Source organism: Endozoicomonas sp. PH6C (assembly GCF_059322965.1).
This window is the reverse complement of sequence record NZ_CP185342.1, coordinates 980,415-1,038,085: the sequence shown is the minus strand read 5'-3', so window position 1 is coordinate 1,038,085 and position 57,671 is coordinate 980,415. Positions and strand designations below refer to the sequence as shown.

Annotated in this window: 31 protein-coding genes (2 of these 31 cut by a window edge); 29 read left to right on the top strand and 2 right to left on the bottom strand. The window is 48.5% G+C overall.

The annotated features are described in order from the left end of the window. The 15 genes from ACOMG9_RS04150 to ACOMG9_RS04080 form a co-directional block, all read left to right on the top strand. Positions 1-2,005, top strand: partial view of a hypothetical protein gene (locus ACOMG9_RS04150; RefSeq protein ID WP_494529823.1) — the 3' portion only. It extends 170 nt beyond the left edge of the window; only the last 2,005 of its 2,175 coding nucleotides appear in the window; its start codon lies beyond the left edge, outside the window; it ends in the stop codon at positions 2,003-2,005. A gap of 167 nt (positions 2,006-2,172) precedes the next feature. Beyond that, positions 2,173-4,791 (top strand): C2H2-type zinc finger protein, encoded by a 2,619-nt coding sequence (locus tag ACOMG9_RS04145; RefSeq protein ID WP_448215896.1) that lies wholly within the window; start codon positions 2,173-2,175, stop codon positions 4,789-4,791. 110 nt (positions 4,792-4,901) lie between these two features. Then, positions 4,902-6,644 carry a hypothetical protein gene (locus ACOMG9_RS04140; protein WP_448215895.1) on the top strand — a complete coding sequence of 581 codons (1,743 nt, stop codon included), beginning with the start codon at positions 4,902-4,904 and terminating at the stop codon, positions 6,642-6,644. A gap of 67 nt (positions 6,645-6,711) precedes the next feature. Further along, a complete protein-coding gene (locus ACOMG9_RS04135) occupies positions 6,712-8,805 on the top strand; it encodes a hypothetical protein (RefSeq protein ID WP_448215894.1) in 2,094 nt (697 codons plus the stop codon). A 150-nt stretch (positions 8,806-8,955) separates the two neighbouring features. After that, complete coding sequence (locus ACOMG9_RS04130) at positions 8,956-10,632, top strand: hypothetical protein (RefSeq protein ID WP_448215893.1); 1,677 nt, start codon at positions 8,956-8,958, stop codon at positions 10,630-10,632. Between the two features lie 150 nt (positions 10,633-10,782). Further along, positions 10,783-12,732 (top strand): hypothetical protein, encoded by a 1,950-nt coding sequence (locus tag ACOMG9_RS04125; RefSeq protein ID WP_494529822.1) that lies wholly within the window; start codon positions 10,783-10,785, stop codon positions 12,730-12,732. A gap of 27 nt (positions 12,733-12,759) precedes the next feature. Further along, a complete protein-coding gene (locus tag ACOMG9_RS04120; protein WP_448215891.1) occupies positions 12,760-13,008 on the top strand; it encodes a hypothetical protein in 249 nt (82 codons plus the stop codon). A gap of 198 nt (positions 13,009-13,206) precedes the next feature. Beyond that, positions 13,207-15,561 carry a hypothetical protein gene (locus tag ACOMG9_RS04115; RefSeq protein WP_448215890.1) on the top strand — a complete coding sequence of 785 codons (2,355 nt, stop codon included), beginning with the start codon at positions 13,207-13,209 and terminating at the stop codon, positions 15,559-15,561. A gap of 213 nt (positions 15,562-15,774) precedes the next feature. Further along, entirely contained in the window at positions 15,775-17,571 is a 1,797-nt protein-coding gene (locus tag ACOMG9_RS04110; protein ID WP_494529821.1) for a hypothetical protein, read from the top strand. A gap of 141 nt (positions 17,572-17,712) precedes the next feature. Continuing rightward, positions 17,713-19,509, top strand: a complete 1,797-nt coding sequence (locus ACOMG9_RS04105) for a hypothetical protein (RefSeq protein ID WP_494529820.1) — start codon at positions 17,713-17,715, stop codon at positions 19,507-19,509. A gap of 143 nt (positions 19,510-19,652) precedes the next feature. Next, a complete protein-coding gene (locus ACOMG9_RS04100) occupies positions 19,653-21,395 on the top strand; it encodes a hypothetical protein (RefSeq protein ID WP_448215887.1) in 1,743 nt (580 codons plus the stop codon). 78 nt (positions 21,396-21,473) lie between these two features. Next, the gene (locus ACOMG9_RS04095) at positions 21,474-23,438 is read left to right on the top strand and encodes a hypothetical protein (protein ID WP_448215886.1); all 1,965 of its coding nucleotides are present in this window, start codon (positions 21,474-21,476) and stop codon (positions 23,436-23,438) included. A 387-nt stretch (positions 23,439-23,825) separates the two neighbouring features. After that, on the top strand, positions 23,826-25,934 hold the full coding sequence (locus tag ACOMG9_RS04090) for a hypothetical protein (protein WP_494529819.1): 2,109 nt from the start codon (positions 23,826-23,828) through the stop codon (positions 25,932-25,934). A 178-nt stretch (positions 25,935-26,112) separates the two neighbouring features. Then, on the top strand, positions 26,113-29,226 hold the full coding sequence (locus ACOMG9_RS04085) for a hypothetical protein (RefSeq protein WP_494529818.1): 3,114 nt from the start codon (positions 26,113-26,115) through the stop codon (positions 29,224-29,226). A 178-nt stretch (positions 29,227-29,404) separates the two neighbouring features. Next, positions 29,405-29,587: a hypothetical protein gene (locus ACOMG9_RS04080; protein ID WP_448215883.1), complete on the top strand. Its 183-nt coding sequence runs from the start codon at positions 29,405-29,407 to the stop codon at positions 29,585-29,587. Positions 29,588-29,668: 81 nt separating this feature from the next. Here ACOMG9_RS04080 and ACOMG9_RS04075 read toward each other — a convergent pair whose 3' ends face one another. After that, positions 29,669-30,418, bottom strand: coding sequence for an HIRAN domain-containing protein (locus ACOMG9_RS04075; RefSeq protein ID WP_494529817.1), 750 nt, complete (start codon positions 30,416-30,418; stop codon positions 29,669-29,671). Next, a complete protein-coding gene (locus tag ACOMG9_RS04070; RefSeq protein WP_494529816.1) occupies positions 30,403-31,329 on the bottom strand; it encodes a HipA domain-containing protein in 927 nt (308 codons plus the stop codon). The genes ACOMG9_RS04075 and ACOMG9_RS04070 overlap by 16 nt, the downstream gene beginning before the upstream one ends. Here ACOMG9_RS04070 and ACOMG9_RS04065 point away from each other — a divergent pair. From ACOMG9_RS04065 to ACOMG9_RS04000, 14 genes are all read left to right on the top strand, one after another. Continuing rightward, positions 31,328-31,699, top strand: a complete 372-nt coding sequence (locus ACOMG9_RS04065; RefSeq protein WP_448215881.1) for a hypothetical protein — start codon at positions 31,328-31,330, stop codon at positions 31,697-31,699. The genes ACOMG9_RS04070 and ACOMG9_RS04065 overlap by 2 nt on opposite strands. A gap of 173 nt (positions 31,700-31,872) precedes the next feature. After that, on the top strand, positions 31,873-32,247 hold the full coding sequence (locus ACOMG9_RS04060; protein ID WP_494529815.1) for a hypothetical protein: 375 nt from the start codon (positions 31,873-31,875) through the stop codon (positions 32,245-32,247). A gap of 19 nt (positions 32,248-32,266) precedes the next feature. Next, positions 32,267-33,517, top strand: a complete 1,251-nt coding sequence (locus tag ACOMG9_RS04055; RefSeq protein ID WP_494529814.1) for a hypothetical protein — start codon at positions 32,267-32,269, stop codon at positions 33,515-33,517. A gap of 170 nt (positions 33,518-33,687) precedes the next feature. After that, a complete protein-coding gene (locus ACOMG9_RS04050) occupies positions 33,688-35,790 on the top strand; it encodes a hypothetical protein (protein WP_448215879.1) in 2,103 nt (700 codons plus the stop codon). 210 nt (positions 35,791-36,000) lie between these two features. Next, the gene (locus ACOMG9_RS04045; protein ID WP_448215878.1) at positions 36,001-38,028 is read left to right on the top strand and encodes a hypothetical protein; all 2,028 of its coding nucleotides are present in this window, start codon (positions 36,001-36,003) and stop codon (positions 38,026-38,028) included. Between the two features lie 136 nt (positions 38,029-38,164). Next, on the top strand, positions 38,165-39,964 hold the full coding sequence (locus ACOMG9_RS04040; protein WP_448215877.1) for a hypothetical protein: 1,800 nt from the start codon (positions 38,165-38,167) through the stop codon (positions 39,962-39,964). A 175-nt stretch (positions 39,965-40,139) separates the two neighbouring features. Beyond that, the gene (locus ACOMG9_RS04035) at positions 40,140-42,251 is read left to right on the top strand and encodes a hypothetical protein (RefSeq protein WP_448215876.1); all 2,112 of its coding nucleotides are present in this window, start codon (positions 40,140-40,142) and stop codon (positions 42,249-42,251) included. Between the two features lie 160 nt (positions 42,252-42,411). Beyond that, the gene (locus ACOMG9_RS04030; RefSeq protein ID WP_448215875.1) at positions 42,412-44,040 is read left to right on the top strand and encodes a hypothetical protein; all 1,629 of its coding nucleotides are present in this window, start codon (positions 42,412-42,414) and stop codon (positions 44,038-44,040) included. Between the two features lie 179 nt (positions 44,041-44,219). Then, positions 44,220-46,073 (top strand): hypothetical protein, encoded by a 1,854-nt coding sequence (locus ACOMG9_RS04025; protein ID WP_448215874.1) that lies wholly within the window; start codon positions 44,220-44,222, stop codon positions 46,071-46,073. Positions 46,074-46,251: 178 nt separating this feature from the next. After that, on the top strand, positions 46,252-48,684 hold the full coding sequence (locus ACOMG9_RS04020) for a hypothetical protein (protein WP_448215873.1): 2,433 nt from the start codon (positions 46,252-46,254) through the stop codon (positions 48,682-48,684). A 178-nt stretch (positions 48,685-48,862) separates the two neighbouring features. Further along, a complete protein-coding gene (locus ACOMG9_RS04015; RefSeq protein WP_494529813.1) occupies positions 48,863-50,911 on the top strand; it encodes a hypothetical protein in 2,049 nt (682 codons plus the stop codon). A gap of 178 nt (positions 50,912-51,089) precedes the next feature. Further along, positions 51,090-52,847: a hypothetical protein gene (locus tag ACOMG9_RS04010; protein WP_494529812.1), complete on the top strand. Its 1,758-nt coding sequence runs from the start codon at positions 51,090-51,092 to the stop codon at positions 52,845-52,847. A 179-nt stretch (positions 52,848-53,026) separates the two neighbouring features. Next, entirely contained in the window at positions 53,027-55,009 is a 1,983-nt protein-coding gene (locus ACOMG9_RS04005) for a hypothetical protein (RefSeq protein ID WP_494529811.1), read from the top strand. Between the two features lie 178 nt (positions 55,010-55,187). Then, positions 55,188-57,671: the 5' portion of a hypothetical protein gene (locus tag ACOMG9_RS04000; RefSeq protein WP_494529810.1), read on the top strand. 66 nt of this gene lie beyond the right edge of the window; only the first 2,484 of its 2,550 coding nucleotides appear in the window; the start codon lies at positions 55,188-55,190; its stop codon lies off the right edge, out of view.

Genomic DNA, 57,671 nt, shown 5'->3' with positions numbered 1-57,671 from the left:
ATCAGATAAAAAACGACAGAAAACTTGCAGTTGCGGGCTGAAAACGCCCCTTATTGAATCGATTTCGTGGCAATGGCTTTATGCCGCAAATCTGTTGGTTGTTTTTGAACTGATCCTGACCACCAAAGACGCCCCGACGGGGTTCAACCTTTATTCATCATTACCCCTGGAAGCGGTCGTAGCTGTCGGATGGCTTTTAAACAACTATCGGAACCCTGTGTCATCCTTATTCAACCCTTATGAACAACAGGAGGCGAGTATAAATGACCCGCTTTCGATCATCACTATGACGCCTGGTTCTGAACGCAACCCATCACAATATCAACCTTCACAAGCATCTGGCCAACAGGCTCCGAGAACCACCCCCTATCCCGAAGGGTCTTTTACCAGCCCCAGGCATTCTGGCTTCGATGACGATAACGAGGACCCTCAATCACATCGACATACTTTGGGTTTAAATTGTTTCGTCTATCCCTGTAATGGTGTTTGTCGATTCCGACCATCATTCGATAATGCACATTCATTGAGTGCAGTGGCCGCCTGTACTGTAAAAACCCGACCACTGACGATGTTTTGGCATTTACCCGTCACCACCGATGATTTGCTCATAATCAATGGGTTACTCAATCTGGGTAGTCATGGTCTTGCCGAAAAAAACCCGTTTTCCATTTCGCTAATCCATTGCACTCCCCCGGCAGAAACTTTGGAAGCACAACAAACAACAGCATCAACCCAATGGAATCAAAACCTGATTCATCCTTCCCGAACAGCCCAGGCAGCAGCTGATAAGATTATATTCACGACATCAGACGATAAAGACTCTCAGACGGACGACATTGAATCGGCAGAGACTTCATCTTCGGGTTGTCTCCCTTACACAGGCGCTAACCATTGCCAACAAGGCCTTTTGGATCAAAAAAAAAGATACCACTCCGGGCAACATATCTGTGTCGACAAACTGCTTGGGGAAGGTGGTCAGCAACGACTATGTGGAAGAGTCTGCAGCAGTATCAAAGCCCTGTCAGATCACAAAAGAAGACACCACTCGGGGCCTCGAACCTGTTGCGAGACGGTGCTCGGCGAGGATGGCCAACCGCAATTCTGTGGAAAAGTCTGTAAAAGCATCAAAGCCCTGTCAGATCACAAAAGAAGACATCACACCGGACAACAAACCTGTGCCCAGACAGTGCTCGGGAAGGATGGCCAACCGCAACTCTGTGGAAAGGTCTGCAACAATATTAAAGCTCTCTCGGATCACAAAAGAAGACACCACTCCGAGCAAAAAATCTGTGGCGAGACAGTGCTCGGGGAGGATGGTCAACCTTGTCAATGCGGAAAGGTCTGCAAAAGTAGTCAAATCCTGGCGGAACACAAAAGAATAAGTCACAGCGGGCAAAAAATCTGTGACGCAACCCTAATCGGGAAAGATGGCCAACTGCAGCCGTGCAGGCGGGTCTTCAAGAATGCTCATGCCCTTTCGGCTCATAGAAGCTTTATCCACAGCGGGCAAAGAACCTGTTCCGTAACCGTGGTCACAAAAAGTGGCCAGAAACGACCATGCCGGATGCTCTGCAAGAATGCTCAGAGCCTGGCGGATCACAAAAGAAGAAACCACACAAGGCAACAAACCTGTGACATGCTCGTGGTCGGGGAAGATGGCATGCAGCAGCCATGCGGGAAGCCCTGCAAGAGTGCCAAAGTCATGTCGGACCACAAAAGAAGAAAACACGGTGGGCAACAAACCTGTAACTTGACCCTGGTTGGGGAGGATGGAATGCAGAGGCCATGCAAGACAATCTGCAAGAATCCCGCTGCTCTGTCGACTCACAAAAGCAGTGTCCACAGCGGACAAAAAACCTGTGACTTGAACATGGTCGGGAAGGATGGTCGACAGCGATTGTGCAGGAAGATCTGCAAGAATGCTCAAGCTCTGCGGGATCACAAAAGAACACATCGAAAACGCAACCCTGTTAATGACAGCCGGGACGATGACTTCAGTCCTTGAACAGAGACCTGCCCTTTCATGAGAAAGACAAAAGAACACGCCTGTTTACTTGATCTATTCTTCCTCTCTGTATACCAGAAGGCAGGCACAGAATTATTAAACACTCAATCTTTGCAGCGCTGCTATTGCTGTTACTGTCATTGTCTGTCATCTGTCAGGCCAGATCGTTGACAAGACATTTTATTATCGAGCTTGAACAGAACACAGATTTTCCAAACCAGAACTTCTCTATAAAGCCTGTCCGGCAAACATCGTCGGGCAACCCGTCAGACATTGCCGACACATACGGCTATGCAGACCCTGTTTTGCCATCAGATGACAAACGACACAGACCTGACAGTTACGGGATGAGAATGCCACTCATTGAGTCGACTTCGTGGCAATGGCTCTACGCCACGAAGTTGCTGGCTGCTTACGAAATGATTCTGACTAGCAAAGACGCTCCTCAGTACTCCACTCCTTATTCATGGCTACCTGCAGGAGCAGTTGTCGCTGCTGCCTGGCTTTTCAAAAGCTATTGGAACTCTGATTCACTGCTGTTTAAGCCAATTAAACAAAAACAGGCGAGTCAAAATCACAGACTTGCGATCATCTCTATGATGTCCGGTTCTGAACACAACCCATCACAATATCAGCGCTCACAATCATCCGGCCAACAAACCACAGAAGCCACCAGCCAGCTCACAGGAGCTTATAATTATCCCCTGCATTCTGACTCTGGCGACGGTAACGAAGACTCTCAACCACATCGACATACTTTGGGGTTAAATTGTTTCGTCAATTCCTGTCATGGCACTTGTCGACTCCGACACTCATCCGATAGCAGAGAGTCCGCTGAATGGCCGCCAAAGCCCGAAGAAAGCCTACCTATAGACGAGGTAGCTTATATAAATGACTTTGCCGGGTCATTCAGAAATGATTTGACATACCCGGGGAGCATGCCCTGGAACACCAGTGATTTTGGCGACATTAATGCACTGTTCGACCCACAATATCTTCTCGAAGAAGAAGGGATTTTCGTTAAACTTAATCATTCAGAAGCACAACCAACAACCATTGAATCATACCGACTTGATCTTAACCAACATACTCTTTGCGAGACTCCTTTTATCGAGACAGCCACAGCACAAGTCACAACCAACAGCGAGCAAAAAGTCTGTGAAACAATAGTAATCAGAGAAGATGGTCAGCCGCAGCCCTGCGGGGCAGTCTGCAAGAATAGTTATGTCCTGTCGAACCACCGTAGAAGAATCCACAGCGGTCAAAAAGTCTGTCACGTCACTGTGATCGGCGAAGATGGTCAGCAACAGCCATGCGGGACAGTCTGCAAGAATGCCCAAGCCCTGACGGACCACAAAAGAAAAAGTCACACCGGGCAACAAAGCTGCCAGATAACTGTGGTCGGGGAAAATGGTCGGCAACAGCCATGCGGGAAGGTCTGCAGCAGTACCAGAGCGCTATCGGATCACAAAAGAAATGCCCATACCGAAAAAAAAACCTGCGACCAGCCAGTCTATATGGAGGATGGTCAGCCTCAGCTATGCGGAAAGGTCTGCAAGAGTGCCGTTATGCTGTCGGACCACAAAAGAAGAAAGCACACTGGGCAACAAACCTGTACCGTGACCGTAGTCGGAGAAAATGGTCAACAGCGGCCGTGCGGGAGGATCTTCAAGAATCTTGCGGTTCTGAGCAATCACAAAAGGGGCCTCCACTCCGGTCCAAAAACCTGTGAAGAGACCATTATCGGAGAGGATGGTCAGTCGCAGCCTTGCGGGAAAGGCTGCAAGAATCTTCAAGCCCTGACATCTCACAGAAGCAGATACCACAGCGGCCAACAAACCTGTACCGCAACTCTGGTCAGCGAAGATAATCAACTGCGACCATGCGGATTGGTCTTTAGCAGTGTCAGAACCCTGTCGGACCACAAAAAAAAAGTTCACAGCGGGCAAAAAACCTGTAGCCTGACCCTGGTCGGGGAGGATGGTATGCTGCGGTCGTGCGGAACAGTCTACAATAGCTATCAAGCCCTGTCATATCACAAAAGCAGTTACCACAATGGGCAACACACCTGTAGTGTGATCGCGTTCGATGGAGATGATCAGCTGCGGCAATGCGGTAAGACCTTCAATAGTTCTCGAAATCTGGCGCAACACAGAAGAAAAGTCCACAGCGAACAAAAAACCTGTGGCATGGCCATAATCAGAGACAATGGCCAGCACCGGACATGCGGCAAGACCTTCAATAATGCTCAAGCCCTGACGAATCACAAAAGAAAAATCCACAGCGGACAAAAAACCTGTCGCGTGACCGTAATCGGAGAGGATGGCCAGCAACGACCATGCGGGAAAACCTGCAGGAGTGTCCAAGACCTTTCGGATCACAAAAGAAGAGACCACACAGGGCAAAAAACCTGTGACCTGACCGTTGTCGGGGAAGATGGTCGGCAATGGCGATGCGGAAAGGTCTGCAAGAATGCGGTAGCCCTGATCGGTCACAGAAGAATAAACCACAGCGGAAAACAAACCTGTAACCTAACTGTTATCGGGGTGGATGGTCAGCAGCGGCGATGCGGGACAATCTGCAACAATGCTGCAATTCTTTCCTATCACAAAAGCAATCTCCACAGCGGGCCAAAAACCTGTGACGTAACCGTGATCAGGGAAGATGGTCAGCAGCGACAATGCGGAAAAATCTTCAAGAATGCCAGAGTCCTATACAATCACAGAAGAACACATCGAAAACGCAAGGCCGTCGATGTTGAACCGGACGATGGTATCACTCCTTGAACGGACAACCGCCCTTCAATGAGCAAAACATAAAAACACACTTATTTTCTTGATCTATCCTTCCTCTCTTCAAACCAAAAGGCAGAGATAGAATTATTAAACATTCTCTCTTGGCAACACTGCTGTTGCTGTCGTTGTCTGTCATTTCCCAGGCCAAAACGTTGACAAGACACCTTATTGTCGAGCTTGAACAAAATGCAGATTTTCCAAACCTGAACTTTTCTATAAGCCCAGACTGGCCTGCATCGTCGAGCAAACCATCAGACATTGCCGACACAAACAGCTACCCTGAACACGATTTGCCATTGGATGACAAACGACATAGACCAGACAGTTACGAGGTAAAAACGACCCTAATTGAGTCAATTTCGTGGCAATGGCTTTATACGACAAATCTACTGGTTACTCACGAAGTGATCCTCACCACCAGAGACATACCACAAAGTTCAAGCCATTATTCATGGCTGCCATTTGAAGTGGTTATCGCTGTTGGTTGGCTTTTAAAAAACTATTGGAATCCGGATTCACTGCTGTTCAACCCGACAGAACAACAAGATGTGAGTCAAAATCATCCCTTTGCGATCACCACCATGATGACTGCCTCTGAACATAACCCACCACAATATCAGCCAACAGAATCACCCGTCCGGCAAGCTCCAGGAGCCAACAGCGAACTTTCAGGCTCTTTCATCAACCCCGTGCATTCTGACTCTGGAGACGGTAAAGAAGATCCTCAACCACATCGACATACTTTGGATTTAAATTGTTTCGTCTATCCGTGTCACGGCATTTGTCGATTCCGATCATCATCCGATAATGCACATTCAATAAGTGCAGAGGCCAACTGTACTGAGTCTGCCCGGAAACTGAATGATGATCTGACAATGCCCGGGCATTCGCCTGTCAAGTCTGACGATTGGGTCATAATTAATTGGCTGATCAATCTGGGTAATCATGGCCTTGTCGAAGCACCCGGTAAGGTTGTATTAACGAGATCAAATCCTGAAACCTCTAAAACGGACGAAGTTAAATGGTCAGGGGCTTCACCTTCGGGCTACCTTCCTTTTGGTGGGGCTTGCCATTATGAAAAAGCCAGCTCGAATCAAGAAAGAGAAGACTGCACCGGGCAAATAACCTGTGACGAGACAGTGATCCTGGAAGATGGCCAGCAACGATTATGTTGGAAGCTCTGCAAGAATGCTCGGACTCTGGCGGATCACAAAAGCAGAAACCATACTGGTCAAAAAACCTGTGACGTGTCTGTGGTCGACAAGGATAACAAGCAGCGGAAATGCGGATTGATCTGCAAGAGTGTTCAAGGCCTCACATATCACAAAAGGAGAGACCACACCGGACAAAAAACTTGTGATATGACCGTGATCGCGGAGGATGGACAGTTGCGGCCATGCGGGATGGTTTTGAAGAATGCTCCACTTCTGTCAGCTCACAAAAACGGATATCACACGAGACAAAAAGTCTGTGCTGAAACAGTGGTCTCGCAGGATGGCGAGCAGCGGCCATGCGGGAAGCTCTGCAAGAATACTAAAGCCCTGGCGGAACACAAAAGAAGAGAACACAGTGGAAAAAAAACCTGTTATATAACTGTGGTCGGGAAGGATGGTCAACAACGTCAATGCGGGAAAATCTGCAAAAATGCTGCCGCTATGTCGACTCACAAAAGCACTATCCACAGCGGGCAAAAAACCTGTTACGAGACTCTGATCGGGAAAGATGGCCAGCAGCGGCAATGTGGGAAAGTCTTTAGTAATGCCGGAGGCCTTTATGAACACAAAAGAGTACATCGAAAACGCAAGCCTGTTAATCTGGACCAGAACGATGATCTCAGCCCTTGAACTGAAATAATACCCGCTCTCAGATGTGGTGATCTATCCTTCCTCTGCGTAAACCAGAAAGCAAGTATTGATTATTAAACATTACCTGTTTGTAGCATTGCTGTTACTGTCATTGTCTGTCATCTGTCATGCAAAAACGTTGACACGACTTTTTATTGTCGAGTTTGAGCAGAATACAGACTTTCCAAACCAGAACTTTTTTGTAAAACCTGACCAGCTTACATTGTCGGGAAACCCATCAGACATTGCCGACAAAAACGGCTATGCGAAACCTCATTTCCCATCGGATAAAAAACGACACAGACCTTTCAGTTACGGGTTTAAAACATCCCTCATTGGGTCGATTTCGTGGCAATGGCTTTACGCCAAAAATCTGCTGGTTGCTTTCGAACTGATTCTGACTACCAGAGAGCCCCCTCTATCCTGTTTATGGGTACCTGTAGAAGCTGTTATCGCTGCCGGTTGGCTTTTAAAAAGCTATTGGAACCCCGAATCACCCATGTTTGAGCCGATTGAACGACAGGAGACGAGTCAAAGTGACCCGTTTATGATCACCACTATGATGCCTGGCCCTGGACAACATACAACACACTATCAGTCATCAGAATTATCTGGCCAGCAGGCGGCAAATGCTATCACCCAACGAACAGGCTCTTTCACCAGCCCGCTGCATTCTGGCTCTGCTGACGGTAACGAAGACCCTAAGCCAAACCGACATACTTTGGGTTTAAATTGTTTCGTCTATCCCTGTCATGGCATTTGTCGACTCCGACCATCGTCTGAAAATGCCTATCCACCGAGTGCAGAGGCCAGTTATACTGATCCTGCCCAGCCACTCAATCATTATGTGTCAATGCATGGGCATTTAACCGAAGACAGTGATGATTTGGTCATAATCAATGGGTTACTCAATCTGGGTAGTCATAGCCTTGTGGAAAAAACCGGGATTGCCTCTGCCCTTTCCCACTTCACAGCATCAAACCATAACACCTTTCAAGCGGGCACAACTCAATGGACAGGGGCTTCACCTTCGGGCTGCCTTCCTTTCGGGGGGGCGACCCATTACCGACAAGTCAGGTCGACTAAGGAAAAAAGAAACCATACCGTGAAACGAACCTGTCTCGTGAGAGTACTCGGGGTGGATGGTCAGCAACGGCCATGCGGGATGGTCTGCAAAAATTCTCAGGCTCTGGCGAGTCACAAAAGAAGAAACCACACTGGAGAACAAATCTGTGATTTGATCGTGGACGGGAAGGATGGCCAGTCACTGCCATGCGGGACTGTCTGCAAGAATGCTCAAACTCTGTTGGGTCACAAAAGGAGAAACCACACCGGGCAACAAATCTGTGACGTAATCGAGATCGGAGAAGGTGGCCTCAAGCGGCCATGCGGGATACCCTGCAAGAGTACCAAAGCACTGTCGGATCACAAAAAAAGAGACCACACCGGGCAACAAACCTGTGTCGTGACCGTGGTCGGGGAGGATGGTCGTCAGCGGCCATGCGGAAAGATCTGCAAAAATGCTCAATCTTTATGCACCCACAAAAGTCAATACCACAGCGGGCAGCAGATCTGTGACTTCATCCTGGTCGGGGAAGATGGCCAGCAACGACTATGCGGGAAGGTCTGCAGGCACTCTCGAAACCTGACTGACCATAAAAAAAGGAACCACAGTCGGCAACAAACCTGTGAATTTAAAGTGCTTGGAAAAGATCGCCAGCTGCGGCCATGCGGGGTAATCTGCAAGAACGCTGCAGTTCTCTCGACTCATAAAAGCAGTATTCACAGCGGGCAAAGAATCTGTGGCCTGACCGTGTTCGGGGAAGATGGTCAGGAGCGGCTATGCGGGACAACCTGCAGGAATTCTGCGTCTCTCTGGAATCACAAAAGCACTATCCACGGCGGACAAAAAATCTGTAACCTGACCATGGTCGCAGAGGATGGTCAGCAGCGTCGATGCGGGAGAACCTACAAGAATGTCGGCGCTCTTTCGAGTCACAAAAGCACTGCCCACAGTGGGAAAAAAACCTGTAGCATGACCGTGGTCGGGCTTGATGGTCATCAGCAACAATGCGCAAAAATCTTCAAAAATGCTAAAGCCCTGTCTAAGCACAAAAGATTGCATCGAAAACACAAGCCTCTTGAAGCCGACCAGGATTAACAGAAGCTCTTTGATAGAAAGGCACACTTATTTTCTTGATCTATCCTTCCTCACTGTATATCAGAATCCAAGGATAGAATTATTAAACACTTATTCTTTGCAACAACGCTGTTGATGCTTTCGTTTTCTGTCTTCTGTCAGACTGAACCGTTGAAAAGTGGATTTATTGTCGAGCTTGAACAGAATGAAAGTTTTCCAAAAAAGCGCTTTTCTATAATTCAGTCGATCTCGTGGCAGTGGATTTACACCACTAATCTGATGACTGCGTACGAACTGATCCTCACCACCAAAGAAGTGTCTCCAGACAGCAGCCCTCATTCATGGCCACCTGTCGAAGTGGTTTTCACTGTCGGTTGGCTTCTAAAAAGCTATTGGAAACCGGTCTCAGCGTTGTTTAACCCAATTGAACTACAAGCGCCATCTATCTTGCCACAGGAGGATCAGCCGTTTGCGATTATCATTACCCTGTTCGGCTCTGGACATGACCAACAACAGGTCCAGCCTTCAGAATCATCCGTTCAGCAAGCCCCAAAAGCTACCATCCAGAATACAGGCTATTTCACTCATCGCCCCTACTCTGACTCTGACGACGGTGACGGAAACCCACCACAGTATTCACACACTATGGGTTTAAATTGTTTCGTCCATCCCTGTCACGGTGTTTGTCGATTCCAACCATCATCCGAAAGCAGAGAAGCTGCTGAATGGCTGCTGAATTTAAAAGAAAGTTCGAAAGGCTGCACAAAAATGACATTCGGGCAAAGCCCGCGCCCTCCTTATGGCATTAATGACAAACCGACAAATAACTGTAACCCGAAACAATCAGGGCATGCAGAAGCAGCACATGCGGACCCTGCCGACTCAGTCAATCATGATGTGCCAATGCACAGGCATTTACCTCTCACAGCTGAAGATTGGGTGATAGTCTATGGATTACTCAATCTTGGTTGTCACAGTTTTCGCGTAAAAACAGGAATTTCCTTTATGCGTGACCATTTCAACCCCCCAATGGAGACTTCAGAAACACAACAAACAACAGAGGGATCAACCCATTTCAGTCATAACCCACTTCATTTTTCCCAGAAAGACACAGTGCAAGCCAAAAACAACATAACGCAAAAAATCTGTAAAGCAACGGTGGTCGGGAAGAATGGCCAGCAGCGATTGTGCGGAAAGGTCTGCTGGAGTGCCGCAGCTTTATCGGTTCACAAAAGCACTTACCACAGTGGGGAAAAAATCTGCCTTAAGACCGTGATCGGAGAGGATGGTCAGCTACGACAATGCGGCAAGGTCTGCAAGCATAATAATGCCTTGTCAGATCACAGGAGAAGAGACCACACCGGTCAAAAAACCTGTGAAGTCACCGTGATTGGGGAAGATGGCCAGCAGCAGCCATGTGGAAAAGTCTGCAAAAATGCTCAAGCCCTGACGGATCACAAAAGCGGATACCACTCCGGACAAAGAACCTGCAACGCTACCATGGTTGGGGAGGATGGCCAGCCTAAGCTATGCGGGAAGATCCTCAAGAATACTATTGCCCTGATGCATCATAAAGAACACTTTCACAGCAGAAAAAAAACCTGTGACGTAACCGTGATCGGTGAGGATGGCCTGCTTCGACCATGCGGAATGGTCCTCACTAATGCTCGATACCTGAAGAATCACAAAAAAAGGGTCCACACCGGACGACAAACCTGCGACGAACCCCTGATCGGAGAGGATGGTCAGCAGCGACCATGCGGAAAAGCCTGCAAGAATGTTGAAGCCTTGCGACTGCACAAAAGAAAACATCGAAAACGCAAGCCTGTTGATACGAATCTGGATTAACAAGAGCTCTTTAGCAGAAAAACAAACTTATTTTCTTGATCTATCCTTCCTCTTTGTAAACCAGAATCCAAGGATAGAATTATTAAATACTCACTCTTCTCGACACCGTTGTTTCTACTATCTATTTCCGTCGCCTGTCAGGCCGAGCCGTTGACAAGCCGTTTTATTGTCGAGTTTGAACAGAATGGAGGTTTTCCAGACCAGAGCTTTTCTATAACGCCTTACACCCCTTCAGATATTCCTGACACAAGCAGCTACACAGGATCAGCTTCGCTGCCTGATGGAAAACGACACAGATCAGGCTTTTACGGGGTAAAGCCAAACCCCATTGAGTCTATTTCGTGGCAATGGGTTTACACCACTAACCTGCTGATTGCTTACGAATTGATCCTCACCACTAGAGGCACTCCTCTGAGAGCTAACCCCTATTCATGGCTACCTGTAGAAGCCGCTTTCGCTGTCGGTTTGCTTTTAAAAAACTACTGGAACCCCAACTCACCGTTATTTAACCCGATTGAACAACAGACGGCATCTATGTTGAGACAGTGGGATCAGCCGTTTGCGAGTATGATTACAATGTTTGGCTCTGGACATAACCAACAACAAGGCCAGCCTTTAGAATCATCCAGCCAGCAAGCCCCAGAGGCTGCCACTCGGCCTGAGCGCTATTTCATTAATCACCTGTATTCTGACTCTGGCGAGGGTAAAAGAAACCCTCAGCAAGACTCTCACACTTTAGGTCTGAATTGCTTCGTAAATTCCTGTCGTGGCATTTGTCAATTCCGATCATCAGCCAGCAGCAGAAGGCCTGCTGAATCACCACTGAATGTCGAAAAAAGCTCAACAGGTCCTACAGGAGCAATACCCGGACAAAGCTCATGTCCTCCTTTGATAATTAAACACGGTCTCAGTTGCACAGGCTACTATGATTCTGTAAACACTACAGACTCACAAAAAAAACCGCCTGTAAAAGTATTCAATGATCGCTTTTCCTTTCAATTCCAATGCACTCCTGGTGAAACCTTTCTGCCTCAGACGCATCAAGCTCAGCCCCATGACGTTAATGACAACCTGACAAACAGCTGCAACCATACCCTCTCGATGAATGCAGGGAAAGCACAGTCTAACTCTGGCCAGCCACTCCATGATAATGCGCCAAGGCATAAGTATTTGTCTGTCACTGATGATGATTTGGTTATAGTCAATGGTTTACTCAATCTGCGTGATCATAGTCTTCTCAAAAAAATCAGGAATTCCTATGTCCGCAAACCTTTCAGACTTCCAGCGGGGGCGTCAAAAACACAACAAATAACAGGATCACCCCAATTGGGTCATAACCCACTTCATCTTTCCCGGACAGGCAGAGAACAAGCCACAAACCTCAGCGGGCAGAAAATTTGTAACGCAACAGTGGTCACAAAGAATGGCCTGCAGCAACCATGCTGTAAGGTTTGCATGAATACTACTGCCCTTTCGATTCACAAAAGCAAATACCACACCGGGCAAAAAACCTGTATCGAGACCGTAATCGGAGTGGATGGTCAACTGCAGCCATGCGGAAGAGTCTGCAAGCATGCTAATGCTCTTTCAGATCACAAAAGAAGAGAGCACACTAACCAAAGAACCTGCGGTGTGGTAGTGGCTGGAGAAAATGGCCAACCGCAGTTATGCGGGAAGGTCTTCAAAAATACTTATGCCCTGACGCATCACAAAAGAACTCTCCACAGCGGGCAAAAGACCTGTCCTGTGCCAGTGACTGGAGAAGATGGCCAGCCGCGACCATGCGGGAAAATCTTCAAGAACGCTGAATCTCTGTCATCTCATAAATGCAAATACCACACCGGGCAAAAGACCTGTGACGTGACTGTGCGCGGGAAGGATAACCAACAGCAGCCGTGCGGATCCGTTTTTAACAGTTTTCAGGCCCTGTTGGATCACAGAAGAAAGAACCACAGTAGCAAAAAAATCTGTGAGGAAACCATAATCGGGAGGGATGGCACGCGACAGAAATGCTGGACGATCTGCCAGAATGCTAAAGCCTTCTCGGATCATAAAAGAAAACATCGAAAACGCAAACCTGTTGATGCGGATCAGAATTAATTTTCTATAAAGCGAAACCTGAGCGTATTGTCAGATATCTCCACAGTCATTACCGATACCAAAGACTATTCAGAATCCGATTTGCCATCGGATAAGAAACGACATAGACATCAAAGACATAGGGTAAAAACGATCAACATTAAGTCGATTTCCTGGCAATGGCTTTATGCGACGAATCTTCTGGTTGCTTATGAAGTGATCCTGATCACCAGAACACCCTCTCTGAGTGCTGACACTTATTCACAGATACCTGAAGAAGCAAACTTATCTTCATAACCTATCCTTCCTCTCTGTATAGCAGAGTACAAGGATAGAGTTATTAAACACTCACTTTTTGCAGCATCACTATTGCTGCTCGTTTCATTTCCTGTCGTCTGTCAGGCTGAAGAGTCAACAAGGTGCTTTGTTGTCGAGCTTGGGCAGAATGCAACTTTTCCAAACCGAAGCTTTTCTATAAAGTGTGCAAGACAGGCAGTGTCAGAAAAACCATCAAACGTTGTCGACACAAGCGACAATGCAGGATCAGATTTGCCGCCTAATGGCAAACGACAGAAACCTGGCAATTACGGAGTCAAAACAACTTTTCCTGAATCGATCTCGTGGCAATGGCTCCACACTGCCAAGCTGCTTGTTGCCTACGAACTGATCTTCACCACCAAGGGTCCCGCCCTCGGTGCCATGACTTCTTCATGGCTGCTCATAGAAGTGGTTGTTGCTGTTGCCTGGCTTCTAAAAAACTATTGGCGCCTCGATTCATCGCTGTTTAACCTCATTGAACAACAGGCGAGTCAGAGACATTCGTGCGCCGCCATCACTGTGGTGTTTGGCTCTGGAGATGACCAACAACAATACCAGCCATCAGAATCTTCCTGCCAGAAAGCTCAAAAGACAACTACCCACTATAGAGGCTCTTCCGCTGCTGGCCACCTGAACAATGATAATGAAGACGGTGACGAAGGTCTTCAGCCAAACCTGCATACTTTGGGTTTAAATTGTTTCGTCTCTACCTGTCGCGGCATTTGTCGATTCAGATCATCATTCGATAGCAGAGAGTCAAATGAATGGCCGCTCAATTCCATAGAAAGTTGGATAAACCACAGAAGGGCAGCCCCCTTTCTGGGCGCGTGCCATCATTTGGCCAATGGACACTGTTTCAGTTGCTTAGGTCGATTTAATCCTGAAGACACTGAAGATTTTCAACAAAACTCATCTTTCGAAGATTTGAATGGTATCCTTGATACTCAACTCTTATGCAATTTTGGCCAACCGCTTCATTCACTGTCATACCAGCCACAGACTCGTGACATTGATGGCAACCCAATCAACAGCTGCAACTATGCAGATTGGGTCGACTCAGACGGGGTCGCATGCACAATAAGTTCAGAGGCAGCCGATGCAACTGAACCTGCCAGACAAGCAATCTGTAACCTGACAGTGATCGGAAAAAATGGTCAACAGCTGTCATGCGGGAAGGTTTACCGGAATGCTAAAGCCCTGATTAATCACAAAAAAAATACCCACACCGGGCGAAGAAACTGTTACCTGACGGTGGTTGGGAAGGATGGTCAGCAACAACCATGCGGGAGAGCCTTCAAAAATACTCAATCTCTGTGGTCTCACAAAAGCAGGGTCCACAACAGACAACAAACCTGTAAGGTGACCCTGGTCGGGAAGAATGGCAAGCCACGACCGTGCAGAAAGGTCTGCAATAATAATCGTGCCTTCGCGGATCACAAAATAAGAGACCACAGCGGAATAAAAACCTGCGAAACCACAATAGTCGGGAAGGATGGCAAGCCGCAACCGTGCGGAAAGGTCTGCAGTAATAATCGTGCCCTCAGGGATCACAAAAGAACTGCTCACACCGGTCAACAAACCTGTAACCTGGATGTCATCGGAAAGAATGGCCAGCGGCAGACATGTGGAAAAGTCTGCAAGAATGCTCAAGCCCTGGCGGTTCATAAAAGCTGCTACCACAGCGGGCAAAAAACCTGTCACCTGCTTGTAATCGGGAAGGATGGTCTGCAACGTCCATGTGGAAGTATCTGCAAGAATGCCAAAGCCCTGCAGATTCACAAAGCCAAGTATCACACCGGGCAAAAAACCTGTAACTTGATCATAGTCGGGGAGAATGACCAACAGCGGTCATGTGGAACCATCTGCAAGGATTCTCAAGCCCTGTTTCATCACAAGAAAAGACATCACACAGGGCAACAAACCTGTCAAAAGACTGTGTTCGGGGAAGATGGCCAGCCGCAGCAATGTGGGAAAATCTGCAAGAATGCTCTGGCTCTGCTTAATCACAAAAACAAAGTCCACAGCGGACAAAAAACCTGTAACGAAACAGTGTTTACGGAGAATGGTCAGCAGCGGCCATGCGGAGTGGTCTGCCCCAATACCAGAGCCATAGAGAATCACAAAAGGCAATACCACAGCATACAAAAAACCTGTAGCGAAACCTTGGTCGGGGAGGATGGTCAGCCGCGACCATGCGGAAAGATCTGCATGAATGACGTGGCCCTGACGAATCACAAAAGAAGAAAGCACACCGGGCAACAAACTTGTGACGTGACCGTTCCCGGACAGAATGGTCGGCTGCGGCCATGCGGGGCAATCTTCAAAAATGCCGGATCCCTGGCGTCTCACAAAAACAGCGTCCACTCCGCTCAAAAGACCTGTCGCTTGACATTGGTCACAGAGAATGGCCAGCCGCAATCCTGCGGGAAGGTCTGCAAGACTGCTAAAGCCGTGTCGGTTCATAAAAGAACACACAGAAAACGCAAACCAACTGAAGGAGTACAGGACGATGCCCCGGCCCTCAAAAGGTAAAGATAACAATCTGAGATCAGCACTTTTATTCAGTTTTGCCATTAAACCGTTGGTTTATTGCAGAAGATCTGCGATTGAAAAACATGCTTATTTCATGATCTATCCTTTCCCATCTGTAACCCGCAAAGCAAGGATAGAATTATTAAACATTCACCCTTTGCAGCACCGCTGTTCTTACTATTGTTGTTTTCTGTCGTCTGTAAAGCCGAACCTTTGACAGGACGTTTTATTGTCGCGCTTGAGGAGAATACAGGTTCTCAAAATCAGATCTTTTCTGTAAAGCCTGACCAGCTCAGGTCACCGGGCCCGTCAGAGTTGATTTCGTGGCCAGGGCTTTATGCCACGAACCTTCTGATTGCTTATGAACTGATCCTGACCACCAAGGCCACCACTGCGGGTGAAACCCCTTATTCATCGCTACCTGCCGAAGGAGCTATCGCTGTCGGTTGGCATTTAAAAAACTATTGGAACCCGGACTCATGGCTGTTTAACCCGATTAAGCAACAAGAGATAAATCAGGATTACCCGTTTGTCATCACCACTATGATGCACGGCTCGGGACATGACCAGCAACAACGTCAGCCAACAGAATCATCCCGCCATCAAGCCCCAAAAGCTACCAACCGTGCTTCAGGCTATGTCACCAGACTACAGGATTCTGAATCTGGCGACGGTAACGGAGACCCAGAACAACACTCACATACTTTGGGCTTAAATTGTTTCGTCTATCCCTGTCATGGCGCCTGTAGATTACGATCATCATCCGATTCATCCGATAGCAAAACGTCGGATCGTGAGGCAGTCCACACGAGAGAAATGACCGAGCAAAGCTCATGCCCCCATTTGGTCAATAGACACTGCTATCGTTGCCGGTTAGTGATCGGGGCCCCTTCAGAGTCAGTGGGTGCTGGTACAGCCAATAAAACTCAGCTCAACGTGACAAACTGTAACGTTATAGAGATCGATGAAAATGGCCAGCTGCGCCAGTGTGGGAAGCTCTACAAGGATGTCCGAACACTGTCGACTCACAGAAGAAGATACCACACCGGACAACAGGCCTGTGAAACGACTGTGGTCGGGCAGAATGGCCAGCCGCAGCCTTGCGGGGCAGTCTGCAAGAATGCTGGAGCCCTGATGGTTCACAAAAGCAGCGTCCACACTGGACAACAAACCTGTTGCTTAACATTGGTCGGGGAGGATGGCAAGCTGCGCCAATGCGGGAAGCTCTGCAAGAATAGCGGAGCCCTGTCGACTCACAAAAGAAGACATCATAGCGGGCAACAAACCTGCGACATAACATTGGTTGGAGAGGATGGCCAGCAGCTCCCATGCGGAGTGGTCTGCCGCAATGCTCACACCCTGACGTTTCACAAAAGAAGATACCACTCCGGACAAAAAGTCTGCGATGTAAGAGTGGTCACAGGGGATGGCCAACAGCGGTCATGTGGGACGGTCTGCAAGAGTGCTCATGACCTCTCGATGCACAAAAGATGTACTCACACCGGTCAACAAGTCTGTGATGCAACTGTGGTCACAGAGGATGGCCAGCAGCGGCCATGCGAAAAGGTCTGCAAGAATGCTAAAACCTTGTCAGAGCACAAAAGCAATTACCACACCGGGCAGAAAACCTGTGACGTAAACATTGAAGGGGAGGATGGCCAGCAGCAGCCATGCGGAAAGGTCTGTAAGAGCGCTCGAGCCCTCTCGTCGCACAAAAGCAGATTCCACACAAGTCAAAAAACGTGTGACGCGACAGTGGTCGGGGAGGGTGGTCAGCAGCAGCCATGCAAGAGGGTCTGCAAGAGCGCTCCAGCCCTGTCGGATCACAAAAGAAGACATCATAGCGGGCAACAAACCTGCGACATAACATTGGTTGGGGAGGATGGCCAGCATCGGACATGCAGGAAGGTCTGCAAGAATGCCAAGGCTATGGATAATCACAAAAGAATACACAGAAAACGCAAACCAGCTGCAGGAGAACAGGACGATGCCCCAGCCCTCAAAAGGTAAAATAAATAACAATCTGAGATCAGCACTTTTATTCAGTTTTGCCAGTAAATCTCTGGTTTATTGCAGAAGATCTTAAATTGCAAAAAATGCTCATTTCATGATCTATCCTTTCCCATCTGTAACCCGCAAAGCAAGGATAGAATGATTAAATATTCACCCTTTGCAGCACCGCTGTTCTTACTATTGTTGTTTGCTGCAGTGTGTATGGCCGAACCTTTGACAGGACGTTTTATTGTCGCGTTTGAGGAGAATACAGGTTCTCAAAAGCAGATCTTTTCTGTAAAGCCTGACCAGCTGAGGTTACCGGGCCCGTCAGAGTTGATTTCGTGGCCAGGGCTTTATGCCACGAACCTTCTGATTGCTTATGAACTGATCCTGACTGCCGGGGCCACCACTATAATGCACGGCTCGGGACATGAGCAGCAACAACGTCAGCCAACAGAATCATCCCGCCATCAAGCCCCAAAAACCACCACCCATGCTACAGGCTACGTCTCCAGTCTCCTGAATTCTGAATCTGGTGACGGTAAAGGAGACCCACAACAACACTCACATACTTTGGGCTTAAATTGTTTCGTCTATCCCTGTCATGGCGCCTGTAGATTCCGATCAGATAAAACTCAGCCCACCTGGCAAGTAATCTGTAACCTGATAGAAGTCGATGAAGATGGCCAGCTGCGCCAATGTGGGAAGTTATACAAGAATGTCTATGCCTTCTGGACTCACAAAAGAAGATACCACACCGAACAACAAAGCTGTGACGCGACTGTAATCGGGCAGAATGGCCAACCGCAGCCTTGCCAGGTGGTCTGCAAGAATGCTGGAGCCCTGGCGTCTCACAAAAGCAGCTTCCACACTGGACAAAAAACCTGTCACTTAACATCGGTCGGCACTGATGGCCAGCAGCTGCCATGCGAGAAAGTCTGCAAGACTGCTAAAGCCCTGACGGATCACAGAATAAGACACCACTCCGGGCAAAAAACCTGTAACCTGACGTTGGTCAGGAAGGATGGTCAGCAGCGGACATGCGGAATGGTCTGCAAGAGTAATAAAGCCTTCTCGGATCACAAAAGAAGATACCACACCGGACAACAAACCTGTGAAGTAACCGTGATTGGGCAGGATGGTCAGCCCCAGCCATGCAGGAAAGTCTGCAAGAATGCTATAGCCCTTTCGACTCACAAGAGAAGATACCACAGCGGGCAAAAAACCTGTGACTCAATGATGTTCCGGGAGGATGGCCAACAGCGGCCATGTGGAACCATCTGCAAAAATGCTCAGGCCCGGGTGCATCGCAGGGGCAGAGACCTCAACGGGCAACAAACCTGTCAAATGACTGTGATCGGGAAGGATGGCCAGCAGCGGACATGCGGAAAGGTCTGCAAAAACGCTCAAACCTTCTCAGAGCACAAAAGCAATTACCATACCGGACAAAAAACCTGTGACCTAACCGTGATTGGGGAGGATGGCCAGCAGCGGCCATGCGGGATAGTCTGCAAGAATGCTAAATCCTTGTCGGATCACAAAAGAAGATGCCACACCGGGCAACAAACCTGTGACGCGACCCTGGTCGGTCAGGATGGCCGACCGCGATCATGCGGAACGGTCTGCCAAAATGCCAGAGCCTTTTCGGATCACAAAAGAAGATACCACACCGAACAACAAAACTGTGACGCCACTGTGATCGGGCAGAATGGCCAGCCACAGCCTTGCGGGGCAGTCTGCAAGAATGCGGTAGCCCTAACAAGCCACAAAAGCAGCTTCCACACTGGACAACGAACCTGTCACTTAACATGGGTCGGGGAGAATGGCCAACAGCGGCCATGCGGATTGGTTTGCATTAATGCCAGAGCCCTGGCTAACCACAAAAGAACGCATCGTAAGCGCAAGTCTGTTTATGTGGATCAGGATGATGATCCTCAGCCCTCGAAAAAGTAAAGCAAGAAAGCAATGATCTCTAACAGAAACTATTTGACAGAAAAACACTCTTATTTTCTTGATCTATCCTTCCTCTCTGTAAACCGGAATGCAAGGATAGAATTATTGAACACTTACTTTTTGCGGCACTGCTGTTGCTGCTAATGTTGTTGTCTTTCACCTGTCAGGCGGAACCGTTGACGGGGCGCTTTATTGTCGAACTTCAACAGGATGCAGGTTTCCCAAACCAGAGCTTTTCAATAAAGACAGACCGGCGTCTATTGTCCGGTAGCCCGTCAGTCATTGTCTACTTAAACGGCGATGCAGGACCAGATTTACCTACCTATTATAAACGACGTAAGCGTGTCAGTTACGAGATAATAACAACCCTCATTGAGTCGATTTACTGGCAGTTACTTTACGCCACGAATCTGCTGGTTGCCTTCGAGCTGACCCTGACCACCAGAGACACCTCTCTCAGCCCCGCTCCTTATTCATGGCTACCGGAAGAAACGGTTGCTGCTGTCGGTTGGCTTTTAAAAAGCTATTGGAACCCAGATTCACTGCTTCTGAATCGGGTTCAACAACAAGAAATAAGTCAGGATCACCCGTTTGTGATTACTGCTATGATGCGTGGCTCTGAACATAACCAACCACAAGATCAACCATCAGCTGCATCGGACCAGCCCCCCCCCGAAACACCCACCAACCCTCTAAGCTCTTTCATTAGCCTTTTGTATTCCGGCGTCGGCGAAGATAACCGAGACCCTCAACAACACTCACATACTTTGGGTTTAGATTGTTACGTCCATCCCTGCAATGGCGTTTGTATATTCCGACCACCTTCCGAAAGTCTGGCAAGCCCTGCAGAATCTGAACCCGCACGAAACTCATGCCCGCATCTGGTCAATAATCATTGTTATCGTTGCGTCAGGTATTCTGATCCTGAAATCGAAACATCGAATCCCCGCCTTGCTACTCAATTCGAATACGCTTCTGGCCAGCAATCTCAGATATATAGCATGAATAACAGACCGGCCAATAGGTGCAACTTGATAGTGTTTAAGAGTGGTGGCCAGCTGCAAACATGCGGAAAGGTCTACAGGACAGCACGAGCCCTGTCGGAACACAAAAAAGGCATTCACAGCAAGCAACAAACCTGCGAAGTAATTGTGGTTGGGGAGCATGGTCAGCAGCGTCCATGCGGCTTGGTTTGTAGAAACTCCAGAGCCCTGTCATCTCATAAACTCAGGCACCACAGCGGGCAACCTGTCTGTGATATAACAGTGGTGACAAAAGATGGCCAGCAGCGGTCATGCGGGATGGTCTGCAAGAACCCTAAAGACTTCTGGGATCACAAAAGAAGAATCCACACCGGGAAAAAAACCTGTGACGTAACTGTGGTCACAAAAGATGGTCGGCCACGGCCATGCGGGAAGGTCTGCAAAAATTTCAGTGCCTTTTCGGAACATAAAAGCAAGCAGCACAGCGGACAAAAAACCTGTGACGTAAACATGGTCACAGAGAATGGTCGGCAGCAACCATGCGGGAAGATCTGCAAAAGTGCCGGAACCCTGTCGGAACACAAAAAAAGAAACCACAACCTACCAAGAGCCTGTGACGAGCACATTGTTGGAGAAGATCAGGAGTCGCAAACATGCGGAAAAATCTTCCTTAACGCTCAAGCATTGTGGTTTCACAAAAAAAAAGACCACACAGGGGAACAAACCTGTAACTCGATGGTGGTCGCGAAGGATGGCCAGCGGCGACGATGCGGGAAGGTCTACCGGAATCTTAAATCCCTGTCTGAGCACAAAAGTAGATATCATCGAAAACGCAAGCCTGTTGATCTGGAGCAGCACGATGACCACAGCCCTTCAAAAGGTAAAGTAAGTAACGATATTTAACAGGAGGCTTTTGACAGAAAAACACGCTTATTTTTTTGATCTATCCTTCCTCTCTGTAGACCGGAACTCAAGGATAGAATGATTAAACACTCACTTTTTGTGGCATCGCTGTTACTACTACATTCCCTGTCTGCCACCGCTCAAGCCGATCCGTTGACAAGACGTTTTATGGTCGAGTTTCAACAGGATTCAGGTTTTCCAAACCAAAGCTTTCCATTAAACAAAGACCAGAGATTATCGGGTAACCCGTCAGTCAATGCCGAAACAAGCCGCCATACAGGACAAGTTTTACCATCTTATTATAAACGACAAAAATATTATGAGGTAAAAGCAACCTTGATTGGGTCGATTTCCCGGCAGTTGCTTTACGCCACGAATCTACTGGTTGCCCTCGAAGTGATCCTGACCTCCAGAGATGCCCTTCTGAGCTCTGCCCCTTATTCGTGGCTACCAGTAGAAACGGTTGTCGCTTTCGGCTGGATTTTAAAAAGCTATTGGAACCCGGATTCATTGCTGCTTAATCTGATTCGACAACAAGAGATAAGTCAGGATCACCCGTTTGTGATTACCACTATGATGCCTGGCTCTGGAAATAACCAACAACAAGGTCAGCCTTCAGGATCATCGGGTCTGCAGGCCCCCGCAGCAGCCCCCAGCCATCCGATAGGCTATTTCACCAGCCTTCTGTATTCCGACTCTGACGAAGATAACGAGAACCCTCAACAACAGCAACATACTCTTGGTTTAGATTGTTTCGTCCATCCCTGTTATGGCGTTTGTAAATTTCGATCGCCTGTTGAAGGCTTGACAAACCTTACAAAAGCAACTCCCAAACAAAATTCATCTACCTATTTGGCCAATAGACACTACTATCTTTGCATCAGTCATTCTGATCCTGTAAAAGAAACATCGAATGATTCCCCTGACATTCGACTCCAATGTTTTTCTGGCGAACTATCTCAGGCACTTCACATTGATGGCAACCCGGCCAATAGCTGCAACCTTGAAGGAGTCGCCCCGGACTCAACGGGTGCAGGCACAACCGATATAAGGGCTCCAGCCGAGCAAGCAACCTGCAACGCGGTAGTGGTCGCGGAAGATGACCATCTGCGGCAATTCGGGAAAGCCTTTCAAAGTACTCAAGCACTGTCGAATCAGAAAAGAAGAATCCATACAAGGCAAAAAAACTGTGAGGTGACTGCGGTCGGGGAGAGTGGCGAGCAACAACCATGCGGGGTGGTTTGCAAAAACGACAAATCTCCGACGTCTCATAAAAGCAAATACCATTGTGGGCCAAAAACCTGTAACGTCGCTGTGGTTGGAAATGATGGTCAGCAGCGGCCATGCGGGAAAGTCTGCAGGAACTCTGTTTTCCTGTCGGATCACAAAGGCAGACGCCACACCGGACGAAAAACCTGTGATGAAATAGAGGTCGCGGAGGATGGTCAGCAGCGGCCATGCGGGGCAGTTTGCCAGAATTTTAGAGCCCTTTCGACTCATAAATCCAGATACCACACCGGGGAAAAAACCTGTGGCGCAACAGTGATTGGGAAAGATGGCCGACAACAGCCATGCGGGAGAGTCTGCAAAAATGCTTTAGCCCTTTCGAGTCACAAAATAAGGAATCATAGCGGGCAAAAAACCTGTAACCTAACAGTGGTCGGAGAGAATGGTCAGCAACGGCCATGTGGGAAGATCTGCAATAGTGCTGGAACCCTGTCGGATCACAAAAAAAGAAACCACAGCCTACAAAGAACCTGTGACGTGAAGATTGTTGGAGAACATGGCCAGCCTCAGCCATGCGGGATGGTCTGCAAGAATTCTTATACCATCTGGGCTCACAAAAACAGAGTCCACGGTGGGAAGCAAACCTGCGACGTGATCATGGCTGAAAAAGACGCCCAGCAGAGGCCATGCGGAAAGGTCTTTAAGAATAATCTGACCCTTTCTGATCACAAAAGAAGATATCATCTAAAACGCAAATCTGTCGATGTGGACCAGGATGATGACCTCAGTCCTCCAAATGGTAAAGTGAGTAAGTAACGATCTTTAACAGGACGGTAACCTCAGCCTTCCAGAAGCTAGCAGCCTGTCGGACTTAAGACTGTCCTACACGGCAACTGCTCCTGCGTTGCTCTAGCTCCTGCATCCATGCAGTCGTGCGGTTGCAATAAATTGGTCTAAAAATCCCTGTTTCTTCGTCAAATAGCTCGCTATTCTCCTCAGAAACAGAGATTTTTATCCTCAATTTCTTGCAATCCTCGCTACGGACGCTTAAGTCCGACAGGCTGCTAGAGCGAATTAATTAGCGATCTTAAAGAGAAGATTTTTGAAAGAAAAACACACTTATTATTTTGATCTATCCTTCTTTTCTGTAAACCAGAATGCAGGGATAGAATTATTAAACACTCAATCTTTGCGGGGCTGCTGTTGCTGCTCTCTGACGTCTGCCAGGCCGAACCGTTGACATTGGGTTTTATTGTCGAGCTTCAACAGGATACAAGTTTTTCAAACCAGAGCTTTTCGATAACAACACACCGGCGCACATTGCCGGATGATCTGCCAGACATTGCAGATAAAACCAACCATTCAGAAAAGAAACTGCCACCTGAAGTCAAACGACACAAACCTTACAGTTACGGTATTAGAGCAGCAATTATTGAGTCGATATCCTGGCAGTTGCTCTACGCTGCGAACCTGCTGGCTGCCCATGAACTGACCCTGACCACCAAAGGCATGCCTGTGGACGCCACCTCCCATTCATGGCTGCCGGTAGAAGCGGTTGTCGTTGTCGGTTGGCTTTTAAAAAGTTATTGGAACCCCGATTCACCGATGTTTAATCAGATTGAACAACAAGAGATGACATCTATGTTGGCACGGTGGGATCAGCCGATTGTGATCACCACTATGATGCAAGGCTCTGGAAACAACCAACCGCAGGGCCAGCTATCAGAGTCATCTGGCCAACAAGCCCCTCAAGCCACCAGTCAACCTGCAAGCTCTTTTTTCGACCCTCAATATTCTGGCTATGGCAACGGCTCCGGAGACCCTCAACAATACTTACACACTCTGGGTTTAGATTGTTTCGTCCATCCCTGTCATGGCGTTTGCGAATTTCGGCCATCTTATGAAAACGTAGACCCCGTTCAAAGGTCGCTGAATGTTGAAGAAAGTCTGGTAAACCATGCAGGAGCAACACACTGGGAAAACTCATGCCCCCATTTGGCCAATAGTCACTGCTATCGTTGCATCAGACATTCTGATAATGCAAAAGAAACATCGAATGATCCTCCTGACATTCAACTCCAATGGGCTTTTGGCCAACTATTTCAACCAAATGGCATTGATAGCAATTTTGCATATAGCTGTAATCTGATAGTGGTCGGGCGTGGTGGCCAGTCGCGACTTTGCGGAAAAGTCTTCAGAAGTACACAAGCCTTGTTGGGACACGCAGGCAGAGTCCATTCCGGGAAAAAAATCTGTGACTTAACCCTAATCGGGGAGGATGGCCAAAAGCAACCGTGCGGGAAGGTCTTCAAGAATGCCAAAACCCTGTCGGAGCACAAAAGAGGCATTCACAGCAAGCAAATGACCTGTAACAAGACAGTAACCGGGGAGGATAACCAGCCACGGACATGCGGGAAAGTCTGTAAGAATACTAAAGCCCTGTCCAATCACAGAAGACAGGACCACTCCGGGCAACAAACCTGTAACGTTATGATGGTCGGGGAAGATGGCCAACAACGGCCATGCAGACAGATTTGCAAGAATAGCCGAGCCCTTTGCGATCACAAAAGAAGCACCCACACCGGGCAACAAACCTGCGACTTTATAATACTCAGAGAGGACAGCCAACCACGAGTATGTGGAACGATCTGCAGGAGTGCCGAAAGCCTGTCGGAACACAAAAGAAATGAGCACACCGTGCAACAAACCTGTGACGTCGTAATGGTAACAGAGGATGGCCAGCGGCGGCCATGCGGGAAGGTCTACAAGAATAAACGGATCCTCTGGCATCACAAAAAATACTCCCACACCGGGCAACAAATCTGTGACTTCATGGTGGTCGGGGAGGATGGTCAAACACACCCATGCGGAAAAGTCTGCTGGAATGCTAAAATCCTGCACGACCACAAAAGAAACGCCCACAGGCAACAAATCTGTGACCTTATGGTGGTCGGGCAGGACGGCCAACAGCGGCCATGCGCGACTCTCTTCGAGAATAATAAAGCTTTGTTGTGCCACAAAAGAAACGTCCACAACGTGAAACAAAACTGTGACGTAACCGTGGTCGGAATGAATGGCCAACCCCGGCCATGCGGAAAGGTCTGCAAGAGTATTCAAGCCCTGTCATGTCACAAAAGCAGATACCACAGCGGACAACAAACCTGCAACGCTATATTGGTCGGCGAGGATGGCCAACAGCAGCCATGTGGAAAGGTTTACAAGAATGTCAGAGCACTGTCTGAGCACAAAAGAATACATCGAAAACGCAAACCTGTTGATGCGGACCACAAAGACGGTCTCAGCCCTCCATAAGGTAATGTGAATAAGTAACGACCCTTTGCAGAAGGTTTTTGAAAGATAATCACGCTTGCTTTCTTGATCTATCCTTCCTCTCTGTACAACCGGAGGCAAGGATAAAATCATTAAATACTCACTCTTTGCGACAACTCTGCTGCTACTTTTTCTGGCTGTCGCCTGTCAGGCCGAAACCTTGACCAGACGTTATGTTGTTGAGCTTCAACAGGATGCAGCTTTTTCATACCAGAGTTTTTCTATAAAAAAACACAAACGTTCATTGTCGTATAATCCGTCAGATATTGCTGACAAAAATGGCTTTAAAATACCAGATTTACCCTCTGATGATAAACGACAAAGTTTTTTTAGTTACGAAGAAAAAACAACCCTCGTTGAGTCGATTTCCTGGCAGTTGCTTTACGCCACAAATTTGCTGGTTGCTTTCGAACTGATCATGACCAGCAAAGCCCCTCCTCTGGGTACTACCTCTTATTCATGGCCACTGATAGAAGGGGTTGTCACTGTCGGCTGGCTTTTGAAAAGTTATTGGAACCCCGACTCACCACTGTTTAACCCGATTGAACAATCAGAAATGAAGTTGACACTGGGGAATCAACCTTTTGTAATCACTACTATGATGCACAGCTCCGGCTATGGCCAACAACAACACAGCCAGTCACCAGAGTCATCTGGCCAGCAAGCCCCCAGCCAGCCAGCAAGCGCTTTCACCAGCCCTTTGTCTTCTGGCTCCGACGGCCATGGAGGCCCTCAAAAAAACGCGCATACTTTGGGTTTAGATTGTTTCGTCCAGCCCTGTCATGGCGTTTGTAAATTCCGATCATCTTCCGAAAACATGGAGCCAGCTGAAAGGTCGTTGAATTCTGAAGAAAGCCTGGCTAGCCACACAGAAGCAACACCCGGACAAAACTCATGCCTCCATAATTGTCAATGCTATCGTTGCACCTGGCATTCTGAGCCTGCAAATGAAACATTAAATGACCCCTCTGCCATTCAACTCCAATGCGTTTCTGACCAACTAATTCAGGTACATGACATTGATGACAACCCGGTCAATACAACCGCCCCTGCAGAGCAAGTCGCCTGTAACCTGACAATAGTCGACAAGGATGGCCAGCTAAAGAATTGCAAGAAAGTCTACAAGAGTGTCAAATCCCTTTTGAATCACAAAAAAAAAGTCCACTGCGGTAAAAAAACCTGCCTTGTGCCCGTGGTCGGAAACGATGGCCGGTTGCGACCATGCGGGAAGGTCTGGAAAAATGCCAATGCCCTGACGTATCACAGAATAACGGCGCACACCGGGCAACAAACCTGTGAAGTCATAATGGTCACTGAGGATGGTCAGGAACAGCCATGCGGAAAGGTCTGCATGAATGTCAGAGCCCTGAAAGATCACAAAAAAAATGCCCACACCGGGCAAAGAACCTGTGATGTGACCGTGGTCGGGGAGAATGGTCAGCAGCGGCCATGCGGGAAACTCTGCAAAAGTTCTCAATCTCTCTCGTGTCATAAATTCAGAGAACACAACGGAAATAAAACCTGTGATGTGACCCTGGTCTCAGAGGATGGCCAGCAGCGACCTTGCGGAACGGTCTGCAAGAATATCTACGCTCTGAGCTACCATAAAGAAACCACTCACACCGGACAAGAAACCTGTGACGTTATGATGGTCGGGAAGGATGGCCAGCAACGGCCATGCGGAAATGTTTGCAAGAATGCCCATAGCCTGTCAGATCACAAAAAAAGAAATCACAGCGGGCAAAAAGCCTGTGATGTGATCGTGACCGATGAGGATGGCCATCTGCGGCCATGCGGGATGGTCTGCAAGAGTGTCAGCATTCTGCAGGAGCACAAAAGAAGAGCTCACACCGGGCAACAAACCTGTGACGTTATGATGGCCGGGGAGGATGACCAGCGACGGCCATGCGGAAAGGTTTTCAAGAATAACCGGGACCTTGGTAATCACAAAAGAAGTACCCACACCGGGCAACAAACCTGCGACGTTATAATATCCGGGGAGAACAGCCAACCACGACCTTGTGGAACGATCTGCAGGAGTGCCTGTGACCTGTCGAATCACAAAAGAAGAGAGCACTCCGGGCGACAAATCTGTGACATCACAATGGTCACAGAGGATGGCCAGCAGCGACCATGCGGAAAGGTCTACAAGAATAAACATACCCTCCGGGATCACAAAAAAAAAGGTCACACCGGGCAACAAGTCTGCGACTTCATAATGGTCGGGAAGGATGGTCAAACATACCCATGTGGAAAAGTCTGCAGGAGCGCTAAAACGCTGTTCATTCATAAAAGAAGCGTCCACATGGTGCAAAGAACCTGTGATGTGATCGTGGCCGATGAAGATGGCCAGCAGCAGCCATGCGGGACTCTCTGCAAGGATTATAGTGCTTTGTCGGTCCACAAAAGAAGCTTCCACACCCCGGAACAAAACTGTGACGCGACCGTGATCGGGGAGAATGGCCAACCTCGCCCATGCGGAAAAGTCTGCAAGAGTGCTCGAGCCCTGTCATGTCACAAAAGCAGATACCACACCGGACAAAAAACCTGCAACGCTGTATTGGTCGGCGAAGATGACCGGCAAAGGCCGTGCGGGAGGGTCTGCAAGAATTACCAGGTCCTGTCAGATCACAAAAGGAGCACCCACACCACGCAAAAAACCTGTGATGTGTCCGTGGTCGGGGAGGATGGTCAGCCGCAGCCATGTGGAAAGGTTTACAAGAATAAAAATACCCTGTCTAAGCACAAAAGAATGCATCGAAAACGTAAGCCTGTTGATGCGAACCAGATTATGATGGTCGGGGAGGATGGCGAGCGACGGCCATGCGGATCAGTTCGCAAGAGTAGCCAAGCCCTTTGTAATCACAAAAGAAGTAGCCACTCCGGGCACCAAACCTGCAAGGCTATAATACTCGGGAAGGACAGCCAACCACGACCATGCGGAATAGTCTGCAAGAATGCTCGAGCCCTGTCATGCCACAAAAGCAGATACCACACCGGGCAACAAACCTGCAACGCTATAATGATCGACGAGAAGGACCAGCGACGGCCTTGCGGGAGGGTCTTCAAGAATAGCCAGGCACTCTCGAATCACAAAAGACGCCACCACACCGGGCAACAAACTTGTGATGTGACCCTGGTCCGGGAGGATGGACAGCCGCAGCAATGTGGAAAGGTTTGCAAGAATGCAATTACCCTGTCCAGGCACCAAAAAACACATCAAAAACGCAAGCCTGTTGATACAAACCAGAAAGACGGTCTCAGCCCTCCATAAGGTAATGTGAATAAGTAACGACCCTTGGCAGAAGGTTTTTGAAAGATAATCACGCTTGCTTTCTTGATCTATCCTTCCTCTCTGTACATCCGGAGGCAAGGATAAAATCATTAAATACTCACCCTTTGCGACAACTCTGCTGCTACTTTTTCTGGCTGTCGCCTGTCAGGCCGAAACCTTGACCAAACGTTATGTTGTTGAGCTTCAACAGAATACAGCTTTTTCAAACCAGAGTTTTTCTATAAAGCCAGACCAGCGTTCGCTGTCGTATAATCCGTCAGATATTGCCGACAAAAATGGCTTTATAACTATCAACAAGCTCATCATGCTGACCGGCCACATCCTGACATGTGGTCAGTAAATGGTTGTATTTGCAGTCCCAAAGTCATTTTTTTCAAAGCTAGTCGAGTTCACATATTTTGCATGATGATTCACGGTATCATCACAAAGCGGGTGAGTAGGGTTTAAACCCTTCGTCATTAAAAAGTTTACACTGTGGTTTTGTATCTTCTGTCTTCACTGTCAGTGTGCACATCAGCTGATAGTACAAAGGCGCATCGTCATTAACCCGGTTGACCGCAAGTGTGAGATCAGCTCTCTGACCGATCAATTGATGAATGCCCTTCGCCAGATATCGTGGGCAATAACCAACAATCTCCGGTGTCTCGGTGGTGCGAATAGCGATCGCCTGGTGATCTGCCGGGTTCTGAATATCCTGCATAAGTAGAAGCGGATCGCCGGATTGCAGGGTTTTGATACGAGCACGGGCGGAGTCCGCAACGTAGCGTACGCCGTGAACAAAAAAGTCGAACTCAAAGGAACCCGTTGTATCCTGCTGCACTTCAGGAAAGACCTGCAAATTATCAGTACTTTTAGTACCACCGGTTTTGGCCAGGATAAGCAGTGGGCAATTTTGTCCCTCCAGGCCCAGCCAGGATAATAAAAGCTTATATTCAGGCCGACGTTCTGATAACAGGCGATTGGCAAACAGGGGGAACAACCGTTCAGACCGATAAACCTTGGTTAAATCCTCCATGCCGGTAAACGGTGTAAACCGTTCACTATAGCCAGCTCCCCGAGTGTATTGAAACTGGTAATGATCGCCGTTCCGAGTCAACTTGCCCACCGGGTGCCACTCTCTTTTTAACGGGTCCTGCCAGGCTAAAAATACGCTGTTTACCGATGTGTGCATAGTAGACTCCTTCTATTTTCTAAAATCATTTGTTCAGCAAATTGAATGGCTATGAGGGTTGTTACCTCCTCTGGTATTCGCTGTAGTAGCTGACCTATTTCAGCCTCGGACAGCAAGCTGAGTTTTTTCAGCCAGAAGCCTGCAGCCCGGGGCTGCATTTCTTTGGCAACAATAAAAGCATCCATGGTTTTCAATGGTTTGTTGTCGGCTTTGGACCTATAGAGTGCACAACTGGCTTTCCTGACGTATGCCGCAACGGAAAACCCCCGGTCCTTTGTGGACAGGCGTTTCTGCCGGGTATCATCCCGCTCTGTGCAGCCAAGGCTGGAAGCGTGATCATAAGTTGGGCAAAGGTACTTTTTACCGCTGGCATCGTCCAGTAAAACCGCCCAGTTTTCATGGTGCCGATCCTGATTGCTGATCAGTGCATCCAGCATAAGGTAGCCGGTAAACACGCCAGCAGCATCCATAAACTCGGGGAATTTCTCCTTAAAGGGCGGAAGAATACCACTTTTTGCGGTTTCAAGAATACCCATTACCCGTGCCACCGTATGTTCTCTGACCCGGACAAACCGTTGTTGTTCATCGCCGGGGTAGGTGTTATCAGTGGACATTAACAGCTGGTTACCCAAAGTCATCCGCCAACGGGTACGATCAGTAATAATACTTGGGCTGGTGACACCAATATTGCCCTGAAAGCGGGCCATCTCATAGGTGGCGTGGGGAATACCCAACTGCACGCAAAGTTGCTCTGCCACCTTTTCCGACCAGTGCTCCCCGGTTAACGGGCGTGACTTTTTAAACAGCCATTTCTGTTTCTGCCAGGTATACCAGGATTTCTCCTTGGTGCCGAGATCCTCCGGCGAGTCCATCTCCTCCCTGATATCGATGATTTTATAGGGTGTTGTCATGCCGGGGTTCCTGGCTTTCTTGGGTTATTTAACGGTGACCTGGCCGTTCATTAGCATGGGAAGTAGCCACTCCGGGCACCAAACCTGCAAGGTTATAATACTCGGGAAGGACAGCCAACCACGACCATGCGGAATAGTCTGCAAGAATGTTCGAGCCCTGTCATGCCACAAAAGCAGATACCACACCGGGCAACAAACCTGCAACGCTATAATGGTCGACGAGAAGGACCAGCGACGGCCTTGCGGGAGGGTCTTCAAGAATAGCCAGGCACTCTCGAATCACAAAAGACGCCACCACACCGGGCAACAAACTTGTGATGTGACCCTGGTCCGGGAGGATGGACGACGGTCTCAGCCCTCCATAAGGTAATGTGAATAAGTAACGACCCTTGGCAGAAGGTTTTTGAAAGATAATCACGCTTGCTTTCTTGATCTATCCTTCCTCTCTGTACAACCGGAGGCAAGGATAAAATCATTAAATACTCACTCTTTGCGACAACTCTGCTGCTACTTTTTCTGGCTGTCGCCTGTCAGGCCGAAACCTTGACCAGACGTTATGTTGTTGAGCTTCAACAGAATACAGCTTTTTCAAACCAGAGTTTTTCTATAAAGCCAGACCAGCGTTCACTGTCGGATAAACCGTCAGATATTGACGGCAAAAACGACTTTAAAAGACCAGATTTACCCTCTGATAATAAACGACAAAGATTTCTCAATTACGAAGTAAAAACAACCCTCATTGAATCGATTTCCTGGCAGTTGCTTTACGCCACGAATTTGCTGCTTGCTTTCGAACTGATCATGTCCAGCAAAGCCCCCCCCTCTGGGTGCTACTTATTCATGGCTCCCCGCAGAAGGCATTGTCACTGTCGGCTGGCTTTTGAAAAGCTATTGGAACCCCGACTCACTGCTGTTTAAACCGATTGAACAATCAGAAATGAGGTTGTCACAAGGGAATCAGCCTTTTGCAATCACTACTATGATGCACGGCTCCGGCTATGACCAACAACAACCACAACAACAAAGCCAACTATCAGAATCATCTGGCCAACAGGCCCCGCAAGCCACCAGCCAACAAACAGGCGCTTTCACCAGCCCTCTGTTTTCTGGCACCGGTGACGGCTACGGAGACCCTCAACAAGACACACATACTTTAGGTTTAGATTGTTTCGTATACCCCTGTTATGGCATTTGTGAATTCCGACCATCTTTCGAAAACACAGAGCCAGATGAAAGCTGGCTGAATTTTGAAGAAAGTCTGGCAAGCTATACAGAAGTAACACCCGGACAAAACCCATGCCCCCATGACTGTCTCTGCTTTCGTTGCATATGGCATTTTGATCCTGAAAATGAAAGATCAAATGATCCCTTTGCCATTGAACTCAAATGCACTTCAGGCCAACTATTTCAGTTAGATGGCATTGATGACAACCCGGTCAATACAACCGCCCCTGCAGAGCAAGTCACCTGTGACCTGACAATAGTCGGTAAGGATGGCCAGCTACGGAATTGCGAGAAAGTCTACAGGAGTATCAAAACCCTTTTGAATCACAAAGGAAAAGTCCACTCCGGTAAAAAAACCTGTCTCGTGCCGGTAGTCGGGAAGGATGGCCGACTGCGACCATGCGGGGAGGTCTCGAAAAATGCCGGTGCCCTGTCGAATCACAAAAGAAGGGCCCACAGTGGGCAGCAAACCTGTGAAGTCATAATGGTCACAGAGGATGGTCAGGAACGGCCATGCGGAAAGGTCTGCATGAATGCCAGCGCCCTGTCGAATCACAAAAAATGCGCCCACACCGGACAAAGAACCTGTGATATGACCGTGGTCGGGGAGGATGGTCAGCCGCAGACATGTGGGAAACTCTGCAAGAGTGCTCAATCCCTCTCGTGTCATAAATTCAGTCACCACACCGGGCAAAAAACCTGTGACGTAATCCTGATCGGAAAGGATGGCCAGCAGCGACCTTGCGGAAAGGTATACAAGAATGTCAGTGCTCTAAGGTATCACAAAAAAAACACTCACACCGGGCAAAAAACCTGTGATGTGATCGTGGCCGACGAGGATGGCCAACAGCAGCCATGTGGAAAAGTTTACAAGAATGCCAAAGCACTGGCTATTCACAAAAGAACACATCGCAAACGCAAGCCTGTTGATACCAACCAGAAAGACGGTCACAGCCCTCCATAAGGTAAGTAACGCCCCTTAGCAGAAGGTTTTTTAACAGAAAAACACGCCTGCTTTCTTGATCTATCCTTCCTCTCTGTATATCCGGAAGCAAGGATAAAATCATTAAATACTTACTCTTTGCGACAGCTCTGCTGCTACTTCTGCTGACTGTCGCCTGTCAGGCCGAAACCTTGACCAGACGCTATGTCGTCGAGCTTCAACAGGATGCAGCTTTTTCAAAGCAGAGTTTTTCCATAAATCAAGACCAACGTGCATTGTCGGATAACCCGTCAGATATTACCGATAAAAATGGCTTTAAAAGATCAGATTTACCCTCTGATTATAAACGACAAAGTTTTTTCAGTTACGAAGTAAAAGCAACCCTCATTGAGTCGATTTCCCGGCAGTTGCTTTACGCCACGAATTTGTTGCTTGTCTTCGAACTGATCATGACCAGCAAAGCCTCTTCTGTGGGTGCCCGTGCTTATTCATGGCCACCAATAGAAGGGATTGTCACTGTCGGCTGGCTTTTGGAAAGCTATTGGAACCCCGACCCGGCACTGTTTAAACCGATTGAACAATCAGAAATGAGGTTGACACAGGGGAATCAGCCTTTTGCAATCACCACTATGATGCACGGCTCCGGATATGACCAACAACAATCACAACAACAAAGCCAGCTATCAGAGTCATCTGGCCAACAAGCCCCGCAAGCCACCAGCCAACAAACAGGCTCTTTCACCGACCCTCTGTCTTCTGGCTCCGGTGACGGCTACGCAGACCCTCAACAACACGCACATACTTTGGGTTTAGATTGTTTCGTCCACCCCTGTCATGGCATTTGTAAATTCCGACCATCTTTCGAAAACATGGGGCCAGATGAAAGGTCGCTGAATTTTGAAGAAAGTCTGGCAAGCCTATCAGGAGCAGTACCTGAGCAAAACTCATGCCCCCATAATTGTCTCTGCTATCGTTGCATCTGGCATTCTGATCCTGCAAATGAAACATCAAATGACCCCTTTGCTATTCAACTCCAATGGGCTTCTGACCAACTATTTCAGGTATATGGTATTGATGACAACCCGGTCAATACAACCGCCCCTGCAGAGCAAGTCAGCTGTAACCGGACAATGGTCGATGAGGATCGCCAGTTACGGTGTTGCGAGAGAGTCTACAAGAGTGTTCAATCCCTTTTGAATCACCAAAGAAAAATCCACACTGGCAAAAAAACCTGTCTCGCACCCGTGTTCGGAGAGGATGGCCGACTGCGACCATGCGGGGAGGTCTGGAAAAATGCCAGTGCCCTGTCGGGCCACAAAAGAAAAATGCACACTGGGCAGCAAATCTGTGAAGTAATCGTGGTCGGAGAGGATGGTATAACGCAACCATGCGGGAGAGTCTGCAAGAATGCCATTATCCTCTCAGATCATAAAAAAAGAAAGCACATGGGGCAAAGAATCTGCACTATGATCCTTGCCGATGAGGATAGCCAGCAGCGGCTATGCGGGAAGGTGTGCATGAATGTCCACGCTCTACGGTATCACGAAAGAAGCGCTCACACCGGGCAACAAACCTGTAACGTTATGATGCTCGGAGAGGATGGCCAGCAAAGGCCATGCACGCTGATCTGCAAGAATGTTGGAGCCCTGACGAATCACAGAAACAGATACCACTCCGGGCAACAAACCTGTAAAGTAACCGAGACAGGAGAAGATGGCCAACCTCGAGCATGCGGCAAGGTCTTCAAAAATGTCAGCGCCCTGGGGTATCACAAAAAAAGCGCCCACACCGGGCAACAAACCTGTGACGTTATGATGGTTGGGGAGGATGGTGAGCGACGGCCATGCGCAAAGGTTTGCAAGAATACCATAGCCCTTTATGATCACAAAAGAGGTACCCACACCGGGCAACAAACCTGTGACGTTATGATGGTTGGGAAGGATGGCGAGCGAAGGCCATGCGGAAAGGTTTGCAAAAATATCCAAGCTCTTGGTGATCATAAAAGAAGCGAGCACACCGGGCAAAAAACCTGTGATGTGATAGTAGCCGATGAGGATGGCCAGCAACGACCGTGCGGGAAGGTCTACAAGAATAGACATGTCCTCTGGGATCACAAAAAAAACGCCCACACCGGGCAAAAAATCTGTGATGTGACCGTGGCCGATGAGGATGGCCAACAGCGCCTGTGTGGAAAGGTTTACAAGAATGCCAAAACACTGTCTGTGCACAAAAGAACACATCGCAAACGCAAGCCTGTTGATACGAACCAGAAAGACGGCCTCAGCCCTCCATAAGGTAATGTGAATAAGCAACGACCTTAAGCAGAAGGTTTTTTCTTGATCTATCCTTCCTCTCTGTATAGAAGGTGTCACGAAACTCCAACAAATCGTTCCCACGCTGGGACCCACAGGGCCTGAGAGCATGGAAACCAGAGTTTTGCGACCCGCTCTATATCCGGAGGCAAGGATAAGATCATTAAATACTCACTCTTCGCGGCACCTCTGTTGCTACTTTTGCTGACTGTCGCCTGTCGGGCCGAAACCTTGACCGGACGCTATATTGTCGAGCTTCAACAGGATGCAGCTTTTTCAAACCAGAGTTTTTCTTTAAAGCAAGACCAACGTGCATTGTCGGATAACCCGTCAGATATTACCGAAAAAAACGGCTTTAAAAGACCAGATTTACCCTCTGATGATAAACGACAAAGATTTTTCAGTTACGAAGTAAAAACAACCTTCATTGAATCGATCTCATGGCAGTTGCTTTACGCCACGAATTTACTGGTTACCTTCGAACTGATCATGACCAGCAAAACCGACCCTCCGGGTTCTACCTCTTATTCATGCTCACCAGTAGAAGGGATTGTCACTGTCGGCTGGCTTTTGAAAAACTATTGGAACCCCGACTCATCGTTTTTTAAACCGATTAAACAATCAGGAGTGAGGTTGGCACGGGGGAATGAGCCCATTGCGATCACTACTATGATGCACGGCTCCGGATATAACCAACAACAACCACAACAACAAAGCCAGCTATCAGAGTCATCTGGCCAACAAGCACCACAAGCCATCAGCCAACAAACAGGCTCTTTCACCAGCCTTCTGCATTCTGGCTTTGGTGACGGCTTCGGAGACCCTCAACAACAAGCACATACTTTAGGTTTAGATTGTTTCGTCCATCCCTGTCATGGCATTTGTATATTCCGATCATCTTTCGAAAACATGGGGCCAGATGAAAGGTCACTGAATTCTGAAGAAAGTCTGGCAAGCCTTACAGAAGCAAAACCCGGACAAAACTCATGCCCCCATAATTGTCTCTGCTATGGTTGCATCTGGAATTTTGATCCTGCAAATGAAACATCAAGTGATCCCTCTATCATTGAACTCCAATGGGCTTCTGGCGACCAATTTCAGGTACATGGCATTGATGACAAACCGGTCAATACAACCGCCGCTGTGGAACAAGTCAGCTGTCACCTGACAATGGTCGATGAGGATGGCGAGCTTCGCAATTGTGAGAAAGTCTACAAGAGTGTTGCATCCCTTTTGAATCACCAAAGAAAAATCCACACCGGCAAAAAAACCTGTCTCGCGACCGTAGTCGAGAAGGATGGTCGGCTGCAACCATGCGGGGAAGTCTGCAAAAATGCCAGTAACCTGTCGAATCACAGAAGAAGGGTCCACAGCGGGCAACAAACCTGCAACTTTACAGTGGTCGAAGAGGACGGCCAGCAGCGACCTTGCGGAACGGTCTGGAAAAATGCCGGTGCCCTGTCGAATCACAAGATAAGGACCCACACCGGGCAACAAACCTGTGACGTGACAGTGGTCGAAAAGGATGGCCAGCAGCGACCTTGCGGAACGGTCTGCAAGAGCACCAGAGCCTTGTCGTTTCACAAGCGTGGATACCACAGCGGGCAAAAAACCTGTGAAGTGATCGTGGTCGGCAAAGATGATAAACCGCAACCATGCGGGAGGGTATGCAAGAATTCCATCACCCTGTCGCATCACAAAAGAAACGCCCACACCGCTCAAAGAACCTGTGACCTGATCGTGGTCGGGAAAGATGGTCAGCCGCGGCCATGCGGAAAACTCTGCAAGAGTGCTCAATCTTTCTCGTGTCATAAATTTAACCAGCACACCGGGAAAAAAACCTGTAACCTGACCGTGGTCGAAGAGAATGACCAGCAGCGACCTTGCGGAACGGTCTGCAAGAACCCCAAAGCTTTATGGATTCACAAACTTGGATACCACAGCGAGCAAAAAACCTGTGATGTGATCGTGGTCGATGAGTATGGCCTGCAGCGGCCATGCGGGAAGGTCTACAAGAATGTCAGCGCTCTATGTGATCACAAAAGAAGGCCTCACACCGGGCTACAAGCCTGTGACGTTATGACGGTCGGGGAGGATGGCAAGCAATGGCCATGTGGAAGGGTTTACAAGAATGCCAAAGCCCTGTCTGTGCACAAAAGAATACACCGAAAGCGCAAGCCTGTTGCTGCGAACCAGAAAGACGCTGTCAGCCCTCCATAAGGTAAAGTGAATAAGCAAAAACTTTTAGCAGAAGGTTTTTGAAAGAAAAACACGCTTGCTTTCTTGATCTATCCTTCCTCTCTGTACACCCCGAGGCAAGGATAAAATCATTAAATACTCACTCTTAGCGGCTCCTATGCTGCCACTTTTGCTGACTGTCGCCTGCCAGGCCGAAACCTTGACCAGACGCTTTATTGTCGAGATTCAACAGGATGCAGTTTTTTCAAAACAGAGCTTTTCTATAAAGTCAAATAAACGCTTAATGTCGTATATTATATCGGATATTTCCGAAAGAAACTGTTTTAAAACACCAGATTTACCCTGTGATGATAAACGACAAAAATTTTTCAGTTACGAAATAAAAACAACCCTCATTGAGTCGATTTCCCGGCAGTTACTTTACGCCACGAATTTGCTGGTTGCCTTCGAGCTGATCATGACCAGCAAAGCCCCTCCTCTGAGTGCTACCTCTTATTCGTGGCTACCGATAGAAGGGGTTGTCACTGTCGGCTGGCTTTTGAAAAGCTATTGGAACCCCGACTCACCGCTGTTTCAACCGTTTGAACAATCAGAAATGAGGTTGACACAGGGGAATCAGCCCTTTGCGATCACTATTATGATGCACGGCTCCGGCTATAACCAACAACAACCACATCAACAAAGCCAGCTACCAGAATCATCTGGCCAACAAGCCCCACAAGCCAACAGCCGACCAACAAGTGCTTTCACCAACCCTCTGTCTTCTGGCTCCGGTGACGGCTTCGAAGACCCTCAACAACACGCACATACTTTAGGTATAGATTGTTTCGTTCACCCCTGTCATGGCGTTTGTAACTTCCGACCATCTTCCGAAAGCATAGGGTCAACTGAAAGGGTGCTGAAATCTGAAGAAAGTCTGACAAGCCCTGCAGGAGCAACAGCCGGACAAAACCTATGCCCCCATAATAGTCTCTGTCATCGTTGCATCAGGCATTCTGATTCTGCAAATGAAACATCAAATAATCTCTTTGCCATTCAACTCCAATTCACTTCTGGCCAACTGTTTCAGGGACATGGCATTGATGACAACCCGGTCAATACAACCGCTCCAGTGCCAGTCCCCTGTAACCTGACAATACTTGATGAGGATGGTCAGCTACGAAATTGCGAGAAAGTCTACAAGAGCGCTTTTTCCCTTTTGAATCACAAAAGAGCATACCACTCCGGTAAAAAAACCTGTCTCGCGCTCGTGGTCGGGAAGGATGGTCAGCTGCGACCATGCGGGAAGGTCTGCAAGAATGCCAGCACCCTTGGGTATCACAAAAGAAAGACGCACACCGGGCAACAAACCTGTGACGTCATAGTGGTCAAAGAGGATGGTCAGGAACGGCCATGCAGAAAGGTCTGCAAGAATGCCGACGCCCTGTCGAATCACAAACAAAACGCCCACTCCGGGCAAAGAACCTGTGATGTAACCGTGGTCGATGAGAATGGTCAGCTGCGGCCTTGCGGGAAGGTCTTAAAGAATGCCGGTCTCCTGTCGAGTCACAAAAGAGACGCCCACACCGAGCAAGAAACTTGTGACGTGATCGTGGTCGGAGAGGGTCACCAGCAGCGACCATGCGGAAGGGTCTGCAAGAACGCCAAAGCCCTTTCATCTCACAAGGCTGGATGCCACAGCGGGCAAAAAACCTGTGCAGTACTCGTGATCAGCAAGGATGGTAAACCACAATTGTGTGGGAGGGTCTTCAAGAATGCCTATATCCTGTCAGATCACAAACAAAGAAAGCACAGTGGGCAAAAAACCTGTGATGTGACCCTGGTCGGAAAGGATGGTCAGCCCCGGCCATGTGGAAAGGTTTTCAAGAATGCCAAAACCCTGTCTGTGCACAAAAGAATGCATCGAAAACGCAAGCCTGTTGATACAAACCAGAAAGACAGTCTCAGCCCTCCATAAGATAATGGGAAGTAACGACCTTTAACAGAAGCTTTCTGACAAAAAAACAGGCTTACTTTCTTGATCTATCCTTCCTCTCTGTATATCTGGAGGCAAGGATAAAATCATTAAATACTCACTCTTTGCGGCACCTTTGCTGCTACTTTCCCTGACTGTAGCCTGTCAGACCGAAACGTTGACAAGACGTTATATTGTCGAAATACAGCAGGATGCAACTTTTTCAAAACAGAGTTTTTCTGTAAAACCAAACCAGCATATACTGTCGTATGATACGTCAGATATTGCCGACAAAAACGGTTTTATAACACCAAATTTACTCTCTGATTATAAACGACGATGCTTTTTCGGTTACGAAGTAAAAAAAAACCTGATTGAGTCGATTTCCTGGCAATTGCTTTACGCCACTAATTTGCTGGTTGCCTTCGAACTGATCATGACCAGCAAAGCCCACCCTCCGGGCGCTACCTCTTATTCATGGCCACCGGTAGAAAGGATTGTCACTGTCGGCTGGCTTTTGAAAAGCTATTGGAACCCCGACTCACCGATGTTTAAACCGATTGAACAATCAGAAATGAGGTTGACCCAGGGGAACCAGCCTTTTGCAATCACGACTATGATACACGGCTCCGGATATGTCCAACAACCACAAAGCCAGCTACCAGAGTCATCTGGCCAACAAGCCCCACAAACAACCCGCCAGCCAACAAACGCTTTCACCAACCCTCTGTCTTCTGGCTCCGGTGACGGCTTCGAAGACCCTCAACAACACGTACATACTTTGGGTATAGATTGTTTCGTTCACCCCTGTCGTGGCGTTTGTAACTTCCGACCATCTTCCGAAAGCATAGGGTCAACTGAAAGGGTGCTGAAATCTGAAGAAAGTCTGGCGAGCCTTACAGCAACAACACCCGAACAAAACCCATGCCCCCATGATTGCCTCTGCTATTGTTGCATCAGGCATTCTGCTTCTGCGTATGAAACATCAAATAATCTCTTTACCATTCAACTCCAATGCGCTTCTGGCCAACTTTTTCAGGGATATGACATGGATGACAACCCGGCCAATACAACCCCCCCTCCAGAGCCAGTCCCCTGTAACCTGACAACGCTTGATGAGGATGGTCAGCTACGAAATTGCGAGAAAGTCTACAAAAGCGTTCAATCCCTTTTTGATCACCAGAGAAAAGTCCACTCCGGTAAAAAAACCTGTCTCGCACCCGTGGTCGGGGAGGATGGCCGTTTGCGACCATGCGGGGAAGTCTGGAAAAATGCCGTTGCCCTGTCGAATCACAGAAGAAGTGCCCACACCGGGCAACAAACCTGTAACGTCATAATAGTCACAGAGGATGGTCGGGAACGACCATGCGGAAGGGTCTGCAAGAATGCCAGTGCCCTGTCGAGCCACAGAGGAAGGACACACACCGGGCAGCAAACCTGTCAAATCACAATGGTCACAGAGGATGGTCAGGAACGTCTATGCGGAAAGGTCTGCATGAGTGTCTTCGCCCTGTGGAGTCACAGAACAAGTGTCCACTCCGGGCCAAGAACCTGTAATGTAACCGTGGTCGGTGAGGCTGGTCAGCTGCGGCCTTGCGGGAAGGTCTGCAAGAATGCCAGCGCCTTTTCCGATCACAAAAGATACGCCCACACCGGGCAACAAACCTGTGACGTGACCCTGATCGCAGAGAATGGCCAGCAGCGGCCTTGCGGAAAGGTCTTCCAAAGCACCAGAGCCTTGTCGTCTCACAAGTTTGGATGTCACAGTGGGCAAAAAACCTGTGAAGTAATCGTGCTCGGCAAGGATGATAAACCGCAACCATGCGGGAAGGTCTGCATGAATTCCGGCGCCCTGTCGAGCCACAAAAAAAGCGCTCACACCGGGCAAAGAACCTGTGATGTGACCGTGGTTGGGGAGGATGGTCAGCTGCGGCCATGCGGGAAACTCTGCAATAGTGCAGGTTCTCTCTCCTCTCATAAATTCAAACAACACAACGGGAAAAAAACCTGTCAGGTAACCATGGTCGCAGAGGATGGTCAGCCGCGACCTTGCGGAACGGTCTGCAAGAATGTCAGCGCTCTAAGGTATCACAAAATAAGCACCCACACCGGGCAACAAACCTGTGATGTGACCGTGCTCGGGGAGAATGGTCAGCTGCGACCATGCGGAAAGGTTTACCAGAATGCAATGGCCCTGTCTGCGCATAAAAGGACCCATCGAAAACGCAAGCCTGTTGATGCGAACCGGAAAGACGGTCTCAGCCTTCCGCAAGGTAATGTGAATAAGTAACGACCTTTAGCAGAAGTTTTTTGACAGAAAAACACGCTCACTTTCTTGATCTATCCTTCCTCTTTGTATATCAGGAGGCAAGGATAAAATCATTAAATACTCACTCTTTGCGGCACCTTTGCTGCTACTTTTGCTGACTGTCGCCTGTCAGGCCGAAACGTTGACAAGACGTTATATTGTTGAGCTACAACAGGATGCAGATTTTTCAAGCCAAAGTTTTTCTATAAAGCCAAACCAAGGTGCACTGTCGGATGATCCGTCAGATATTGCCGACAAAAACGGTTTTGTAACACCAGATTTACTCTCTGATTATAAACGACGATGCTTTTTCAATTGCGAAATAAAAACCACCCTCATTGAGTCGATTTCCTGGCAGTTGCTTTACGCCACGAATTTGCTGGTTGCCTTCGAACTGATCATGACCAGCAAAGCCCCCCCTCCGGGTGCTACCTCTTATTCATGGCTACCGGTAGAAGGGATTATCACTGTCGGCTGGCTTTTGAAAAGCTATTGGAACCGCGACTCACCGCTGTTTAAACCGATTGAACAATCAGAAATGAGGTTGACACAGGGGAATCAGCCCTTTGCGATCACTACTATGATGCACGGCTCCGGATATGACCAACAACAACAACAACCACAAAGCCAGCTACCAGAGTCATCTGGCCAACAAGCCCCACAAACACCCCCCCAGCCAACAAGCGCTTTCACCAACCCTCTGTCTTCTGGCTCCGGTGACGGCTGCGGAGACCCTCAACAACAGGCACATACTTTGGATTTAGATTGTTTCGTTCACCCCTGTCATGGCGTTTGTAAATTCCGACCATCTTCCGAATTCACCTGCAACCTGACAATGATCGATAAGGATGGCCAGCTACGGAATTGCAAGAAAGTCTACAAGACTACTCAATCCCTTTTGAACCACAGAAAAGGATACCATACCGGTAAAAGAACCTGTCACGTGCCCGTAGTCGGGAAGGATGGTCGGCTGCGACCATGCGGAGAGGTCTGGAAAAATGCCACTGCCCTGTCGAATCACAGACTAAAGGCCCACACCGGGCAACAAACCTGTAACGTCATAATGGTCACAGAGGATGGTCGGGAACGGCCATGCGGAGAGGTCTGCAAGAATGCCAGTGCCCTGTCGGGCCATAAAAGAAGGAAGCACACCGGGCAGCAAACCTGTGAAATCATAATGGTCACAGAGGATGGTCAGGAACGTCAATGCGGAAAGGTCTGCAAGAATGCCAGCGCCCTGTCGTGTCACAAAACAAGCGCCCACACCGGGCAAAGAACCTGTGATGTGACCGTGGTCGATGAGGATGGTCAGCCACGGCCTTGCGGGAAGGTCTTCAAGAATGCCGGTCCCTTGTCGGGTCACAAAAGAGACGCCCACACCGGGCAACAAATCTGTGACGTGATCGTGGTCGGAGAGGGTGGTCAGCAGCGACCATGCGGAACGGTCTGCAAGAACGCCAAAACCCTTTCATCTCACAAGGTTGGATGCCACAGCGGGCAAAAAACCTGTGCGGTACTCGTGGTCAGCAAGGATGGTAAACCACAACTGTGTGGGAGGGTCTTCAAGAACGCCTATATCCTGTCAGATCACAAAAAAAGAAAGCACAGTGGGCAAAAAACCTGTGCTGTGACCGTGGTCGGAAAGGATGGTCAGCCGCAGCCATGTGGAAAGGTTTACAAGAATGCCAAAACCCTTTCTGTGCACAAAAGAATGCATCGAAAACGCAAGCCTGTTGATGCGAACCAGAAAGACGGTCTCAGCCCTCCATAAGGTAATCTGAAGTAAGCAACAACCTTTAACAGAAAGATTCTGACAGAAAAACAGGCTTACTTTCTTGATCTATCCTTCCTCTCTGTATACCTGGAGACAAGGATAAAATCATTAAATACTCACTCTTTGCGGCACCTTTGCTGCTACTTTCGCTGACTGTCGCCTGTCAGGCCGAAACGTTGACAAGACGTTATATTGTTGAGCTACAACAGGATGCAGATTTTTCAAACCAAAGTGTTTCTATAAAGCCAAACCAAGGTGCACTGTCGGATCATCCGTCAGATATTGCCGACAAAAACGGTTTTATCACACCAGATTTACTCTCTGATTATAAACGACGATGGTTTTTCAATTACGAAATAAAAACAACCCTCATTGAGTCGATTTCCTGGCAGTTGCTTTACGCCACGAATTTGCTGGTTGCCTTCGGACTGACCATCACCAGCAAAGCCCCTCCTCTGGATGCTACCTCTTATTCATGGCCACCGGTAGAAGGGATTGTCACTGTCGGCTGGCTTTTGAAAAGCTATTGGAACCCCGACTCACCGATGTTTAAACCGATTGAACAATCAGAAATGAGGTTGACACAGGGGAATCAGCCTTTTGCAATCACGACTATGATGCACGGCTCCGGATATGACCAACAACCACAACAACAAAGCCAGCTACCAGAGTCATCTGGCCAACAAGCGCCACAAACAACCCCCCAGCCAACAAGCGCTTTCACCAACCCTCTGTCTTCTGGCTCCGGTGACGGCTACGAAGACCCTCAACAACACGCACATACTTTGGGTTTAGATTGTTTCGTTCACCCCTGTCATGGCGTTTGTAAATTCCGACCATCTTCCGAATTCACCTGCAACCTGACAATGGTCGATAAAGATGGCCAGCTACGGAATTGCAAGAAAGTCTACAAGACTACTCAATCCCTTTTGAAACACAGAAAAGGATACCACACCGGTAAAAAAACCTGTCTCGTGCCCGTTGTCGGGAAGGATGGCCGGCTGCGACCATGCGGAGAGGTCTGGAAAAATGCCGGTGCCCTGTCGAATCACAGAATAAAGGCCCACACCGCGCAACAAACCTGTAACGTCATAATGGTCACAGAGGATGGTCGGGAACGGCCATGTGGAGAGGTCTGCAAGAATGCCGGTGCCCTGTCGGGCCACAAAAGAAGGATGCACACCGGGCAGCAAACCTGTGAAATCATAATGGTCACAGAGGATGGTCAGGAACGTCAATGCGGAAAGGTCTGCAGCAATGCCAGCGCCCTGTCAAGTCACAAAACAAGCACCCACTCCGGGCAAAGAACCTGTGATGTGACCGTGGTCGATGAGGATGGTCAGCCGCAGCCTTGTGGGATGGTCTTCAAGAATGCCGGTTCCCTGTCGGATCACAAAAGAGACGCCCACACCGGGCAAAAAGCCTGTGACGTGACCCTGGTCGGAGAAAATGGACGCCAGTGGCCTTGCGGAAAGGTCTGCAAAAGCGCCAGAGCCTTGTCGTCTCATAAGTTTGGATGTCACAGTGGGCAAAAAACCTGTCAAGTAATCGTAGTCGGCAAGGATGATAAACCGCAACCATGCGGGAGGGTCTGCATGAATAGCAGCGCCCTGTCGAGACACAAAAAAAGCGCTCACACCGGGCAAAGAACCTGTGATTTGACCGTGGTCGGGGAGGACGGACAGTCGCGGCCATGCGGGAAACTCTACAGTAGTGCTGATTCTCTCGCGTGTCATAAATTCAAACAACACACCGGGACAAAAACCTGTGACGTTATGATGGTTGTGAAGGATGGTGAGCGACGGCCATGCGGAACAGTTTGCAAGAATCGCCAAGCCCTTTGTAACCACAAAAGAAATGCCCACACCGAACAAAAAACCTGTGACGTTATGATAGTCGGTGAGGATGGCCAACAGCGACCATGCAGAAAGGTTTACAAGAATGCCAAAACCCTGTCTGTGCACAAAAGAATACACCGAAAGCGCAAGCCTGTTGCTGCGAACCAGAAAGACGGCCTCAGCCCTCCATAAGGTAAAGTGAATAAGTAAGAACCTTTAGCAGAAGGTTTTTGACAGAAAAACAGGCTTACTTTCTTGATCTATCCTTCCTCTCTGTATATCTGGAGGCAAGGATAAAATCATTAAATACTCACTCTTTGCGGCACCTTTGCTGCTACTTTTGCTGACTGTCGCCTGTCAGGCCGAAACGTTGACAAGACGTTATATTGTTGAGCTACAACAGGATGCAGATTTTTCAAACCAAAGTTTTTCTATAAAGCCAAACCAAGGTGCACTGTCGGATGATCCGTCAGATATTGCCGACAAAAACGGTTTTATCACACCAGATTTACTCTCTGATTATAAACGACGATGCTTTTTCAATTGCGAAATAAAAACCACCCTCATTGAGTCGATTTCCTGGCAGTTGCTTTACGCCAAGAATTTGCTGGTTGCCTTCGAACTGATCATGACCAGCAAAGCCCCCCCTCCGGGTGCTACCTCTTATTCATGGCTACCGGTAGAAGGGATTATCACTGTCGGCTGGCTTTTAAAAAGCTATTGGAACACCGACTCAGCAGTGTTTAAGCCGATTGAACAAACAGAAATGAGGTTGACACAGGGGAATCAGCTCTTTGCAATCACTACTATGATGCAAGGCTCCGGCTATGAGCAGCAACAACCACAACAACAAAGCCAGCTACCAGAGTCATCTCGCCAACAAGCCACACGCCAACCAACAAGCGCTTTCACCAGCCCTCTGTCTTCTGGCTCCGGTGACGGCTTCGGAGACCCTCAACAACACGCACATACTTTGGGTTTAGATTGTTTCGTTCACCCCTGTCATGGCGTTTGTAAGTTCCGGGCATCTTCCGAAAACATGGGGCCAACTGAAAGGGCGCTGAATTCTGAAGAAAGTCTGGCGAGCTCTACAGGAGTAACACCCGGACAAAACCCATGCCCCCACAATTGTCTCTGCCATCGTTGCAGCAGGCATTCTGATTCTGCAAATGAAACATCAAATGATCGCTTTGCCATTCAACTCCAATGCACTTCTGGCCAACTGTTTCAGGGACATGACATTGATGACAACCCGTTCAATACAAGCGCTCCTGTGCCAGTCCCCTGTAACCTGAGAATACTTGATGAGGATGGTCAGCTACGAAATTGTGAAAAAGTTTTCAAGAGTGTTCAATCCCTTTTGAATCACAAAAAACAAGTCCACAGCGGTAAAAAAATCTGTCTCGCGCCCGTGGTCGGGAAGGATGGCCGGCTGCGACCATGCGGGGGGGTCTGGAAAAATACCAATGCCCTGTCGAGCCACAAAAGAAGGATACACACCGGGCAGAAAACCTGTGATGTTATAATGGTCACAAAGGATGGTCAGGAACGGCCATGCGGAAAGACCTGCAAGAGTAGCGGTGCCCTGTCGGACCACAAAAGAAGGACGCACACCGGGCAGCGAACCTGTGAACTCATAAGGGTCACAGAGGATGGTCAGGAACGTCAATGCGGAAAGGTCTGCATGAACGCCAGCAGCCTGTCGAGTCATAAAAAAAGAGCCCACGACATGCGAAGAACCTGTGATGTGACCGTGATCGGGGAGGATGGTCAGCCGCAGCCATGCGGGACACTCTGCAAGAGTTCCAGGTCTCTCGCGAGCCATAAATTCAGACGCCACACCGGGCAAAAAACCTGTGACGTAATCCTGGTCGGAGAGGATGGCCAGCAGCGACCTTGCGGAACGCTCTGCAAGAATGTCGACGCTTTACGGTATCACAAAGATAGCACTCACGCCGGGCAAAAAACCTGTAACGTTATGATGGTTGAGGAGAATGGCCAGCAACGACCATGCGGAAAGGTTTGCAAGAATGTCTATAAACTGTCAGATCACAAACAAAGACAGCACAGTGAGCAAAAAGCCTGTGCTCTGATCGTGACCGATGAGGATGGCCGGGAACGACCTTGCGGAACGGTCTGGAAGAATGTCAGCGCTCTACGGTATCACAAAAAAAGCACCCACACCGGGCAACAAACCTGTGACGTTATGATTGTCGGAGAGGATAGCCAGCGACGACCATGCGGAAAGGTTTGCAAGAATGTCTTTACCCTGTCTGAACACAAAAAAAGAAATCACAGCGAGCAAAAAACCTGTGATGTGATCGTGACCTATGAGGATGGCCAGGAGAGGCCATGCGGGAAGACCTGCAAGAGTGCCTGCGTTCTACAGGAGCACAAAAGAAACACTCACTCCGGGCAACAAACCTGTGACTTTATGATGGTCGGGGAGCATGGTGAGCAACGGCCATGCGGAACAATTTGCAAGAATAACCTTGCCCTTTGTTATCACAAAAGAAGTACCCACTCCGGGCAACAAACCTGTGACGCCATAATGGTCACAGAGGATGGCCAGAAACGGCCATGCGGGAAGGTCTACAAGAATAAAAATGTCTTGTGGCGTCACAAAAAATACGCCCACACCGGGCAACAAACCTGTGATGTAACAGTGGTCGGGGAGAATGGTCAGCGACGGCCATGCGGAAAGCTTTACAAGAATGCATCGACCCTGTCTAATCACAAAAGAACCCATCGAAAACGCCAGCCTGTTGATGCGGACCAGAAAGACGGTCTCAGCCCTCCATAAGGTAGAGTGAATAAGAAAGAACCTTTAGCAGAAGGTTTTTGACAGAAAATCACGCTTGCTTTCTTCATCTATCCTTCCTCTCTGTATATCTGGAGGCAAGGACAAAATCATTAAATACTCACTCTTAGCGGCTCCTCTGCTGCTACTTTTTCTAACTGTCGCCTGTCAGGCCGAAACCTTGACCAGACGTTATATTGTCGAGCTTCAACAGGATGCAGCTTTTTCAAACCAGAGTTTTTCTATAAAGCCAGACCAACGTTTACTGTCGGATAATCCGTCAGATATTGCCGACAAAAACAATTTTATAACACCAGATTTAGCCTCTGATTATAAACGACAGAGTTTTTTCAGTTACAAAGTAAAAACAACTCTCATCGAGTCGATTTCCTGGCAGTTGCTTTACGCCACGAATTTGCTGGTTGCCTTCGAGCTGATTATGGCCAGCAAAGCCCCTCCTCTGGATGCTACCTCTTATTCATGGTTACCGGCAGAAGGGATTGTCACTGTCGGCTGGCTTTTGGCTCGCTCCCATGCTCCAGCGTGGGAGCGTGACGCACTATCCGTATGCATTCCCACGCTGGAGCATGGGAACGAGCTGAACCCCGACTCAGCACTGTTTAAACCGATTGAACAATCAGAAATGAGCTTGACACAGAGGAATCAGCCCTTTGCGATCACTACTATGATGCACGGCTCCGGATATGACCAACAACCACAACAACAACAACAACAAAGCCAGCTATCAGAGTCATCTGGCCAACAAGCCACCCGTCGGCCAACAAGTGCTTTCACCAACCCTCTGTCTTTTGGCTCAGGTGACGGCTTCGGAGACCCCCAACAAAACGCACATACTTTGGATTTAGATTGTTTCGTTCACCCCTGTCATGGCGCTTGCAAATTCCGATCATCTTCCGAAAACATGGGGCCAGCTGAAAGGGCGCTAAAATCTGAAGAAAGTCTGCCGAGCCCTACAGAAGCAACATCCGGACAAAACTCATGCCCCCATAATTGTCTCTGCTATCGTTGCATCAAGCATTCTGATTCTGCAAATGAAACATCAAATAATCTCTCGGTCATTCAACTCCAATGCGCTTCTGGCCAACTTTTTCAGGTACATGAATCTGATGGCAGTTCAGTCAATACAACCGCTCCGGTGCCAGTTCCCTGTAACCTGACAGCGCTTGATGAGGATGGTCAGCTACGGAATTGCGAGAAAGTCTACAAAAGCCTTCGATCCCTTTTGAATCACCAAAGAAAAGTCCACACCGGCAAAAAAACCTGTCTCGCGCCCGTGGTCGGGAAGGATGGCCAGCTGCGACCATGCGGGGAGGTCTGGAAAAATGCCGGTGCCCTGTCGAATCACAGAATAAAAGTGCACACCGGGCAACAAACCTGTAACGTCATAATGGTCACAGAAGATGGTCAGGAACGGCCATGCGGAAAGGTCTGCATCAATACCAGCGCCCTGAGCTATCACAAAAGCAGTACGCACACCGGGCAACAAACCTGTAACGTCATAATGGTCACGGAAGATAGTCAGGAACGGCCATGCGGAAAGGTCTGCATGAATGCCAAAGCCCTACGTTATCACAAAAGCAGTACGCACACCGGGCAGCGAACCTGTAACGTCATAATGGTCACAGAGGATGGTCAGAAACGGCCATGCGGAAAGGTCTGCATTAATCCCAGCGCCCTGAACTATCACAAAAGAAGTACGCACACCGGGCAACAAACCTGTAGCGTCATAACGGTCACAGAAGATGGTCAGGAACGGCCATGCGGAAAGGTCTGTATGAATGCCAGCGCCCTGTCGGATCACAAAAAAAACGCTCACACCGGGCAAAGAACCTGTGATATGACCATAGTCGATGAGGATGGCCAGAAGCGACCTTGCGGGAAGGTCTGCAAAAGTAACGGCAACCTGTCGGATCACAAAAAAAGCGCTCACACCGGGCAAAAAACCTGTGATTTGACTGTGGTCGGGGAGGATGGTCAGCCGAGAACCTGCGGAACAGTCTGCAAGAGTATCAGCGTTCTGCAGTATCACAAAAGAAACGCCCACTGCGGGCGACAAACCTGTGATGTGACTGTGGTCGGGGTGAATGGTCAGCCGCAGCCATGTGGAAAAGTTTACAAGAATACGTGTACCCTGTCTAAGCACAAAAGAACCCATCGAAAACGCAAGCCTGTTGATGCGAACCAGAAAGACGCTCTCAGCCCTCCATAAGGTAGAGTGAATAAGTAAGAACCTTTAGCAGAAGGTTTTTGACAGAAAAGCACGCTTGCTTTCTTCATCTATCCTTCCTCTCTGTACATCTGGAGGCAAGGATAAAATCATTAAATACTCATTCTTAGCGGCTCCTCTGCTGCTACTTTTTCTAACTGTCGCCTGTCAGGCCGAAACCTTGACCAGACGTTATATTGTCGAGCTTCAACAGGATGCAGCTTTTTCAAACCAGAGTTTTTCTATAAAGCCAGACCAACGTTTACTGTCGGATAATCCGTCAGATATTGCCGACAAAAACAATTTTATAACACCAGATTTAGTCTCTGATTATAAACGACAGAATTTTTTTAGTTACAAAGTAAAAACAACTCTCATTGAGTCGATTTCCTGGCAGTTGCTTTACGCCACGAATTTGCTGGTTGCCTTCGAACTGATCATGACCAGCAAAGCCCCTCCTCTGGGTGCTAGCTCTTATTCATGGCTACCGATAGAAGAGACTGCCACTGTCGGCTGGCTTTTGAAAAACTATTGGAACCCCTACTCAGCACTGTTTAAACTGATTGAACAATCAGAAATCAGGTTGACACAGGGGAATCAGCCCTTTGCAATCACTACTATGATGCACGGCTCCGGCTATGAGCAACAACAACCACAACAACAAAGCCAGCTACCAGAGTCATCTGACCAACAAGCCCCACAAACCACACGCCAGCCAACAAACGCCTTCACCAACCCTCTGTCATCTGGCTCAGGTGACGGCTTCAGAGACCCTAAACAACACGCACATACTTTAGGGTTAGATTGTTTCGTTCACCCCTGTCATGGCGTTTGTAAATTCCGATCATCTTCCGAAAACATGGGGCCAGCTGAAAGGTCGCTGAAATCTGAAGAATGTCTGGCAAGCCATTCAGGAACAACACCAGAACAAAACTCATGCCCTCACAATTGTCTCTGCTATCGTTGCGTTCGACATTCTGATCCTGCAAATGAAACATCGAATAATCCCATTGCCATTCAACTGCAATGGGCTTTTGGCCAAGTATTTCAGGTACATGACATTGATGATAACCCGGTCAATACAAGCGCTCCTGTGCCAGTCCCCTGTAACCTGACAATGGTCGATAAGGATGGCCAGCTAAGGCATTGCGAGAAAGTCTACAAGAGTGTTCAATCCCTTTTGAGTCACCAAAAAAGAGTTCACTCCGGTAAAAAAACCTGTCTCGCCCCCGTGGTCGGGAAGGATGGTCGGCTGCGAAAATGCGGGGAGATCTGCGAGAATAGCATTGCCCTGTCGAATCACAAAAGAAGGACGCACACCGGGCAACAAACCTGTAATGTCATAATGGTCACAGTGGATGGTCAGGAAAGGCTATGTGGAAAGGTCTGCATGAATGCCATCGCCCTGTCGGATCACAAAAGAATCGCCCACAGTGGGCAAAGAACCTGTGATGTGCCTCTGGTCGAAGAAGATGGCCAGCCGCGACCTTGTGGAACGGTCTGCAAAAGCGCCAAAGCCTTGTCACACCACAAGTTTACACACCACAGCGGGCAAAAAACCTGTGAAGTAAACGTTGTCGACAAGGATGGTAAACCGCAACCCTGTGGGAAAGTCTGCAAAAATGCAAATATCCTGTCACATCACAAAAAGAGAAAGCACAACGGGCAAAAAACCTGCGATGTGATCGTTGCCGATGAGGATGGCCAGCAGCGACCATGCGGGAAGGTCTGCAGGAATGTCTTCACTCTGGGGTATCACAAAAGGAGTACCCACACCGGGCAACAAATTTGTGACCTGACCTTGGTTGGGGAGGATGGCCAACGGTCGACATGTGGAAAGGTTTACAAGAATAAACATACCCTGTCCAATCACAAAAGAACACACCGAAAACGCAAGCCTGTTGATGCGAACCAGAAAGACGGTTTCAGCCCTCCATAAGTTAATGTGAATAAGTAACCACCTTTAGCAGAAGGTTTTTGACAGAAAAAACACGCTTACCTTCTTGATCTATCCTTCCTCTCTGTATATCTGGAGGCAAGGATAAAATCATTAAATACTCACTCTTAGCGACTCCTCTGCTGGTACTTTTGCTGACTGCCGCCTGCCAGGCCGAAACGTTGACCAGATGTTTTATTGTCGAGATTCAACAGGATGCAGCTTTTTCAAACCAGAGTTTTTCTATAAAGCCAGACCAACGTTTACTGTCGGATAATCCGTCAGATATTGCCGACAAAAACAATTTTATAACACCAGATTTAGCCTCTGATTATAAACGACAGAGTTTTTTCAGTTACAAAGTAAAAACAACTCTCATTGAGTCGATTTCCTGGCAGTTGCTTTACGCCACGAATTTGCTGGTTGCCTTCGAACTGATCATGACCAGCAAAGCCCCTCCTCTGGGTGCTACCTCTTATTCATGGCTACCGATAGAAGAGATTGCCACTGTCGGCTGGCTTTTGAAAAGCTATTGGAACCCCGACTCAGCACTGTTTAAACCGATTGAACAATCAGAAATCAGGTTGACACAGGGGAATCAGACCTTTGCGATCACTACTATGATGCACGGCTCCGGCTATGACCAACAGCAACCACAAAGCCAGCTACCAGAGTCATCTGACCAACAAGCCCCACAAACCACACGCCAGCCAACAAGCGCCTTCACCAACCCTCTGTCATCTGGCTCAGGTGACGGCTTCAGAGACCCTAAGCAACACGCACATACTTTAGGGTTAGATTGTTTCGTTCACCCCTGTCATGGCGTTTGTAAATTCCGATCATCTTCCGAAAACATGGGGCCAGCTGAAAGGTCGCTGAAATCTGAAGAAAGTCTGGCAAGCCATTCAGGAACAACACCAGAACAAAACTCTTGCCCTCACAATTGTCTCTGCTATCGTTGCGTTCGACATTCTGATCCCGCAAATGAAACATCGAATAATCCCATTGCCATACAACTGCAATGGGCTTTTGGCCAACCATTTCAGGTACATGACATTGATGACAACCCCGCCAATACAACCCCTTCTCCAGTGCCAGTCCCCTGTAACCTGACAATACTTGAAGAGGATGGTCAGCTACGGAATTGCGAGAAAGTCTACAAGAGTGTTCAATCCCTTTTGAATCACAAAAGACAAGTCCACACCGGCAAAAAAACCTGTCTCACTCCCGTGGTCGGGGAGGATGGCCTTCTGCAACCATGCGGGAAGGTCTGCAAAAATTTAGTTGCCCTGTCGAATCACAGAAGAAGTGCCCACACCGGGCAGCAAACCTGTAACGTGATAATGGTCACAGAGGATGGTAGGGAACGGCTATGCGGAAAGGTCTGCAAGAGTGGTGGCGCCATGTCGAGTCACAAAAAAAACGTCCACAGCAGACAAAGAACCTGTGGTGAGACCGTGGTCGGGGAGGATGGTCAGCTGCGGCCATGCGGGAAACTCTTCAGAAGTACTCAATCTCTCTCCACTCATAAGTACAGTCGACATACCGGGCAAAAAACCTGCGACATGCCCCTGGTCAGAGAGGATGGTCGGCAGTGGCCATGCGGAACGGTCTGCAAGAGCAACAAAGCCTTGTCAGATCACAAGCGTGGATACCACAGCGGGCAAAAAATCTGTGAAGTAATCGTGATCGGCGAGGATGGTAAACAGCAACCATGCGGGAGGGTCTGCAAAAATGCCTATATCCTGTCGAGTCACAAACAAAGACACCACAGCGAGCAAAAAACCTGCGATGTGATCGTGGCCGATGAGGATCGCCAGCAGCGGCCATGCGGAAAAGTCTGCAAGAGTGTTCAAGACCTGTCATGTCACAAAAGCAGATACCACTGCGGACAACAAACCTGCAACGCTATATTGGTCAGCGAGGATGGCCAGCAACGACCTTGCGGAACCGTCTGCAAGAATAAACGAACTCTGTCGGGTCACAGAAGGAGCGCCCACACCGGGCAACAAACCTGTGATGTGACCATGGTCGGAGAGGATGGTCAGCCGCAGCCTTGTGGAAAGGTTTACAAGAATGTAAACACCTTTTCTAAGCACAAAAGAACCCATCGAAAACGCAAGCCTGTTGATACAAACCAGAAAGACACTCTCAGCACTTCATAAGGTAATGTGATTAAGTAAACAACTTTAGCAGAAGGTTCTTAACAGAAAAACACGCTTACTTTCTTGATCTATCCTTCCTTTCTGTATATCTGGAGGCAAGGATAAAATCATTAAATACTCACTCTTTGCGGCACCTCTGCTGCTACTTTCGCTGACTGTCGCCTGTCAGGCTGAAACCTTGACCAGACATTATATTGTCGAGCTTCAGCAGGATGCAGCTTTTTCAAACCAGAGTTATTCTATCAAGCCAGACCAACGTTCACTGTCGGATAATCCGTCAGATATTGCGAACAAAAACGGCTTTAAAACACCAGATTTAGACCCTGATTATAAACGACAGAATTTTTTTAGTTACGAAGTAAAAACAACCCTCATTGAGTCGATTTCCTGGCATTTGCTTTACGCCACGAATTTGCAGGTTGCCTTCGAACTGATCATGACCAGCAAAGCCCCTCCTCTGAGTGCTACCTCTTATTCATGGCTACCGATAGAAGGGATTGTTACTGTCGGCTGGCTTTTGAAAAGCTATTGGAACCCCGACTCAGCACTGTTTAAACCGATTGAACAATCAGAAATCAGGTTGACACAGGGGAATCAGCCCTTTGCGATCACTACTATGATGCACGGCTCCGGCTATGACCAACAGCAACCACAAAGCCACCTACCAGAGTCATCTGGCCAACAAGCCCCACAAGCCAACTGCCAGCCAACAAGCGCTTTTACCAGCCCTCTTTCTTCTGGCTTCGGTGACGGCTTCGGAGACCCTCAACAAAACGCACATACTTTGGGTTTAGATTGTTTCGTCCACCCCTGTCATGGTGTTTGTAAACTCCGACCATCTTCCGAAAAAATGGAGCCAACTGAAAGGTCGCTGAATTCTGAAGAAAGTCTGACAAGCCTCACAGTAGCAACACCCGGACAAAACCCGTGCCCCCATAATTGTCTCTGCTATCGTTGCACCAGGCATTCTGATCCTGCAAATGAAACATCAAAGGATCCCTTTGCTATTCAACTCCAATGCGCTTCTGGCCAACTATTCCAGGTACATGATATTGATGATAACCCGGATAATACAACCGCCCCTGCAGAGCAATTCGCCTGTAACCTGACAATGGTCGATGAGGATGACCACTTACGAAATTGCGAGAAAGTCTACAAGAGTGCTCAATCCCTTTTGAATCACAAAAAACAAGTTCACAGCGGTAAAAAAACCTGTCTCACGCCCGTGGTCGGGCAGGATGGTCGGCTGCGACCATGCGGGAAGGTCTGGAAAAATGCCGGTGCCCTGTCGAGCCACAAAAGAAGAACGCACACCGGGCAGAAAACCTGTGAAGTCATAATGGTCACAAAGGATGGTCAGGAACGGCCATGCGGAAGGGTCTGCATGAGCGCCAACTCCCTGGCGAATCACAAAAAGAGAGCTCACGACATGCAGAGAACCTGTGATGTGACCGTAGTCGGAGAGAGTGGCCAACAGAGGCCTTGCGGAACGGTCTGCAAGAGCGCCAAAGCCTTGTCAGATCAAAAGCTTGGATACCACAGCGGGCAAAAAACCTGTGCAGTCATTGTGGTCGGCAAAGATGGTAAACCGCAACCATGCGGGAAGTTCTGCAAGAATGCCAGCGCTCTGTCGAGTCACAAAAACAGCGCCCACACCGGGCAAAGAACCTGTGATGTAACCGTGGTCGGTGAGGATGGTCAGCTGCGGCCATGCGGGAAACTCTGCAACAGCAATCACTCTCTCTCTTCTCATAAGTTCAATCAACACAGCGGGCAAAAAACCTGTGACTCAATCCTGGTCGGAGAGGATGGCCAGCAGCGACCTTGCGGAACGATCTGCAAGAGCGCCAAAGCCTTGTCGTCTCATAAGCGTGGATATCATAGCGGGCAAAAAACCTGTGAAGTCATTGTGGTCGGCAAGGATGATAAACCACAACCATGCGGGACGGTCTGCATAAATGCCTACGCCCTGTCGGCTCACAAAAAAAACGCCCACAGCGGGCAACAAATCTGTGAAGCTATGATAGTCGGGAACGATGGTCAACCGCAGCCATGTGGGACACTCTGCAAGACTGCTCAAATTCTCTCGTGTCATAAATTCGATCACCACAGCGGGCAAAAAACCTGTGTCTTAACCGTTGTCGGGGAGGATGGCCTGCAGCGACCTTGCGGAAGAGTCTGCAAGAGCGCCAGGTCCTTGTCGTCTCACAAGCTTGGATACCACAGCGGGCAAAAAACCTGCAGTATGCTCATTGCCGATAAGGATGGCCAGCAGCAGCCATGCGGGAAGATCTGCACGAATGTCAACGCTCTGCGGTATCACAAAAAAAGCGCTCACACCGAGCAACAAACCTGTAACCTTATGATGGCCGGGGAGGATGGCCAGCAACGGCCATGCATGACGATCTGCAAGAGTCCTGCCATGATGAATCACCAAAGAAGATACCACTCCGGGCAACAAACCTGTGAAGTAACCGTGACTGGGGAAAATGGCCAACCTCAGACATGCGGCATAGTCTTCCAGAATGTCAACGCTCTGGAGTATCATAAAAAAAACGCTCACACCGGGCAACAAACCTGTGACGCTATGATAGTCGGTGAGGAAGGTCAACAGCGGCCATGTGGAAAGGTTTACAAGAATGCCAAAACCCTGACTGCGCAC

What these genes read in the sequence shown, in the direction of transcription:
- ACOMG9_RS04095 (WP_448215886.1), top strand. Translation starts at nt 21,474, where the DNA reads ATGATTAAACACTCACTTTTTGTGGCATCGCTGTTACTACTACATTCC.
- ACOMG9_RS04065 (WP_448215881.1), top strand. Translation starts at nt 31,328, where the DNA reads ATGCCGGGGTTCCTGGCTTTCTTGGGTTATTTAACGGTGACCTGGCCG.
- ACOMG9_RS04040 (WP_448215877.1), top strand. Translation starts at nt 38,165, where the DNA reads ATGCTGCCACTTTTGCTGACTGTCGCCTGCCAGGCCGAAACCTTGACC.
- ACOMG9_RS04105 (WP_494529820.1), top strand. Translation starts at nt 17,713, where the DNA reads ATGATTAAATATTCACCCTTTGCAGCACCGCTGTTCTTACTATTGTTG.
- ACOMG9_RS04070 (WP_494529816.1), bottom strand. Translation starts at nt 31,329, where the DNA reads ATGACAACACCCTATAAAATCATCGATATCAGGGAGGAGATGGACTCG.
- ACOMG9_RS04100 (WP_448215887.1), top strand. Translation starts at nt 19,653, where the DNA reads ATGTTGTTGTCTTTCACCTGTCAGGCGGAACCGTTGACGGGGCGCTTT.
- ACOMG9_RS04055 (WP_494529814.1), top strand. Translation starts at nt 32,267, where the DNA reads ATGAGGTTGTCACAAGGGAATCAGCCTTTTGCAATCACTACTATGATG.
- ACOMG9_RS04075 (WP_494529817.1), bottom strand. Translation starts at nt 30,418, where the DNA reads ATGCACACATCGGTAAACAGCGTATTTTTAGCCTGGCAGGACCCGTTA.